At 30.7% G+C, this 57,671-nt stretch carries 45 protein-coding genes, 1 tRNA gene and 2 pseudogenes (1 of these 48 running past the window's edge); 29 read left to right on the top strand and 19 right to left on the bottom strand.

The window, feature by feature from the left end; genetic code table 11:
- Together QZV12_RS06505 and QZV12_RS06500 are read left to right on the top strand one after the other, a co-directional pair.
- Positions 1-3,225: the 3' portion of a DEAD/DEAH box helicase gene (locus QZV12_RS06505; protein WP_295619053.1), read on the top strand. 432 nt of this gene lie to the left of the window's left edge; 3,225 of the gene's 3,657 nt are visible here — the last part of the coding sequence; the start codon falls outside the window, past its left edge; it ends in the stop codon at positions 3,223-3,225.
- A gap of 5 nt (positions 3,226-3,230) precedes the next feature.
- Positions 3,231-4,427, top strand: coding sequence for a DUF4268 domain-containing protein (locus QZV12_RS06500; RefSeq protein WP_295619050.1), 1,197 nt, complete (start codon positions 3,231-3,233; stop codon positions 4,425-4,427).
- A gap of 297 nt (positions 4,428-4,724) precedes the next feature.
- Here QZV12_RS06500 and QZV12_RS06495 read toward each other — a convergent pair whose 3' ends face one another.
- From QZV12_RS06495 to glmU, 5 genes are all read right to left on the bottom strand, one after another.
- On the bottom strand, positions 4,725-5,861 hold the full coding sequence (locus tag QZV12_RS06495) for a tetratricopeptide repeat protein (RefSeq protein WP_295619047.1): 1,137 nt from the start codon (positions 5,859-5,861) through the stop codon (positions 4,725-4,727).
- A gap of 151 nt (positions 5,862-6,012) precedes the next feature.
- Positions 6,013-6,723 carry an anaerobic ribonucleoside-triphosphate reductase activating protein gene (locus QZV12_RS06490; RefSeq protein WP_295619044.1) on the bottom strand — a complete coding sequence of 237 codons (711 nt, stop codon included), beginning with the start codon at positions 6,721-6,723 and terminating at the stop codon, positions 6,013-6,015.
- A 77-nt stretch (positions 6,724-6,800) separates the two neighbouring features.
- On the bottom strand, positions 6,801-7,925 hold the full coding sequence (gene hisC / locus QZV12_RS06485; protein ID WP_295619041.1) for a histidinol-phosphate transaminase: 1,125 nt from the start codon (positions 7,923-7,925) through the stop codon (positions 6,801-6,803).
- Between the two features lie 154 nt (positions 7,926-8,079).
- Complete coding sequence (locus QZV12_RS06480) at positions 8,080-8,556, bottom strand: gamma carbonic anhydrase family protein (protein ID WP_295619038.1); 477 nt, start codon at positions 8,554-8,556, stop codon at positions 8,080-8,082.
- 71 nt (positions 8,557-8,627) lie between these two features.
- Positions 8,628-9,944 carry a bifunctional sugar-1-phosphate nucleotidylyltransferase/acetyltransferase gene (glmU, locus tag QZV12_RS06475; RefSeq protein ID WP_295619034.1) on the bottom strand — a complete coding sequence of 439 codons (1,317 nt, stop codon included), beginning with the start codon at positions 9,942-9,944 and terminating at the stop codon, positions 8,628-8,630.
- A 430-nt stretch (positions 9,945-10,374) separates the two neighbouring features.
- On the opposite strand from glmU, the gene QZV12_RS06470 reads away from it, so the two are divergent.
- The 3 genes from QZV12_RS06470 to QZV12_RS06460 all read left to right on the top strand — a co-directional run bounded on the left by QZV12_RS06470 (position 10,375) and on the right by QZV12_RS06460 (position 12,187).
- Positions 10,375-11,205, top strand: coding sequence for a hypothetical protein (locus QZV12_RS06470; protein WP_295619031.1), 831 nt, complete (start codon positions 10,375-10,377; stop codon positions 11,203-11,205).
- Between the two features lie 21 nt (positions 11,206-11,226).
- The gene (locus tag QZV12_RS06465; protein ID WP_295619028.1) at positions 11,227-11,712 is read left to right on the top strand and encodes a hypothetical protein; all 486 of its coding nucleotides are present in this window, start codon (positions 11,227-11,229) and stop codon (positions 11,710-11,712) included.
- A 313-nt stretch (positions 11,713-12,025) separates the two neighbouring features.
- On the top strand, positions 12,026-12,187 hold the full coding sequence (locus tag QZV12_RS06460; protein ID WP_295619025.1) for a rubredoxin: 162 nt from the start codon (positions 12,026-12,028) through the stop codon (positions 12,185-12,187).
- A 264-nt stretch (positions 12,188-12,451) separates the two neighbouring features.
- On the opposite strand, the gene glmM is transcribed toward QZV12_RS06460, so the two are convergent.
- From glmM to QZV12_RS06440, 4 genes are all read right to left on the bottom strand, one after another.
- Positions 12,452-13,798: a phosphoglucosamine mutase gene (gene glmM / locus QZV12_RS06455; RefSeq protein ID WP_295619023.1), complete on the bottom strand. Its 1,347-nt coding sequence runs from the start codon at positions 13,796-13,798 to the stop codon at positions 12,452-12,454.
- Positions 13,799-13,855: 57 nt separating this feature from the next.
- Positions 13,856-15,094 (bottom strand): 2,3-bisphosphoglycerate-independent phosphoglycerate mutase, encoded by a 1,239-nt coding sequence (locus tag QZV12_RS06450; RefSeq protein ID WP_295619020.1) that lies wholly within the window; start codon positions 15,092-15,094, stop codon positions 13,856-13,858.
- Positions 15,095-15,654: 560 nt separating this feature from the next.
- Entirely contained in the window at positions 15,655-16,353 is a 699-nt protein-coding gene (locus tag QZV12_RS06445; protein ID WP_295619017.1) for a TIGR00297 family protein, read from the bottom strand.
- Between the two features lie 439 nt (positions 16,354-16,792).
- Positions 16,793-17,368 carry a 30S ribosomal protein S3ae gene (locus tag QZV12_RS06440; protein ID WP_295619014.1) on the bottom strand — a complete coding sequence of 192 codons (576 nt, stop codon included), beginning with the start codon at positions 17,366-17,368 and terminating at the stop codon, positions 16,793-16,795.
- An 847-nt stretch (positions 17,369-18,215) separates the two neighbouring features.
- Between QZV12_RS06440 and QZV12_RS06435 the strand changes: the two genes are divergently transcribed.
- From QZV12_RS06435 to QZV12_RS06425, 3 genes are all read left to right on the top strand, one after another.
- Complete coding sequence (locus tag QZV12_RS06435; RefSeq protein WP_295619011.1) at positions 18,216-19,016, top strand: class II glutamine amidotransferase; 801 nt, start codon at positions 18,216-18,218, stop codon at positions 19,014-19,016.
- A gap of 186 nt (positions 19,017-19,202) precedes the next feature.
- A complete protein-coding gene (locus QZV12_RS06430; protein ID WP_295619008.1) occupies positions 19,203-20,603 on the top strand; it encodes a hypothetical protein in 1,401 nt (466 codons plus the stop codon).
- A 21-nt stretch (positions 20,604-20,624) separates the two neighbouring features.
- Positions 20,625-22,067, top strand: a complete 1,443-nt coding sequence (locus QZV12_RS06425; protein WP_295619005.1) for a glutamate--cysteine ligase — start codon at positions 20,625-20,627, stop codon at positions 22,065-22,067.
- 262 nt (positions 22,068-22,329) lie between these two features.
- Here QZV12_RS06425 and QZV12_RS06420 read toward each other — a convergent pair whose 3' ends face one another.
- From QZV12_RS06420 to QZV12_RS06400, 5 genes and pseudogenes are all read right to left on the bottom strand, one after another.
- Positions 22,330-22,911: a flavin reductase family protein gene (locus QZV12_RS06420; protein WP_295619002.1), complete on the bottom strand. Its 582-nt coding sequence runs from the start codon at positions 22,909-22,911 to the stop codon at positions 22,330-22,332.
- A 20-nt stretch (positions 22,912-22,931) separates the two neighbouring features.
- Positions 22,932-23,270 (bottom strand): NifB/NifX family molybdenum-iron cluster-binding protein, encoded by a 339-nt coding sequence (locus tag QZV12_RS06415; protein WP_295618999.1) that lies wholly within the window; start codon positions 23,268-23,270, stop codon positions 22,932-22,934.
- A 187-nt stretch (positions 23,271-23,457) separates the two neighbouring features.
- A complete protein-coding gene (locus QZV12_RS06410) occupies positions 23,458-23,691 on the bottom strand; it encodes a TrkA C-terminal domain-containing protein (RefSeq protein WP_295618996.1) in 234 nt (77 codons plus the stop codon).
- 22 nt (positions 23,692-23,713) lie between these two features.
- Positions 23,714-24,781, bottom strand: a pseudogene (locus QZV12_RS06405) (ClC family H(+)/Cl(-) exchange transporter).
- A gap of 426 nt (positions 24,782-25,207) precedes the next feature.
- Complete coding sequence (locus tag QZV12_RS06400; RefSeq protein WP_295618993.1) at positions 25,208-26,515, bottom strand: prephenate dehydrogenase; 1,308 nt, start codon at positions 26,513-26,515, stop codon at positions 25,208-25,210.
- A 361-nt stretch (positions 26,516-26,876) separates the two neighbouring features.
- Between QZV12_RS06400 and QZV12_RS06395 the strand changes: the two genes are divergently transcribed.
- The 3 genes from QZV12_RS06395 to QZV12_RS06385 all read left to right on the top strand — a co-directional run bounded on the left by QZV12_RS06395 (position 26,877) and on the right by QZV12_RS06385 (position 30,050).
- Entirely contained in the window at positions 26,877-27,938 is a 1,062-nt protein-coding gene (locus tag QZV12_RS06395; RefSeq protein WP_295618990.1) for an mRNA surveillance protein pelota, read from the top strand.
- A gap of 507 nt (positions 27,939-28,445) precedes the next feature.
- Positions 28,446-29,402: a cell wall biosynthesis protein gene (locus tag QZV12_RS06390; protein ID WP_295618987.1), complete on the top strand. Its 957-nt coding sequence runs from the start codon at positions 28,446-28,448 to the stop codon at positions 29,400-29,402.
- A gap of 159 nt (positions 29,403-29,561) precedes the next feature.
- On the top strand, positions 29,562-30,050 hold the full coding sequence (locus QZV12_RS06385; protein ID WP_295618984.1) for a nitroreductase family protein: 489 nt from the start codon (positions 29,562-29,564) through the stop codon (positions 30,048-30,050).
- 253 nt (positions 30,051-30,303) lie between these two features.
- Here QZV12_RS06385 and QZV12_RS06380 read toward each other — a convergent pair whose 3' ends face one another.
- The 3 genes from QZV12_RS06380 to QZV12_RS06370 all read right to left on the bottom strand — a co-directional run bounded on the left by QZV12_RS06380 (position 30,304) and on the right by QZV12_RS06370 (position 35,416).
- A complete protein-coding gene (locus QZV12_RS06380; RefSeq protein ID WP_295618981.1) occupies positions 30,304-31,671 on the bottom strand; it encodes an NAD(P)/FAD-dependent oxidoreductase in 1,368 nt (455 codons plus the stop codon).
- A gap of 374 nt (positions 31,672-32,045) precedes the next feature.
- Positions 32,046-34,652 carry a C1 family peptidase gene (locus QZV12_RS06375; protein WP_295618978.1) on the bottom strand — a complete coding sequence of 869 codons (2,607 nt, stop codon included), beginning with the start codon at positions 34,650-34,652 and terminating at the stop codon, positions 32,046-32,048.
- Positions 34,653-34,675: 23 nt separating this feature from the next.
- Entirely contained in the window at positions 34,676-35,416 is a 741-nt protein-coding gene (locus tag QZV12_RS06370) for a hypothetical protein (protein ID WP_295618975.1), read from the bottom strand.
- A gap of 458 nt (positions 35,417-35,874) precedes the next feature.
- Here QZV12_RS06370 and QZV12_RS06365 point away from each other — a divergent pair, with 458 nt between their 5' ends.
- From QZV12_RS06365 to QZV12_RS06340, 7 genes are all read left to right on the top strand, one after another.
- Positions 35,875-36,144, top strand: coding sequence for a HypC/HybG/HupF family hydrogenase formation chaperone (locus tag QZV12_RS06365; protein ID WP_295618972.1), 270 nt, complete (start codon positions 35,875-35,877; stop codon positions 36,142-36,144).
- Positions 36,145-36,342: 198 nt separating this feature from the next.
- Entirely contained in the window at positions 36,343-36,837 is a 495-nt protein-coding gene (locus QZV12_RS06360) for a TIGR00295 family protein (protein WP_295618969.1), read from the top strand.
- 280 nt (positions 36,838-37,117) lie between these two features.
- On the top strand, positions 37,118-38,029 hold the full coding sequence (locus tag QZV12_RS06355) for a DUF5591 domain-containing protein (protein WP_295618966.1): 912 nt from the start codon (positions 37,118-37,120) through the stop codon (positions 38,027-38,029).
- Positions 38,030-38,097: 68 nt separating this feature from the next.
- The gene (locus tag QZV12_RS06350; RefSeq protein WP_295618963.1) at positions 38,098-41,382 is read left to right on the top strand and encodes an AMP-binding protein; all 3,285 of its coding nucleotides are present in this window, start codon (positions 38,098-38,100) and stop codon (positions 41,380-41,382) included.
- Positions 41,366-43,966 (top strand): AMP-binding protein, encoded by a 2,601-nt coding sequence (locus QZV12_RS06345; RefSeq protein ID WP_366925544.1) that lies wholly within the window; start codon positions 41,366-41,368, stop codon positions 43,964-43,966. Before QZV12_RS06350 ends, QZV12_RS06345 begins: the two co-directional genes overlap by 17 nt.
- A 12-nt stretch (positions 43,967-43,978) precedes the next feature.
- Positions 43,979-44,752 (top strand): hypothetical protein, encoded by a 774-nt coding sequence (locus tag QZV12_RS13670; protein ID WP_366925543.1) that lies wholly within the window; start codon positions 43,979-43,981, stop codon positions 44,750-44,752.
- Positions 44,753-44,793: 41 nt separating this feature from the next.
- Positions 44,794-46,011: a condensation domain-containing protein gene (locus QZV12_RS06340; protein WP_295618960.1), complete on the top strand. Its 1,218-nt coding sequence runs from the start codon at positions 44,794-44,796 to the stop codon at positions 46,009-46,011.
- A 201-nt stretch (positions 46,012-46,212) separates the two neighbouring features.
- On the opposite strand, the gene QZV12_RS06335 is transcribed toward QZV12_RS06340, so the two are convergent.
- Complete coding sequence (locus QZV12_RS06335) at positions 46,213-47,700, bottom strand: MFS transporter (RefSeq protein ID WP_295618957.1); 1,488 nt, start codon at positions 47,698-47,700, stop codon at positions 46,213-46,215.
- 242 nt (positions 47,701-47,942) lie between these two features.
- Here QZV12_RS06335 and QZV12_RS06330 point away from each other — a divergent pair, with 242 nt between their 5' ends.
- From QZV12_RS06330 to QZV12_RS06315, 4 genes are all read left to right on the top strand, one after another.
- Complete coding sequence (locus QZV12_RS06330; RefSeq protein ID WP_295618954.1) at positions 47,943-48,233, top strand: iron-sulfur cluster assembly protein; 291 nt, start codon at positions 47,943-47,945, stop codon at positions 48,231-48,233.
- A gap of 122 nt (positions 48,234-48,355) precedes the next feature.
- Positions 48,356-48,430 (top strand) — tRNA-Ile (locus QZV12_RS06325).
- Between the two features lie 322 nt (positions 48,431-48,752).
- The gene (locus QZV12_RS06320; protein WP_295618951.1) at positions 48,753-49,256 is read left to right on the top strand and encodes an amino acid-binding protein; all 504 of its coding nucleotides are present in this window, start codon (positions 48,753-48,755) and stop codon (positions 49,254-49,256) included.
- A 397-nt stretch (positions 49,257-49,653) separates the two neighbouring features.
- The gene (locus QZV12_RS06315; RefSeq protein ID WP_295618948.1) at positions 49,654-50,769 is read left to right on the top strand and encodes a hypothetical protein; all 1,116 of its coding nucleotides are present in this window, start codon (positions 49,654-49,656) and stop codon (positions 50,767-50,769) included.
- Positions 50,770-51,098: 329 nt separating this feature from the next.
- On the opposite strand, the gene QZV12_RS06310 is transcribed toward QZV12_RS06315, so the two are convergent.
- Complete coding sequence (locus tag QZV12_RS06310; RefSeq protein ID WP_295618945.1) at positions 51,099-52,001, bottom strand: coenzyme F420-0:L-glutamate ligase; 903 nt, start codon at positions 51,999-52,001, stop codon at positions 51,099-51,101.
- Between the two features lie 248 nt (positions 52,002-52,249).
- Between QZV12_RS06310 and QZV12_RS06305 the strand changes: the two genes are divergently transcribed.
- From QZV12_RS06305 to rplJ, 7 genes and pseudogenes are all read left to right on the top strand, one after another.
- Complete coding sequence (locus QZV12_RS06305) at positions 52,250-52,819, top strand: pyruvate kinase alpha/beta domain-containing protein (RefSeq protein ID WP_295618942.1); 570 nt, start codon at positions 52,250-52,252, stop codon at positions 52,817-52,819.
- A 486-nt stretch (positions 52,820-53,305) separates the two neighbouring features.
- Positions 53,306-54,484, top strand: coding sequence for a cell division protein FtsZ (gene ftsZ, locus QZV12_RS06300; RefSeq protein ID WP_295618939.1), 1,179 nt, complete (start codon positions 53,306-53,308; stop codon positions 54,482-54,484).
- Between the two features lie 418 nt (positions 54,485-54,902).
- On the top strand, positions 54,903-55,082 hold the full coding sequence (locus tag QZV12_RS06295) for a protein translocase SEC61 complex subunit gamma (protein ID WP_295618936.1): 180 nt from the start codon (positions 54,903-54,905) through the stop codon (positions 55,080-55,082).
- A 445-nt stretch (positions 55,083-55,527) separates the two neighbouring features.
- Positions 55,528-55,982, top strand: a pseudogene (locus tag QZV12_RS06290) (transcription elongation factor Spt5).
- Positions 55,982-56,464, top strand: a complete 483-nt coding sequence (locus QZV12_RS06285; protein WP_295618933.1) for a 50S ribosomal protein L11 — start codon at positions 55,982-55,984, stop codon at positions 56,462-56,464. Before QZV12_RS06290 ends, QZV12_RS06285 begins: the two are co-directional and overlap by 1 nt.
- Positions 56,465-56,851: 387 nt before the next feature.
- Complete coding sequence (locus QZV12_RS06280; RefSeq protein ID WP_295618929.1) at positions 56,852-57,487, top strand: 50S ribosomal protein L1; 636 nt, start codon at positions 56,852-56,854, stop codon at positions 57,485-57,487.
- Position 57,488: 1 nt separating this feature from the next.
- On the top strand, positions 57,489-57,671 hold a 183-nt coding region (rplJ, locus tag QZV12_RS06275; RefSeq protein ID WP_295618926.1), incomplete at its 3' end, for a 50S ribosomal protein L10.

Genomic DNA, 57,671 nt, shown 5'->3' with positions numbered 1-57,671 from the left:
AATTCTCAAGGGACCATGAATGAAAGGGCTTTAATTTATGCCATATTAAAAAGAGTTCCTAGGTTAAGATCCTATGCTGAACAATTGGACCAAATATTTCGTTTTGCCACTGCTTCTTGGCCTGATGCTAGGGATTCCTTTGAAAATCAATTTTTGGAAGTTAATGCAAAATCTAAGGGCAAATATGAAAAGTATATGGTTAAGGAAATTTCCGATTATTTAAAGAATAACTCTCCTAAACAGGAAAAAATATTGCTAAATCCACATTTCAGCAATGAAAATCTTTTAAAAGACTTAATTAAGCTTTGTAAAAGAATTAAGAGATATGGTTTTGATAAATCTGAAGCAAAACCATTTATTGTGGAATTGAGATTAATCTTTTCAGATATTTCCTTGAATAAATTAGAGCCAGATATAATAATTATGGATGAGTTTCAAAGGTTCAGATACTTATTAAACAGTGATAAAGAGTCTGAAATGGGCAAATTAACTGCTAAATTCTTCAATTCAGATGATGTAAGGATTCTTATGTTATCCGCTACTCCATATAAGATGTATTCCACCCTTGATGAAATTGATGAAGAGCAAATTGATGCTCACTTCTCAGAATTTTTTGAAGTGATGAATTTCTTGAATGTCTGTCCAAATGAAAAAATTAAGTTTAAAGAGGTTTGGAATGATTATTCAATCAAATTAAAGGAATTTGCTAATGATAAGGATTCTTTCATAGTTGCAAAGGCTAAAGCAGAAAATTCCATGTATAAAAATATTTGCAGAACTGAAAGAATTACAGAAAATCAGTTATCTGATATTATTGATAATGATGATGTTAAAAAGCCATTATCTGTTCTTAAGGAGGATATTCTTTCATTCATAGAGGCTCAAAAGCTATTGGATGATTTGGAGTTGGGAATTAATGTGCCTATTGATTATGTAAAATCAAGTCCTTATTTAATGTCATTCATGAAGAATTATAAATTAAAAAGGCGAATTGAGTCCTATTTTAAAAGAAATCCTCAAGAAATTTACAAAATGAATAAAGATACATTTTGGTTAAATGAAAAGGATATTGCTAATTATAATGCAATTTCTTATAATAATGCTCGCTTAATTGATTTGATGGGTCATGTTTTAAAGGATAATGCAGAAAAATTACTGTGGATTCCTCCATCAAAACCTTATTATCCATTAGAAGGTGCATTTAAGGACACAGATAATTTTTCAAAGACCTTGATTTTCTCCTCTTGGGAAATGGTTCCTAGAATGATTTCAAGTTTGGTTTCTTATGAAGTGGAGAGAAAAACAATAGGAAAATTAAATAGGGATATAAATTATTTTGCTCAAAGAAGATATCCTTCACCTAGATTAAATTTTGATTTAAGGGAAGGAAAACCTGCTCAAATGGCTTTGCTTACCTTAATTTATCCTTCAAAATTTTTAATTGATGCTTATAATCCTATTGATTGCTTAAACAGGAAATTGTCACTGGAGGATATTGAACAAGAAATTAAAGAGAAAATACGAAAAGAGCTAGATAATATTCCATATGACGAATCTTTGCCTGAAGACCCTTCATGGTATTATTTGTCTCCGTTATTGTTGGATAATTCATATTTAGAGGGTTCTGATTCTCATAATTTTGTTGATATGTGGTTTAAGGATGTTAATGAATTATTTAGGGAAGACAAGCAAAAAGGTTTCTTAAAGCATTTAGATAGGCTGGAAGAAAAATTCAACAGTTTTTATAATGGTGAATCACTTTTAGGCAAAAGACCTAAAGATTTAGTTGATGTTTTGTGTGATATGTCAATTGCATCTCCAGCTATCTGTATTTACCGATCATATAATCGAGAATTGGCTAATAGGAAATTAACTCTTGAGGATCTAATTGAAAAAGGGTTAATTGGACATATTGTTGCAGGAAAAGCAAGTTCAGTTGATGACTTTTTAGACGTCAAGTCAATAAATAAAATTGTCAAGAGAACTAAAGTGTCTAAATATGATTTGATTTCTAGTGGTTTTATTGATAGGGATTTAGCTCATAATGCTTTGCCATTTGAATCTTTATTTGAAATAGAATCTATTGACCAATATGTTAAGTACACTACACAGGTTGCAAGAAGGTTTTTAAATCTAATGAATAGTCCAGAATCAATTTCCGTGATTGATTTAATCTTCAAATCAGATTTGGATGATGCTTACTGGCGTAATGTCTTAAAGTATTCTAAGCAAGGTAATTTGCAAGCTGTTTTTGATGAATATGTTCATTTATTGTCTAATGGTTTAGATGTAAGTAATGAAAATAGGATTGAAATCATCAATGCCAAATTATTGTCTTCAATGGATTTAAGAATTGCTTCTTATGATATTGACACATTCAATAGTTTTAATTCAAGGATGTCTGGAAAGAGCAAAGATGTGAATTATTTAAGGACTCATTTTGCAGTTGCTTTTACTAAAGGAAGAACTGATGACAGTGATACCAATAGGAAAAAATCAGTTAGGGGTGCATTTAATGCACCATTTAGGCCTTTTGTTTTAGCTTCAACTTCAATAGGTCAGGAAGGTCTTGATTTCCACAATTACTGCAGAAGGATAGTTCATTGGAATTTGCCTTCAAATCCAATTGATTTAGAGCAAAGAGAAGGTAGGATCAATAGGTTTGAATGTTTGGCCATTCGTCAAAATCTTGCTAAAAGATATGGTGAGATGAAATTCAATACAAATAACATTTGGTTAGAGTTATTCCATAAGGCAAGTGAAATCGAAAAGGTTGATGATTGTTCAGACTTAATTCCATATTGGGGTTTAAAGGACTCTGATGACATGATTAAAATAGAAAGGATAGTTCCTATGTATCCATTCAGCAGAGATGAAATCAGGTATGATAGATTAATTAAGTTTTTATCTTTGTATCGTTTGACTTTAGGTCAAGCAAGGCAAGAGGAGCTTATAGAATCTATTTTTAATTCCACTTTGGAAAATGAGGATTTGATGAAGAATATCAATGATTTATTTATTAATTTAAGTCCTTACTATAAGGAAGATGTTGAAGATTTTGAAATAGATTGTGAGGAAATAGAAGAAATTGAAAATTCATCAGATAATGAAGATTTTGACAAATCAGATGAAGAGAAGGATAATATTTTTGATAAGTTTTTGGATGTTGATGTTTCTGAAGATGAGCTAAATGCGAATGAGGTAATGTTATTGATGAAGTCTTAGAAGTTTTGGAAAATGATAATTATGAAAATAATTCACAAGAAGATTTAAGGGTTGATGAAGAGATGGATATTAAATTAAAATATTGTTTTAATTGTGGTGCTGAATTAGTTATTAAAGGTTCTAAGTTTTGTTATAATTGTGGACAGGATTTAAGGCTTGAGAATTTGGATTTGGAAGATGAAAATTCCCTACTTAATTCTACTTTGTCTTCTGATTCAGGAGAAGACCCAGTTTTAAAAGGTTTAAATGAAAAGTTTATTTTTCCAATAAGGTCTGAAATATGGGACGGTAATATTTGGGACAATAAAGAAGCAGAAAGAATTACTGCAAATGTAAATGATATTTGTGATGTTCAGGATTACTGGCAAAATGTAGGAAGTAAGATTATTGAAAATAATCTATTTGATGGACATTTTATTAAGTTTAATAATCATATTTTTTGGATGCCTATTGATGATATACCATTAAATTTAGCACGTATAGAAATGATGATTTTTGCTGGCTATATTAAAGTGAAACTTTTTATTGCTTGGAATGGCGATTTATATAAGTTCTTAGAAAATAAATTAGATCACATTGAAAAAGAATTGGGCTTTAAAGTAAAAGGAGAAAATCTTTCTAACCCTTATCAGATTGTTATTTATAATTTAACCGATATTAATAATAAGGATTTATGGGAAGATGCTATGCATTGGCATATTTCTGTTGCAAAGAGGTTTTATGATGTATTCTCTTCTTTAATAAAAGATTTCTGTTTAAAGAATCCTAAAGTTATGGATTCTGAAAATCTTCGTGCACAATATTGGAAAGAATTAGATTATCGTTTAGATAAATCAAATCTTTTCCCAATGGATGTTCATCATCCTTGGTCTCATTATCCATTTGTTTTGAATAATTATGCATGGGATGAAGTACGTTTTATTTTAAATGCCTATCATAATAAACATCAGATTAAAATAACTCTTGCATTAAATAAGAGCATATACAATTTCTTTATTTCCCAAAAAAGAGAAATTGAAGAAGAATTTGGTTGCAGTTTAAATTGGAAGGAAGGTAAATGGTTTTCAGATATTTTCATTACTCATAGAAATAATGTAAAAAATAAGGAGGAATGGGAAGATGCATTTACTTGGCATAGTAATAATGTGGAAAAATTTAAAAAAGTTTTCATTCCAAGAATTAATGAATTTTATAATAGATAACTAAATTGTTTATCTATTATTTTTCTATTTTTCATAACAAATTTTCCTTTCATTATTTTAATTTTAGCTATTATTAAATCATAGTTATATATAGTAAACCTATTTTTAATTAATCTTATTTTCAATTAAATTAATTCAAATTCATTTTTTATTTATTATCAATTCCATAATCTACATAAACCAATTAATTATTATAAAAGTAGTAAAAAATAGCAAGATATAGATTAAAATTATAAAAATTCATATTCTCTAAAAGTAAAAAATAGCAAAAATTTGAGATAAAAATTTAAAAAGAGACTACATATTTTCCAAGCATTCCATTTTTAGAACTCTTGCATCATCATTTGATGGATCAAGGGCAAGCACTTTGGTGAATAGTATTTCAGCTTCATCAAATTTATCAATCTCCATCAATACAACACCTTTGTTAAGTAGGAATGAAGTGTTTCTTGGTTCAAGTTCTATTGCCTTATCATAACAGTCAATTGCCTCTTCGAACCTACCAAGGTCCAATAATGCGTTTCCTTTTCTGTTTTGTGCAGTTGCATCTATTTCAGAATCTTCAAGACATAATTCCAAAGCTTTATCATATGATTCCAATGCCTCTTCAGGTCTTTCCATATCTGTCAATACATTTCCACGTGCATTCCAAACTTCAGGGTTTGAGTCATCTATTGTGATTAGCTTGTCATAAACTTCCAAAGCCTTATCGAATTCTGCTAAAATCTCTAAAATGAATCCTCTCCAGTAAAGAACCACTGGGTTGTCAGGGTTTGCCTCCAATGCCCCATCACTTGCTATCAATGCTTCCTCTATATTTCCAGAGTTAAGCATAGCTATTGCCTTATTGTTCCAAATGTATTCATTGTCCCCTTCGATTTCCAAAGCCTTGTTATAACATTCAATTGACTCATCGAAACGGTCGAGTCTGCTTAAGTTGTCTCCTTTTTTGTTTAAAAGATAAACATCATTAGGGTCTATTTTCAATGCAGCATTATAGCATAATACTGATTTGTCATACTTTCCTGTATCAAACAAGATGTCTGCCCTTTGGGTAATCATCTCCTTTTGATCTATCTTTTCCCCTTTCCATTTATTGATGTCTAATTTTTCAAAATAGATTACTTGGAACAAGTCATCATTGGAGATCTTATTGGGATACATCTTTTTGAATTCCCTAACCATCTCCTTTGCATCTTCGTATCCTTCTTCCTGAGCTAATTTGTCATTGTTTTTTATTTCCTTAAAAGGAAGTGTCTTGACATCAATGACTTTAGCTTCAAAAATCTTCTTTTTTTCTTTGGAAGCTAAATTCCAATAGCAATGAAGTCTGTCTCCAACTTTTAAAGGTGTTTTCCATAGCTTCCTTATAGTCATTGCTTTTTTATTTGTGATTATATTTATGTTCTGACTTCCAAAGGACATGATTGGCATTTTATCACCTTTTTTGGAGACTTATTAAAAAAATAGTCTTTAAATAAATAATTAAGTATCCTTAATTATATTATTATCTTTATAGAAAAATTAATAAACTTATCTATTTATTTTTCTAGCTTATCCATTTCTTAAGTTTTCAATATGAATTTTAGATGCTTCTTTGACCAAATTCTGCAGTTTTTACATTTATGTCTTGGTCTGGATGTGTTTTTTTGATTCTTTTTGCAATATCTTCCATGTCGTGAGGATTTGGCTCTTCAGCTTCTGCTAAGGATTCATCCAATACGCATCTGTTTCTAAATTGCTGTATAGTGTATAGGTCACAATCCACCTCATCAACGATTGTAAACAAATCCTCTTCGCTAAGCAATTTTGGACAATATGTGGTTCTGCATTCTAAGGTAATATTATCATATTCATTTACGATTTCCATAGATTCCCTTACCTTCTCTCCAATATCTGCATTGATAACATCAGTATACTTATCAAAAGGAGCCTTGACATCCATAGCTACATAGTCAACCAATCCTAAATCCAAAACTTCCCTTAATCTGTTAGGGTAAACTCCACTTGTATCCAATTTGGTTTTAAGTCCTATTTCCCTAACGTATTTGAAGATTTCAATAACATCCTCATATTGCACTAAAGGTTCTCCTCCTGAAACCACAACTGCATCCATAAATAGTGCAGAATCATCAATCTTCTCTTTAATCTCTTCCAAGCTGATTTCAGTTCCTTCTTCCAATATTTCACTATTGCTACAATAAGGACATCTAAGAGGGCATTTTGCTAAAAATATTACAAATGACATATTTTTAGGGTATTCAATTGATGATGTTACTGTTACACTATATTCCATTTTTTCAATCCTCAAAAAATTCAATATTTAATTATTCATTTAAGTTTTCCTTCATCATTTCTAAGAATTTCTTATCCTTATTCATTTAAGATTTCTCTCATAACATCAAGGAATTTTTTATCTTCTTCCAATGTGCAAATGCTTATTCTAAAATAATATTCATCTAATCCTTTAAATGATGTGCAGTCTCTTACAATCATTCCTCTTTTCATGAATTCTTTTGTAATCTCTGCTGCTGTAAATCCTGTATTGTGGATGTCGATTAGCATAAAATTGGAATATGATTTATAGACCTTAACAGATTTCATTTTAGATATTTCATCATATAGGAAATCTCTGCTTTCAATTCCATCCCTGATTGATTTTTCAATATATTCTGTGTCTTTTATTGTTGTAAGTGCAGCTACATAGGAAAGTTTTGTAAGGGAGAAAACAGGCTTGATTCTGTGCATGTATTCAATGATTTCCTTACTTGAAATACCATATCCAATTCTCATTCCTGCAAGTCCCATTACTTTAGACATTGTTCTGATGATGAAAATATTGTCATATTCATCTAAAAGGTTTACATTGGTGGTTTCAGAGTACTCAAAGTATGCTTCATCTATTACAACTAATGCATCACATGCTCCTCCTTTGGACTTGTTTGTCTTATCTAAAATTGCTCTTAATTGATCTTGACTAATTAATGCTCCAGTTGGGTTGTTTGGAGTGCATAAGAATAGCATTTTTGTTTTTTCATTGATTGCATTAAGCACAGAGTCTAAATCCAAAGTATTTGTTTCTAAATTCCATTTTGCATAGTTTGGAATTGCTCCATATGGTTTGAATAAGAATTCATAATACATATAAGAAGGTAAAGGGACTATAAATTCGTCGCCAGGTTTGATAAATGTTTTTGCTAATGTGTCTATAATTTCGTCTGCTCCATCTCCTCCAACAACAATTTGCTCTGGCTTTACATTAGAGTATCTTGCAAACTCCTTTTTAAGCTCTTCCAAATCGGATTCAGGATATCTGTTTATATTTGCAAGTTCTTTCTCAATCGCTTCCTTTACTTTTGGAGATGGTCCCCATGGATTTTCATTAGACCCTAATTTGATGATATCTTCTTTCTTTACTCCAAACTCTTGTGCAATTTCCTCTTTGGATCTTCCAGGAACATAAGGGTCTAATTCCTCTACTGCTTTACGTGCTTTCATTATTTTACCTTCTTTAGTCTAATTATTGATAATTTTATAAAATGTAATTTTTTAATAATGTAAAAAATTTAAAAAAAAGAGAAATTAAGAAAATTTATAATGATTTATAAATTTTTCTTATAATGTTTTTGTTTTTGGGATTTATTGAAATGGCTTAGTCCTCATATTCATTTGCAAGCTCAACATAATGCTTTGCATTCCAAAGAATATGGTCCCTTTGCTCTTGTGTAGTTTCCTTAACAAGCTTTCCAGGAACTCCTAATATTAGGCTATTTTCTGGAAATTCCTTATTTTCGCTTACTACTGCTCCAGCACCTACTATTGAATTCTTTCCAATTTTAGCGCCATTCAATACAGTAGCGTTCATTCCTATAAGAACGTTGTCTCCTATTTCACATCCATGAACTACTGCACCATGTCCAACAGATACATAATCTCCAATCTTAAGGGTCAAGTTTGCTGAAGTGTGCAATACACAGTTGTCTTGGACATTTGAGTTTTTTCCAATTCTTATAGGTCCTACATCTCCTCGAATAACCGCACCATGCCAAATGGAACAGTTTCCACCAATTTCAACATCGCCAAGTACTTGTGCGCCAGGGAATATTTTTACGGGTTCATTGAGTTTCATAATATACTCCTCTTTTAGTTTTTTTTTTTTAATTAATTTATAAATTAATTAATGTGATTTTTGTATTTAATTTATTCTTGCTTTTCCTCTGCTTCTTCAAGAGAGATTTGTCCAGTTTCCTTCTTGTTTTGGAAAATGTGCTCTTGCTTTACCAAAACTCTCATGTCAGATTCCAAGTCTTCATATAATAGAACGCCAGAACCAATTGTAGCTCTTACTCCTATTTTAACTCCTGGGCTTAAGCTTGAGTTAATTCCAGTTTTTACAGAGTCTCCTACAATTGCACCTAATTTACGTCTTCCAGTATCTGTTTTCTTATTCTTAATGGTTGTTTTCACAGTCTTATTGTCAAAACGTAAGTTAGCAATATTTGTTCCAGCTGCAATATTACAGTTAGAACCTAAGACAGAGTCACCAACATAACTTAAATGGCTTACATTGGTGTTTTCCATAATTATTGAGTTTTTGATTTCTACAGCATTGCCAATGTGGACATTGTCTCCAAAGTAGGAATTTCCTCTAATATAGGAGTTAGGTCCAATATCACAGTTTTTACCAATGTATACAGGTCCTTTAATGTATACTCCAGAACGGATAAGGCTGCCTTCATCTAAGAATACTTCACCATGAAGTGTAGCTCCTTCTTCAACAGTTCCCTTGATTTCTCCTTTAATGTGATTAAGCAATTCTTCATTGGTTTCAATCAATTCCCATGGTTTTCCAATATCTTTCCATTCTTTAGTGGTTTTATGTCCTTTAACTATTTTTCCATCAGCTATTTGTAAGGTTAATGAATCGGTAATCTCATATTCTCCTCTTGGGGAAAGTTCTGTCTTCTCAATCTTATCAAAAATGTCCTTATTGAAAATGTAAATTCCAGTATTGATTAAATTGCTTGGAGCTTCTTCCCTTTTAGGTTTTTCTACAATCTTTATGACATTTTCTCCATCTAATTCAACTACGCCAAATGCACTTGGATCATCTACTTCTGTCAATACCATTAATGTGTCTGGCTTTGACTCTTCATAATCTCCAATGATTTCTCTAAGTATTTCAACATCAAGGATAATGTCTCCATTAAGGCTGATTAAGCTGTCTTCAATGAAGTCTTTTCCATAGCCAATAGCATCTGCAGTTCCTTTTAAAGTGCTTTGGGTTGCATAAGAGATGTTAACTCCAAATTCATGACCATCCTTAAAGTAATTTCTGACTATTTCCTCTTTATATCCTACTATAAGAAGAATGTCTGTAACACCACAATCACGTAGTGCCTCTATATTATATTGAACAATAGGTTTTCCAGCAACAGGCAACATTGTTTTAGGTTTTGTGAGAGTCAATGGTCTCATTCTTGTTCCTTCACCTGCACTTAAGATTATAGCTTTCACCAAATTCCTCCTAATCGATTATTTTATTTATCATTCCCTTTAAAATATTTTCGCATTTTTTTGATTAAAATTATCTTATCTTTTGATGTCATTTTAATCAAATATTAGATACCTTATTATTTATATTACTTCTTATTATATTATAATACTTATTGTTTTTTTAGTTGAATGTTTGATTTTATATAATGCCTAATTGCTGTTTATTTTTTTCATTTAATCATAAAAGTTTTTCTTTTAAAAGAAGAATATTAGTTTTTTTAGTTAATGCACTTTTAATTGTTGTTTATATTGGATTTATATGCAAGTATTCACTTGCATGCAAAAAATAATTTATATGTTGTCTTATAGAAATTAAATTATAATTAAAAAAATTGTGGTAATTATTATGAAAAAATCTTTTTTAAAATTTGCTTGCATATTTATTATTGCCATGTTTTGTTTAACACCTTTAGGTGCTATTGACTTAAATCATGGTGGCAATACTAAATATGTCAATCAAGAAAATGAAACAAATAGTTTAGTGGATGATTCAAACTTCACTGGCATTGACATTAATCCTGCTGAAGATTTGGATAATGATGGTGGCAGTGACAATAAGACAAAGGTTGTAAATGGTTCAGACATTAATCCTGTAAATTGTAGTGATGTCCACAGTTCTCAAGTTAATCTATCAAAAGCTTTTCCCGATTTAAGGGCACGTATAGCGGATATTGACTATGGCGAAGTGCCTGTTGTGGAAGTTTGGGCGGATGAGGGGCTTTTGGCTTTAATTAGAATGGAATGTCCTGATTTCATAGGCCCTTATGGGGTTGGTATTGAGAATGGTTATATGAAATATCAATTTCATGAGTATGATTTGAAGCCTGGAACTTATGAGGTCAAGATTTACACCATTGGCACTTCAAAATTTGATCCACAGGAAATCACTACAACATTCACTGTAAGAAAGCTTAGGCCTAATTTTAACATTAAATATATTGATAATATCACTTATGGAAAAGATGTTGTTATTAATGTTAATGCAGATAAAAGATTCAATGGCACAGCTAATATTAAGTTGAACAATTCAAAAACCGTTCCAATTAAATTTGTTGATGGATTTGGTAGTGTAAAGATTGCTAATTTGGCTCAGGGGCAATACGATGCTGTTGTTGATTATGATGGAGATGATATTTTTGCTCCAGCAAGGTATATATCAAACTTTACAGTATTTGGAAATGCCGATCCTGAATTAAGTGTATCTGTTGCTGATATTCAATAGGGTGAACATCCTATAGTCAAGGTGCATTCAAACAAGCACTCTAATGGAACTGTTAAGATTAAAACCAACCATTCTTCCGAATACTTTTTTGTAAAACTGAGAAATGGAAACCTTGATTTTGAAATACCTGAAGATTTTGCATTAGGTAATTATACTGTTTGTGTCAGTTATTGTGGAGATGGCATATTCGAACCATCTGAAGTTGAAACAGGTTTTGCTGTAGAAAAGGCAGACCCTAAGATAAGCATCCATGTTGCGGATTGTAAAAAATCTGATTCTGAAGTCCATGTTGTAATTGATGCAGATAAAGGATTCAGTGGAAATGTAACTGTAGGATTGGACCAGTATGTTTGGGCTAAGGAAATAGAAGTTGTAAATGGTCATGGAGAATCTGATTATCCTAATTGGTTTGATCTTGGAAATCACACTGCTAGGGCAAAAACTTCTGGAAATGAATTTTTCAATGCAGACAATTGTTCTTCAAGTTATAATATTATTGAGGGATAATCTAAATGTAAATTTTTGAATGAAATTTATTTTTCATTCTTTCTCTTTTTTTTAAATTCTTTTAGTATTGAATATATTTTTTTCAATGTCTTTTTCTTTAAACTCTTTTAGTATTAAGTATATTTTTTTTCAATGTCTTTTTCTTTAAACTTTTTTTAATGTCTTCATTTTATCTATGGAATTAAGTGCAATTATTGTTCGTGCAATGTAGAATCATATAAATTAAAAAAGTTTTTTATATTAGTTAATACATATTAGAATTATAGTTAATTAACTAATATTTGATTAATTAAATTATTTAAAAGGTGATTATATGGTAAAATATGTTTGTATGCACTGTGAATACACATGGGACTCTGAAACCGGAGATGAAACTTACAAAGTACCTGCAGGACCTATTGAAGACTTCCCAGATGACTGGGTATGCCCTAAATGTGCAGCAGGTATTGAAGGAATTATTACAGAAGATGAATAAGTTTTCTATTAATTCTTTTATTTTTTAATTTTTTTATTTTTATATATTTTCTTATTTTTCTATTTTTAGCTATTTTTAGCTGTTTTTAACTATTTTTAAAAGGTTTATTTTGTTTTATGCCTATTTTAATCATTATTTAAATGTTTTTTTTTGAAGTTTTTAAAATAAGTTAAAAAAATGGAAAAAAATTAGAATAATAAAATTAGTTTGAAAAATTAGATTTTTTAAAATTTGATTTAAATAAAAAAAGAAAGCAAGAGAATATTAAATATTCTCTTTAATGATTTTAGTACATGTGTCTTTGATGTATTCGGCTTTTTCTTCGGTTTTAGCTTCTAAAGTTATTCTTACATAGTCTTCAGTTCCAGAAGGTCTTACTAAAACCCAGCTTCCATCATTGAAGCTTAATCTGATTCCATCAATAGTGTTAATGTCTTTGATGTCATCGAAAGCATCATTTAAAAGGGATTCCATATTTTCCATAACAGCTATTTTTGCCTCTTTTGAACAGATGACCTTTTCTCTCATGTGAGGGTATTGATGGAATTTTTCAAGAAGTTCAGAGAGTTTTCCTTCTTTGGATACGATTTCTGCCATTCTAAGTCCTGATAATATTCCATCTGGACACATGCAGAAGTCTGGATGCAACCAAGTTCCTGAAGGTTCTCCTCCAAAGCTTGCATTTTCTTCAATCATAACTTCCGCTACATTGACGTCTCCTACTTTGCTTCTAAGGACCTTTCCTCCAACTTCTTCCATTGCCTCATCCATACATAATCCTGCATCCACTGTGGTTACAACAGTTCCGCCGAATTTCTTTGAAACAAGAGCTAGAAGCTTATCAAATTCAGACACTCTTCCTTTTTCATCAACAGTAATCATTCTGTCTGCATCACCATCGTGAGCAATTCCAAGGTCTGAACCTGTTGCTACAACTGTTGCCATAAGGCTTGAAAGGTTTGCTATATTTGGTTCAGGGTTTCTTCCTGGGAAGAATCCGTCAACTTGTGAGTTTAATGTAATGACTTCACATCCTGCCTTTCTGAATAATATTGGGGAAAGTTCAGATCCTGCACCGCATGCACAGTCTATAACCACTTTAAGTCCTGGCTTAATGTCTACAATATCAAGCAAGTCCTTGATGTATTGCTTTTTGATTTCATCGTTATGGCTGATTATGCCTATCTTATCCCATTCCACAAAGCCAAAGTCTTCAGTATAATAGATTTCTTCAATTTTTGCTTCCTGTTCTGGTGTGTAAGCCATTCCGTTTTTATTCCAAAGCTTGATTCCATTGTATTGTGAAGGGTTGTGAGATGCAGTAAGCATTATTCCTGCATCAGCATCAAGCTTTAATGTTGCATAACCTACAAGAGGTGTTGGAACCATACCTATTTTAATTACATCCACTCCATGTTCAATAAGTCCTGCTGAAATGGCTTGCTCCAACATTCTGTTTGTAGTTCTTGTATCATAACCGATAACTACTTTACCGGTATTCTTTAAGTATTTAGCTAATGATTTACCTATTTTCAATGCCAATTCGGAGTTAACTTCTGAACCGATCACACCTCTTATTCCAGAAGTTCCGAATAATTTTTTGTTTACCATATTTTCGCTCCTATGAATAATAAAAAGTAATATAAAAATTAATTCTATTCTCTTTTTTTAAGCTCCAAACTTATGTGCATATCCCATTAAATCAGTAAGTATGTTCATTACATCAGCACCTCTGATTCTGCACATGCCACCTTTCATCACTGCATACTCGTTATACTCTTTTACATCATCCACTCTTACTTCAGGACCATTTATCAAGATAGGAACTAGGTCTCCTGAATGGTTTTTAACAGAAATAGGAGTTGAATGATCTGCAGTTAAGAAGATATAGACATCTTCCAATTTAAGGAGTTCGCTCATTACAACTTTATCTACCTTTTCAATGAATTCCAATTTTTCTTGAGCATTTCCATCGTGGCCTGCTTCATCTGCGCCGTCAATATTGATTAGGAAGAAGTCATGTTCACTATTGTTCACTTGGTCTAAAATAGTGTCTCTAATGTTTTCGAGATTTGTGTCGGTTCCTCCAGTTACCCCTTCCATTTCTATGATGTCCATTCCTGCAAAACGGCCTATTCCTACAATAAGTCCAGTTTCTGCAATGCAAGCGGAGTTTACTTCATATTTGTCATTGATAAGTTCTACTTCAGGGACTTCACCTGCACCCCGTGGAATGATTATATTTGCAGGTGCTTCACCTTCTTCTATTCTTTTAAGGTTTATTGGATGGTCTTTTGTCATTTCATAAGATTTAGCCACTAACTTGTTTAGAATGTCTGCAGTTTTTTCTGCTTCTGGACTTCCGTCAAGTCCTTTAACAACTTTAGGCTTGTTTCCTTCTACTTTAGGATCTGCATCACTTACTTTGCCAGACAAGCCTTCTCCTCTAAGGACTAAAACTGCTCTGTGTCCAGTTGATTCCTTAAAGATGATTTGAATGTCTTCATATCCTTCAATTTTCATAGTATTTAATGTAGCTATGATGTCTTTGGTTCCTTCTCTGATTCTTCCAGCACGTCTGTCTGTAATGATACCATTTTCATCTGATGTTGAAAAATTGCATCTGAATGCTATATCTCCAGGAATAACATCTACACCAACACCTACTGCTTCAAATGGGCCTCTTCCAGTGTATACTTCGTAAGGATTGTAACCTAAAATGGATAAGTGTGCAGTATCACTTCCTGGAATTATTCCAGGTGCAATTGAGTCCATTAATCCAGTGATTCCTCTTTCAGCCATCTTATCCATATTTGGAGTTTTAGCTGCTTGAAGTGTAGTTTGATTGTTGAGTTCTTTTAAGGGACGTCCAGCCATCCCATCCATAACAAGTATCATTCCTTTCATATTTTCACCATCTCAATAAGAAATATAATAGAATTATTAAGTTTTATACCTTTTTTTATAAATCTTTTTTAATATTGCATTTTAAAAAAATAATTTTAAAAAATTTATGCTTTGCCTTATTTTTAAAACATTTTTTATAATCAGTATAAAATATTACTATTAATAAAATATATGAATTTATATGTTTATAAAACTTGTTTTTATTTATTTGATATTTTATTAAATAAATTTTAAAAATAGGTTTTTTAGGATGATTTGTAAATTAGTTAAGGAGAATTAAAAAAAGACTTTAATATTTTAAAAAAATTGAAAAAATTCAGTTTTATTTTAGAAAAAAATAAAATTTAATTTATTTTTATAAAATGGGGAATAAGAAATAAAATTTTAAAAATAATTTTAAAAAAGAAGGTCGAATTTTAAATAATAAAAAATTTTTTTAAATTTAAAGAAATAGTTTTTAAAAATAGAATTTTAAAAATAAACAAAAATAATTCTTTTCAAATTTGAAAAAGTAGTTTTTAAAAATAAATTATAAAAAAATAAAAAATAAATTGGTTTTTTTACATTACAGAAACAATACCTATAATTGCTCCACAAATGGTAGCAAGCAAGTTTACATGTTCATTGTTAATGTAATTTCTTCTTTCAAGGACTGCTCCAAGTATGCTGTCAATAAAACAGCCTAAAGTTCCAGAAATTACTGAAATCTTAATTGAAACTAAAGGATCTGGTATTATTCCCAATAGAAATGCAGCAAATCCAATTATTCCTGTACCGGTAATTGCTGCGGCAGTTCCTAATACTGATATTGCCCCATCAGTTCCTGCTGGAACTTTTCTAAAGGTGGTTATTAAACGTGGCTCTTGAAGAACCCCTATTTCACTAGCTAATGTATCTGCTGTTGCAGTAGCTACTGCACCAATGAATCCTCCAGCAAAAGGAAGATAATAACCTCCGAATGCTGCCATTAAAAAGGCAACCAAACCATTTGAGATTACGTTTTTTGCAGTTCTGGTTTTTTCATATTGCCCTATCTCTTTTTTATATGGCTTTGAAAACCGTGTAGCAAATATGCTTAATATAAAGAACAGAACAATTAAAATAAACCAACTTACACCTGCTGAGAATATGATTGTTATTCCCATAAAAATCATTATTAAGGAACCTAACATGTCTAAGCTTTTTCTTTTATAGCTTATGGCTCCTAAAATAAAGAGGAGTAATACATATCCCCAATTTACCATTATAGTATTTTGCATATAATCACTTCAATTAAGAAATTAATTATTTTTAATTAATTTAAATCCAATACTTATTTATGTTTAAATTCTAATTTTTATTAATATATACTCTTATTTATATTTAAGTGTTTTAACTTATTTAAATACTTTTCTTAATTGTTTTAGTTAAGGATTCCTAAAAAACTATTAAAAATGGTATTTTGGCTAAAATTTATTATAATTTGATTAAATTTTTTAAGAAAGGGTGTTTAGTGCAAAATTGGCTAAAATTTATTATAATTTGATTAAATTTTTTAAGAAAGAGTGTTTAGTGCAAAATTAGTTAAAATGTGACATTTTAAGATAATGTTAGATTTTTAAAAGAAGTTTCATTGAGTTAAGACGAGTTAAAAATAGTTTAAAAAAAGCATAAATGATTAAAAAAAGTTAAAAAAAAGAAAAAGATAAAATATTAGATTTATTTGTCTAATACTTTACTTTTGATGACTCTTTTAAGAGGATAGATTTTTTTAGCTTTGTGGTAAATTTCAGAAGCTAATCTACCGTTTACAGAGTTTTCTACAAGTTCATCAAAGGTTTTTTCTGCAGCTACGTTGGTAACTAATTCCTTAATGGTTTCTCTCATGAATTTTTGTTGGGAAGATTTTGCTCTTCTTGTGGTAACAGCTAATACATGGAGTTTTAATTTACGATCATCTTGGGTAGTTACAATAACAGGAGCGTCGATTCTACTGGTTCCTCTTCTGATCATGCTTCTTACATAATCGGTAGTGGTTTTGTGTCCAGTGAATTTGGTGTTTGCAATATCTCCAGCAACATTGTCTACTTCAAATTGTAATTTGATGTATTGTTTAGAGAAGTCACCGGTTAATTCTCTCATGGTTACTTCTACGGTTCTTCCGTATACAAGTTCTGGGTCTCTTGCAGGGGTGGTACCTATTTCTTTGTCACCGAATGCTACAGGGGTTTTAATAGTATACCAAGATTTTTCTTTCCAAGTGTCACGTACTCTACGTCTTTGTTTCTTTGCCATTATATCATTTCTCCGTTGTTTTTGACGTAATTATTTTTTAGAATAATTAATTTTTTTGTTATTAATAAAACATAGCCAAGGCTAAACTATAATTATTTTTAAAATAGGATAGGGATTTGACTATGATATAAGTTTTAGTTTAATCCAATGCATTAAGTCTGAAGAAATAATCAGAAATAATCATTAGATAGAATAAAAATATAATATTAAATTCACAGGTTTAATGGGCTAATGTCACTTAAGATATCTGAAGTGGCCTTATATTAAAAATAGATACAAAAATAGTTATAAATTTAAATTAAAATAATATCATAAAAGTTTTAAATAAGTTTAAAACCCGCCCATAAAGGTTATTGTTAGTTATGATTTTTATAGTATATAAATATTTTTAATATTCAGGTTTTATTTTTATAATTTTTTATAATTTTCATATAATTTTTTAATCTGGACTTCCATTTTTTGGATATGATTAAAAAATTTCAAATATTTTATGATATATTTATTATATGGTTTTAATAAAATATACTTTTATTATATTTATTGTTTTAAATATGTTTTAATTTTCATATTTTAATTTTTATATCTTATGTCTCATGCTTATTGTTTTTGGTTGGCTGCTAAAACATTTGATATTCTTGTTTTATTGCTTTGCTACTAAAGCATTTAACCTTATTTCATTGCTTGACTATTAAAGCATTTAACTTTATTGTTTTTGCTTGGTTTAAAGCATTTCATATCTAATTGTTTAATCGGTTGACTACTAAAACATTTAAATAATATAAAAAATATAACAATTGTTATAACATTATTTTGTGATGTTGTTTAAAAAATAAGAGGAGGTAAAAAAATGTGTGAGATCTTTGGATTTAGTTCATCAAAGGAAGAAGAGCTTAATGATTATTTGAGAGAATTTTATAGTCATTGTGAAGAGCATCCTCATGGTTGGGGATTAGCTATTTTGGATTCAGATAAATTCAGCCTATATAAAGAGCCTGTTAAAGCTCGCAACAGCATAATGTTGGGAAATATTTTATTAAATCCAATTGTTTCTAAAAGTGCTTTAGCACACATTCGATTAGGCACTATTGGTGAGAGAGATTTCTATAATTGCCATCCTTTTGTTAAAAAAGATAATTCCGGCAGGAGATGGACTCTTATCCATAATGGGACTATTTTTGACTGCCCTGATTTATGTAAATATAGCACTATAGAAGAAGGGGAAACCGATTCTGAAAGGATTCTGCTAGCTATTGTTGATCATATAAATAATTTTGAATCTTTTAAGGGAGAGCCTTTAAGTTTAAAAGAGAGGTTCGACATAATTTCTGACTTAATAAGTTTTATGGCCTATACCAATAAATTGAATCTAATTGTCTATGATGGGGAACAGATGTATGTTCACACAAATTATAGAAATTCATTATATAAATTGAAAACTGAAAGCGGTGTTTTCATTTCCACTCAACCTTTAGATTCTAATGATTGGGAGGAATTGCCTTTAAATACTGTTATCTCATTCTTGAATGGTGAGATATTATTTGAAGCAAAGCTTCATTCCTGTGAATATATCGAAACTGAAGAGCAACTTAGGTTTATTGAGAATTTTGCCAATTCTTTAAAAGTTGATGATGAAAAATATGTATGGTAATTGTCATTTGCTTATTGGTGGGTTTTGATATGTTGATGAAAAATATGTATGGTAATTGTCATATTGCTTATTGAAGGCTTTTGATATCTTTGTTGAATGTTCTGTTATGTTTATGATCTTTTGGAAGTTTATGGGGAATATTATTCTTTTTAAGGAAAATTTGAAAAATATGGGGGTTGCATTAAAATGGTAAATGATGCAATTACAGATGAAATGATAAGAGAGAAAATTTGTCAAATGTTTTTGGAATCTACTAAAAAATCCAAAAAGGAGTATATTGGGATAGAAATTGTGATTCCGATAATCAATCTTAATAAGGAAGCAGTGGATTTTGATATAGTTCATCGTGTAACTGAATCATTTAAAAATCAATTCAATTCATTTGAAGTTGAAGGCATTGACTATGATGGAAATATTTATGCCTTAAGAAATCGGGAAAACGATGACATTGTATGCTATGACTGTTCATATAACAATATAAAATTTGCAATGGGTAAGGAAGAGGACTTATTCACTATCAATGATAGATTTAAGGAATATTATGCTTTCATTAAAAAAGAGTTTGAAAGCTACAATCACACCTTAAGCGGCATGGGAATAAATCCTTACAGAAAGTACAATAATGAGATTCCAATTCCAAATGAAAGATATTTAATGCTTTATAATCATTTAAAGTCTGCTGAGAATTATTCTGATTCATTGATGTATTTTTATGATTATCCTGGATATGGAATGTTTTCAAGTGCCTCTCAGGTTCAATTGGATGTTCCATATGATGATTTGATTGAAAACATAAATGTGTTCTCTAAATTGGAGCCTATTAAGGCATTGCTCTTTTCCAATTCTGTCCTTTTAGAGGATAATGAAGATTATGTTTGCTTTAGGGATAATCTATGGGAGTATAGTACTCATGGAATCAATCCACATAATATCGGCATGTATGGCATTGAGTTTAGCGATATTCGTGAATTGGTTTCCTATCTTGAATCCTTAAACATCTATTGTGTCATGCGTGATGGGGTTTACATTAATTTCCCTTCAATGCCTTTAAGGGAATATTTCAATAGTGACAGCATTACTGGAGAATACTATTGTAAGGGAAATTATAAAAGCAAAGAATTTAAGCCATCTTTAGATGATATTGAATATTTAAGGGCATTTAAATTTATTAATTTGACTTTTAGAGGAACTATTGAGTATAGAAGTGTCTGCACTCAGCCTATAAAAGACTCTATGTCTGTTGCAGCTTTTCATGTAGGCTTAAAACATAAGACTAAGGAACTGGAAAAGCTATTTTTTTACGCCCCTGTATTTCACGATTGTTATAATAGTACAGAGCTTCGTAAGTTATTTATAAAAACTGAAATACCAAGTTCCATTGATAAGGATCAATTATATGATCTTGCAAGAAATGTATTGGATTTGGCAAAAGAGGGCTTGAAGGAAAGAAATCTTGGTGAGGAAATTTTTTTGGAGCCATTATATAGAAATGTTGATGAAAGAACAAATCCTGGAAAAAGGATGCTGCTTTACTTGGAAGAGGGAAAGAGTTTAGAAAAAATCATTAAATATTATGGTGATTTATAATTATATATATGGGAGGATAAAATGGATAGGATATTCAATTTATCTCAATTGCATAAGCATGCAAGTGCAGAGGATTTAAGAAAGGGATCCTTTGGGATAGAATGGGAAGGATTAAGAGTCCGTGCAAATGGAGAGTTGTTCCTTAGTCCACACCCTGAAATATTTGGTAACAAATTATCAAATCCCTTCATAACAACAGATTTCTCAGAAAGCCAAATAGAGATCATCACTCCAGCATTTGATACAATTGATGAGGCTTTTTCATTCTTTTCATTCATGTCTGATGTAGTAAACAGTTCTTTAGATGATGATGAGTATTTATGGTTCCAATCATTGCCATGCATACTTCCAGATTCAAGCAAAATCCCAATTGCAAAATACAAGGGCAAGGAATTAGCTGAAGAGTCAATGGAATATAGAAAGGGTTTGGCTAAAAAATATGGCCTTAGAAAGCAAATGATTTCTGGAATTCATTTCAATTTTTCATTTAAGGATGAACTGATAGAAAAGCTCTATGATAATTTGGACTTTAGTGAAATAGAGGGTTATGAAAATTCAAGTATTTCATATAAGGAATTTAAGTACATGCTTTATTTAAAGATATCAAGGAATTACATTCGTTATGTTTGGCTTATAATCTACCTTACAGGCTGTTCTGTTGCAGCTCACAATACATTCACTCCAGAATGTACCGATTTGATGGAACATAGTGATGATTATGGGGGAGTCTATAGTGAAAGAGGTCCTTCATTCAGAAATGCTTCATGCGGCTATAAAAATTTAGAGCATTTATATCCTAATTATCATTCAGTAGATGCTTTTGCAAGAGATGTTCAGTCCTTCATTGATGAAGGTAAGCTTTCACAGGCTAAGGAATTGTACACTCAAATCAGATTGAAACCTAAAGACCCAAGTGATGTGCTTTTGTCCTTAAGGAATGATGGAATTCAATATATAGAAATAAGGACTTTGGACATTAATCCATTTTATAAGTGCGGTTTAATTAAGAAGGATATGGAGTTTCTTCACTTATTCCTCATCTATTCATTGATTGCTGATGAGTCTGATTATGAAAATTGGCAAGAGGAAGCCATTTACAATGAAGAAATGGTGGATGAATCAGCTTATGATTATAATATGAAATTGCTTAAAGATGGTGAGGAAATCAGTTTGGAAGAATGGGGATTAAAGATTCTTGATGAAATCGATGAAATGTGCAGAACCTTAAACATTGGTAGCCAATCATTGGTAGATTCAATGAGGCAAAGAGTTGTGGATCCATCTTTGACTTATGGAAAAGGGCTTGTTAAGCTAGTTAAAGAAAAAGGATATATAAATAGCCAATTAAAGTTGTCTCAGATTAATAAATTAACAAGCAAGTATCTTTTAGAGCACAGAGACTTATTGAATCATGAAAAATATAAAGAATATGTTCCTATTGCTCTTCAAGGGGCTAAAAAGTAATCTTTAATTTTTTATTATTCTTTTTTAATTAGCTATTTTGCTAATATTTTATTTTTTATTTTTTTCTTTTAGAAATAGTTATTTTGAAGTTATTTTTTTATTTATTCTTTTTTAATTAGTTATCTTGCTAATATTTTATTTTTTATTTTTTTCTTTTAGAAATAGTTATTTTGAAGTTATTTTTTTATTTATTCTTTTTTAATTAGCTATTTTGCTAATATTTTCTTTTTTTTTATTCTTTTTAAAAATAGTTATATGGGAATTATTTTCTGAACTTAACTCCCACATTAAATGCATCAGCTATTTTATCTCCCACTTGGTAGTAGTCATATAGGACATCATCATAAACTATTGGATTAAGCAATTTTAAATCAACTTTTCCTTTTTCCCCTATAACCTCTTCATCTGCTTGAATGTTTACAATTTCTCCAGTTATTTGGGTATGGCTACCTACTTCAACAATATTCATGACTTTGCATTCTATGCTGACTTTCATTTCATTTATGATTGGTGCATTGACTTTTTTTGCTTTAGTTGTAGTGAAACCTACCTTTTCAATCTTATCTACATCATATCCTGATGCCATTCCAATGTAATCGGTTTCTGCAACTTGATCTATTGTTGGAAATCCTAAAGCAAACTCCTTTCTTTCCAATATGCTTTTAAGTGTCTTTCGCTTAGCAGTTGAATTGATTGCAATCATTACTGCAGGAGGCTTATGGCTACACATTGTTGCAAATGCAAGGGTGCATGAATCTGCCTTTCCATCTTTATCATATGCAGATGCAATAACTGCTGGAGCAGGATACATCATTCCTCTTGGTTTCAAATCAATTTTTGACATTTTATCTGAACTCTATTTGTTTAAATTTTAATGTTTTTCATAAAATTTACATGGTCTATGTATTTTCTTAAAACCTCTTCAACAGTTCCTTCATCCTTAACAAGTTTTAAGCCTGCATCTTCTGAGTAGATTGCAGCTTTAGGGCCAAATTGCTCGCAGATGCATACTTCACAAGCTTCAATGGCTTTAATAATTTTAGGATTTTGGTGTTTCATGTCTACTTCGATTTCAACATTTCTTTGGTCTATAAACTTAAATTCATCCTTCTCTTCATTATATTCATAAACATATAATGATCTTGCTTTTCCAAAGTGCAAATCTACATTTTCTCCATTTGATGAAGCTACAGCGATTCTCATTTTCTAATCTCCTTTTCTTATTTTCAATTATTTTATTAAAGAGTCTGTTTTTCCTTTATTTCTGATTATTGTAATTAAAGATTCTATTTTCATTTATTTTCATTGCAATTATTGTAAATTGGTGAGTCTATTTTTCTTTATTTTCATTGCAATTATTGTAAATTGGTGAGTCTATTTTTCTTTATTTTCATTTCCAATTATTGTAAATTAAAGATTCAATTTTCTGATTATCTTCAGAATATGTATTTTGATTCATTATAATGAATAATTCATCAGCATACTTCAATTCCAATTCCTCATCTGGGATTAATGTGTTTCCGCTTCTGACAACTGATACAACCATAGCAGACTTAGGAATCGGAAGTTCCCAGATTTTAGTTCCTATCAATGCACAGTCCATTGGCACAACATACTCTTCCAAAATGCTTTTTGTCTTATCGAAATCAATTCCTTTGTTTTTTTTTCAATAATCTCATAAGCAAGGTTTCATAAATCGGATCGTTTCCAAGGATTGTTGGAATGATGTATGCAAGTATGGTTACAACAATCATTGCTACAAGTGAGTTTGTAACTCCAGTCATTTCAGCAATCAGCACAACTGCAGTTATTGGAGTTCTCACTGAACTTGCAAACATAGCCGCCATTGAAATCATAATGAACTTATATGCAATCATTGGATTCAAGCCAAAGATTGGAATAACAATTGCACTGAATATTGCACCGATATATGCTCCAATAACAAGAACTGGATAGAATATTCCTCCAGGAGCATTGGAACTGAAACAGAAGATTAAAAGCAGGTATTTTCCAATTAAAAGAACAATCAAAACGGATAATGGAGGCAAGGTGAACTCTATTAAATGCATCATGGAGTATCCTCCTCCAAGGACATTAGGTAAGAAAAGACCTACTAATCCGGTTATGAGAAATACGATGACAAATTTGATTTCCAATGGCAAGAAACTTAACTTATCCCACATTTCAGAGGCTTTAATCATTCCTACATTATAAATGTAGCCTAATATTCATATAATGATTCCTAAAATAATCAATAGGTAAAAATAGTTTAATGGAAGGTTCAATGATGTAAATGGGAATATTGGGATTTGCCCAAAGAATGCTTTTGACACTAAATCTGCTACAACTGCTGAAAACAATCCTACAATGACGATTGACCTGTCAAATCCTTTGTTGATTTCCTCTAAGGTAAATATGAATCCTGCAAGAGGTGCGCTGAAGGTTGCTGCAAGTCCCGCTCCACTTCCACAAACCAATAAACGCTTTTCATCGGTTTTGCTGTTTGGCAAGTATTTTGAAACACCTTTTGCAGCCATTGCTCCCAATTGTACAGAAGGTCCTTCCCTTCCTAATGAAAGCCCTCCAAGTGCTGTAAGGGTTCCTCCAATAAACTTGGCTACCAATGTTTTCCACCAGCAAACATCAAAGTATCCTTTCACTTCACCCATCACTATAGGAATTCCACTTCCTGAACTGTCAGGGTCCCATTTCATTAAAAGAGCTGTTATAAATCCCATAACTGCAAGTATGGCAAACCATGCAAGAGTCAGCATCAAGTCTCCCTGTATGTGTTTTAAATAATCAAAAAAAAAAAAAAAAACAAAAAAAAAAAAAAACAGCATCAAGTCTCCCTGTATGTGTTTTAAGGTGGAAAATAGGATGTTTTCAGAGTTGTCCAGTCCAAATCTGTATAATGATACAACTAATCCTGAGAATAATCCTATTAAAATAGCTTCTATAATTAGTTTGATGTAATATTTAGAGTCATCTACATTCAATCCTAATGTTTGCTTAATCATTTTCATAGTTTTCCTCAAAATTTGTTGTTAGATTTTTTTAAATGGATTATTTTTATAATCTTTTTAAGCTATTGAATTAAGGATTATTCGTTGATTCAACTAAATCTATTGGGATAATGCTTATCTGCTTATTCCACCAAATCCTTCCAATGTTTCAATACATTCCTCAATTGATTCTTCACTTAATGAGATTATCTTAAATGTGTAGCTGATTTGATTTTCTTTTATAGGGCTTCCATCATAAATGTCAATTATTATCACATCAATTATGTCTTCAAATTTTTTCAAAGTGTCCTTTATGACATGTGGATCTGAATTCTTGCTGAAAACAGCACTGATGTCTCGTGTATGTATCTTTTCATTATTGAGTTTCCATTGGTAAAGCTCTTCATCATCCAGCTTTTCCACATTGGATATCTTAAGCTTTTTGACTTTGCCGTTTTCATCTTCCAAATAAAGGAAATCCAAATATATTTCCTTAATTATTCCTACATGAATTGTGTCTGAATAAATATGCTTTAGCCCAACTTCTGATCCAATGGATTGTAGGAGCAAATTATACTCATGGGTAAGTGCTGAAATTGCCTTGTCACTTCTACCGAGAGCAGCTTGGATATCTCCCATATGCTTGGTTGCCCTAAGTGCAATTTCAACAAACTTCTCTTCCTCATTATTATTCAATACCTCTTTCAATTCAGACATTGAATCGAAAAGGGCCTGTCTGATTTTATTTCCCTTCTTGTTTTCATGTTGAATGGAATATGTTAAATAAGGATTTTGGGATACGATCCTAGCTATTGTATCTATCATTAGGTTATAGATTGGACTTTCATAGTTTTCAGTATCCTTAATGTCCACTTTAAGCCTTTCAATTGCAGAAGCTGTGGAAATATATGAAAAGTGAGTTAAAACCTGTACAATACCCATCATGTCATCGTGATGTCCTGCAGTTGTTTCTACTATTCTCATTCCCTTATCTTCAAGGAACTTGTAAACCTTAGGGTACCATTTTCCTTTTTCAATTGGTGTAAGGACGATTATTTGCCCTTTCAAATCGGTAGTCCTTGGACCGAAGACTGGGTGAGTTGGGATGAATTCTACCCCCTCCTTCAAGCATTCCTGCATCTTTTTGCTTGGCCCTTCCTTTACGGAAGTCACATCAATCATCAATGATCCTTCCTTCATGAATGGAGCTAATTCCTCTATAACACCTTCAGTGCTTGAAATAGGAACAGAAATAATTACGATATCGTTGTTTTGGACTATTTTCTTGTTGTCGCTGGAATATTTTATTCCAAGGTCTTTGCTTACTTGCTTTCCTACTATGTCATCTCTTCCAGTTACTGTTACATCATATTCAAAGTCTTTCAAATACCATGCTATGGTTCTTCCTAAACCTCGTGTTCCACCAATAATTCCGATTTTCATGTTTTTACCTATGGTTTTGATTAATTAAATTTGTAATATTGATTGTTCATTTGTTGATAATATTTATTCAATGCTAATTATTCATTTAATCAATTTTTTTTTTAAATAATTGATTTGTTATTAAATATTTTTTTTAATCAATTTTTTTTTTTAAATAATTGATTGGTTATAAAATATTTTTTTAATTAATTTTTTTAGCAGCGAATTAATTGAAAATTGCTTAATTTTATATATTATCGATAATCATATTTTATATTGTTTTATAGTAATATATGAAATTAATACTTTATATTTTTAATATATTTATATTTTTGCTTAGTTAATTTTAGAAAGTTTATTTGCATATTTTAGAGGCTTAATCATGAAGATAACTTATCAAGATAAAAAGAAAGGAATCATTGAACTTCTTCCAGAAACATTGGATGACTTATGGCATTTGTCCCATATAATCGCTGAAGGTGATACTGTCTATTCCAAAACAACAAGGAGGATTCAGGATACAACTGGAGATAAGTTAAGAAGTGATAGGGGAGTGAAAAGGACAGTCACCTTAGGGGTTTCTGTAGAGGATGTTAGCTTTCACATCTTTACAGGAAAGCTTAGGGTAATAGGTTCAATCATTAAGGGACCTGAAGATTTGATTCCTCTTGGCTCTCACCATACCATTGAGGCTAAGCTGAACACTCCAATCAAAATCTATAAGGAGCATTGGTCTGGATATGCTCTAAAAAGAATCAATCAGGCAATTGATGCATCTAAAAAGTTATCTGCAATCATTGTTGTATTGGAAGATGATGTTGCAGACTTTGGATTGATGAGGCAATTTGGAATTGAATATTATGGTCCTGTAATGGGAAATGTTTCCGGAAAAAGAATCATTGATAAAAACAGGGCTAAAAACATTGAGAAATTCTATCAAAAGATTGTTGATTACATTCTTAAGTTTGATAATATTCAAACAATAGTTTTAGCAGGTCCTGGCTTTTATAAGAATGATTTCTTCAAGTATTTGGAATCCAAGCATAGTAATTTGGCTAAAAAGTCCATTTTGGAATCAACTGGATCTGGCGGACGTGTAGGAATCAATGAAGTTCTCAAAAAAGGAACTGTTGAAAAGTTAGCTACTGAAAATAGGGTTGCATTTGAAATCGCAGCTGTAAATGAAATACTTCAGGAAATTGCAAAAGCCTCAAATTTGGTTGTTTATGGTAAAGACCAAGTTAAGGAAGCAATTAATTTGGGAGCTATTGACAAGTTGCTTGTTTTGGATAAGCTGATAAGAAGTGAAGACTTGGAGGAATCTATGGACATGGTTGAAAACATGTCTGGTGAAGTTTTAGTGATAAGCAGTGAACATGAAGGGGGAAAGCAGCTTGAAGGATTAGGTGGTTTAGCTGCCACTTTAAGATATGCCATTTCCTAATTCTAAATGTTCATATCTTGTTTTTTCACTATTTTTTGCCTTATTATTTATTTTTATCATTTTTTTAATGAAATTTGAATTTATTTTATTTTTTATCAGATTTTTTTTAATATTTTTCTTAAAAAGGGAATTTTTTTATTTTTTATCAGATTTTTTTTAATATTTTTCTTAAAAAGGGAATTTGTTTTTGTTTTATTTTTTATCAGATTTTTTTTAATATTTTTCTTAAAAATTAAATTGGATTTTAGTTTATTTTTCACCCATTTTTTTCAATATTTTCTTAAAATGAAAATGCATAATTAATTTTTTTATCCTATTTTCTTAATGTTTTTTAAATAAAAATTATATATTAAAAATTATAAAAATAAACTATACTATATTTATTAGCAAAATCATTCATAAATCTTTTAAAATAAAGAGATTTATTTCTTGTTTTACTAAGATTTTAAAAAATATTATTTATTGATGATTTAATAGAATTTTAAAAAAAATAAAGGATTTTAAAACATGTTTTTAGAATTATTCATTGTATTTATATGTTCATTAGTCGGAACTGGAGCATTAAATATAATATTCCGTTTCTTAGGCAAGCGTGGATATATGGGTAATTTATACGAACCTGTTCGTGGAGGAACTCCTCGTGCAATAGGTATCATCCCATTTATCATAATCAGCTTGTTCTTGCCTGCAGGATATAACAATCTTGTTTTAGTGATGGGATTATGTGCTCTAATTGATGATGTGATTGGCAGAAAAAGAATAGCTAATTTACCTATTGAAATAGGCCAGCTTGCCAGAGGAATAGGTATGCTATGTGTTATAGGATTAGGTTATCCTCTTATGGGCCTTTCTTCTATCTTAGTTGCATTGATGATTCAACCAATGAATATTGCAGATATGCAGCCAGGATCTGCAGTAAGCGTAGTCTTTATTATGAGCTTATTCACAATCCTCGCTACTGTAATTATAGGTGTTGCTCCTATCACACAGATTCCTGCATATTATGTTCCATTGCTTACTTTCGTAACCTGTTTAGGTTATGCTCCTTTAGACTATTCTGGAAAGATTATGTTGGGAGAAGTAGGTAACCATACTTTTGCTTTAGCATTAGGAATTGGATATTATATCCTTGGAGGATTTTTAGGAACTTTAATATTATTCATTGTAACTACTGCATTAATTGCATACATAAGAAGAAAGAACTTATCTAGATTCCTCATTAATAAATTGCACATAAATAATCCGACATTCGGTGATTTGTTTATGGATGTTTTAACTGGCGGAGGATTAGGTGACTTATTTAGAAAAATCATTCTCGGCCAGCGCCAACAAATTGTTACAGACAATTTATTAATTGCACTTGGATTTAGAAGACTATTATATAATCCATATTCTCCTAATCTTGAAAGAGTAGTTGAAAAGGATGTTAGAACAAAGCCTGCAGATTTAAGAAGGTTAAATTAATTAAATGATTATTTAAATGCAGATTTAATGTTTACTTAAATTAATGCAGTACAATTGCATTTTTGAAGGTAATTTATCCCTTCTTTTAATGCAGTTTTGACTAGAATTTAATATTTTAATATTATTACAGATCATTTAAAATTTAATTATGGTGATTTTATGGTTGATGTTTTTGATGTTATTAAGAATCGTAGAAGCGTAAGAGTTTATAAAGATGAACAAATCGAAGATGAAAAGATTGAAAAGATATTGGAAGCAGCTGTTATGGCTCCTACCGCAAGAGGAGAAGCTCCTTGGCATTTCACAGTAGTTCAAAACAAAGAGACCCTTGCAGAAATCAATGACTCTGTACTCAATATTTTATCAAATTCCGGAGATGAGTTCCTTGAAGCAATCGCTGAATCTGGAGTAAATGTAATGCACAATGCTCCAACAGTTGTATTTGTTTCTGCAAAATCCGATGCAACAAACATGCAAGCAGACTGTTCTGCAGCTATTGAAAATATGCTTCTTGCAGCAGAAGGATTAGATATAGGGTTCTGCTGGTTAAGTCTTATAGCTATTTACTTCAGTGTTGAAGAAAACTTGAAAAAGCTTCACATACCTGAAGGACACACTCCATTATATGGTGTTGCTTTAGGAAAATAAGCTTGAACCAAATGAACCAAACCCACGTAGTGAAGTTTTTGCTAATTGGTTAAAATAGACAATCTTTTTAAAAAAAGTTTGATTAATTTTTTCTATTTTTTTTTAAAAAAAGAGTTTTGGATAAAATAATGAATATTTTATCCTTTTTAATATTTTTAACTATTTTTGTTTTTTCGATTACTTTTCTAAATTTCTTATTTTATTATTTTCTTATTTTAGTTTTTTAGATATTGCTTATTGTTCTATTTTTTTATCATCCCATAATCTTTAGGATTTTATAGTAAGCATCTGTAGATGGATGAACTTCCAAGAAGTCATCAAATGCTTCCTTATCTATGCCTAAATTCATTAGGAATGCAAGATAAGCAGTATCATCAATTGAAGATGGGGATATTTGGCTTGCCCTTACTATTTCGTCTGTTTCAGAATTCAATGAGATTTTAGTAAGTCCAGTTTCTCCCTTCATTATTCTCCAGAATGCATGAGGTCCTCCAAGACCTGGAATAATTATGTCTTCAAGATCTGCATCTGTCTCTTGCTTTTGAGTGAAACTTACATCCAAATCCAATGTCAATGATTGTGGAACTATATTATCCTCAAACTTATTCAAGTATCCTGCCATATTTCTTGCAGCAGATATTCCCTCTTTTCTTGCATAAGGAGTTAAGGTTATTCCTCCAGTAACATCTCCTGCAGAGTATATGTGTGGGTTAGAGGTTTGGAAAAACTCATTTACCTTAATGGAACCATCTTCATTAAGCTCTACAATATCTGCCACTATTTCTGAGTTTGGAACTCTTCCAGTAGCTATTAATGTTTTTCCTTCAAACTCTCCCTTGTCTGTAATGATTGAGTTTTCAGTTATTTCAAATACATTTGTATTTTCACATATCTCAACTTCATTAATAAGCTTTTTAACAACATAGCTTTTTATTTCAGGCTCTAATTCTTTGAGGATTTCTGATCTTGCAATGATTCTCACTTCACTTCCAAAGCTTGAGAAAATGTTAGACAATTCAGTAGCTATTATTCCTCCACCAACTATGTTTAATTTAGATGGAATTTCCTCTAAGTTAAGTACATCGCTGCTTGTTAAAGCATAATTTGCTCCATCGATATTTGGAATAAATGGCCTTGCACCTGTAGCTATCAATAAATTTTCAGCTTCATATATATTTACTTCTTTATTTTTAAGATTTTCCTTTTGAAGTGGGTTGTCATTGTCCAGTTTAACTGTAACGATAATTTTTCCTTCATCATTTATTTCCACACTTGCCTCACCATAGATAACATTATTGTTTACGCTTTCGTTTTCTTCCTGGTTTAGCTTACGGAGAAACAATCGTGTCTTTTTAATGTTGTCACATGCAGTTTTATAATCAAAGTTAATGTTTCCATCAATGAATCCAATTTCGCTGAATCTTTTAAATGTTCTTATAAAACGGCTAATGTCAGTTAATGCACAGACAACCATACATCCTTCATTAAGGCAAGTTCCTGCAATGTATTTCTTTTCAATAAGTAATGTTTCCTCACCTAATTTTCCTAATTCAAATGAGCCTAACCTTCCTGCAGGGCCTGCACCAATAACTATGTTTTTTATTTTTTTTATTTCTTCCATTTTATCCCTATTTAAGTTTTTTTAATTAGTTTTTAGTTTGTTTATTTTATTATAAAATTTTTATTAATTTTTAATTCGCTTTTAAATTTGTAGAAATGAGTCAAAAAAGAGTTTATAATTTAAAATTAGTTTATTTTATTAAAATTAGATTTTATTATTTTTATTTTGTTTATTTTATTAAAATTAGTGTGTTTTATTTAAATTTAGTTTATTTTTTTATAACATTTTTATTAATTTTTAATTTAAAATTAGTTATTATTTTAGTGTTTTAACATGTGTTTTTATTAAAAAATAGTAAAATATTGTTTAAAAGAATTATTTTCTTCATTTAATCATGAGATCATAATTGCTTTTAAACTTTTTTTTTTTTTATTTTATTCGACAGGTTGCATTGTAAAAATGGAAGCTGTCCTATCCACTGTAACATTATATAATTTCTTAACTTTATTGAGGTTGAGTGTTCCTGTAGATTCAAGGCTTAGGGTATAATTTCCATCAGGAATATCATTTAATGTACATATTTTTGAATCTGCCCTAGTAAAACCTACAAATCTGCCTTTTTCTCCTATTCTAATCAAGTATGATTCTCTAACATCACTTGTTACATTGAATTTAAGCTCTCCTTCACTATTTTCTTTACAAATGTCAATTGTCACTGTTGGAGTGATTTTTGATATGGTAAAGTTATGGGATGCGCTGCTGTTTGCATTCATGTCATCTCCACCAGTATAGATTGTGATTGTATAATCACCTGCATCTAAAGTAGGGAGAGTGATGCTATTGTTTGTTCCATTTGATATGTAGGTTTCATTCATTACCTTTCTCAATCCATCATATGCAACTCTATAAGTGAATATATTATTGCTTATGTTTGAAGTATTGAAATTGACAGTTAGATTGTTTCCATAGATTATTGGACTAATGTCTTCAATTTCAATCAGAGATGGAATTTTATTCACTGTGAAATTAGCACAATAGGAAACTGATTTATTGGATTCAGTACCTATGAAATTGATGGTAATTTCATAATTTCCAATTTCCAAATCAGGTAATATGATTTCATTTCCATTGATGTCTTCCATTGATGAGATTATTTCTCCATCTTTTTTAAGGAGGTAATTTATAGCAGTGCGATTTTCAGTGTCGAAAGTAACGTTGACGGGACTTCCGTAAATTACATTATCAAGTGGATATATAACATCTTCAGAAGCCTTATTTATAGTGTAGACTTTTATTATTGCAACACAAGGAGTTTTTTGATCATTTAAGCCAGTCCATTTCTTGCTTGAAGATAAATAAACATAAGATGCTCCTTTACCACAAGTTAAACTATTTAAATCTTTATTTACGCATGGCATTATCTTTTTATTCACTTCTATGGCAACTGAAAAATTCTGTCCTTTCTTTACACGAATTTGCTTATCCAAATTAATTGTAAAGTAACCTACGTCTTCAGTCCATCCAGATTGCTTGTGCTGTAATTTATCCCCTACATATACAGAAACTGTCCAATTAGTGTTTCCATAGAAAAATGTTGAAACTGCACCGATGTCCTCGTCGTTAATGCTTGTGTAAACATTTTTATATGCTACATAAGAATCTGGGCATATTTCATCCCTATAGAGTCCATAGTCATATTGGTAAATTCTATCAAATTTCATTGTATTATTAAAAACCACATATATTAAATCTTCATATGCAAAGGACTTATCATAGTAGGAAATATAGATATAACCGTCTTTGCCGGAATTTTTGCCCCAGCTATTTTTCGCTATCCAAGCTCCGTTTTCTGGGCAGTTATTTCCAAACTTTTTCTTGTCATAATTGTCATCCCATCCTACGATGGCTACAGCATGATTGGTGGTGGTTTCCTTATATGAATAATAATTGTATCCATTATGGTAGTCTGCATTCATGCTGGCTCTAATTGCCCCATAGTCCATGATAGCTTGTTTAATATGAGAGTTATCCAAAGGGAAGTCTCTATCTCTGCTAAGGTTTACAATATTGGAAACAAGGAGAACGTTTTCTAGCAATGGTGAAAATCCAAAGGTCTTTAAAGGTTCTGTGGCTTCCAAAACAGGTCCAAGTGCATTAATGAAGTATGGGAATGATGTCCATTTGCTTCCTCCCTCATTTGGATCTCTATCCCATCCATAGGAAGAGTACTCAGCTATCATGTTTTTCAAATGGTTTTCAGAAAGGTCAAGTTCTTTTCCTGTTGCTTTTTTCACCGCAGATTCAACCACTGCAATCGCAGCGAAGTCCCAACAAAGACCGGTGTGTCCTTGGGATTTTACACTTGTAACCCATCCATGGTCTGCCAGGTTAAAGGATGAAGGCATTTTTTCTAAATCATGGGAAATCTTTGATACAATCATTGTGTAATTGCCTAAATCAATAAATGGATTAATGTATTTGGTTTCAATGGTGGTTTTTCCAGTAGCGTTTTCGAATAGTGGCTCATGCAAGTTGAGGGCAGTAGAAATTGAGTGAATTGAGTCTCCACCATAATTTGCAAAGTTTTCTTCAAATAAAGCTCCGTCTATAGAGGATGTTCCATTTATAATGTACACAGCTCCTCTATCATAATATGCACTGTTATTCGCATAATTTCCTTTATAGATGCTTAAATTTCCCCATTTTTTGTAGATTCCTCCACCAAAAGCAAATGCTTGGTTATCATGAAAGATATCATTGTCTAAGGCCAAATTTCCATTTAATGAAAAGATAGCTCCTCCAAATTGTGATGTGCAGTTGCTGAAAACACATTGTTCAAATATGCCTTCCCCATTCCAAGTGTATATTGCACCTCCACCAAGTGAAGCAGCATTGTTTATGAATTTGCAGTCTATAAAAAGACAAGACTTATTGTCTGCAATGCTGACTGCTCCACCATAGCGGCCACGGTTATTTTTGAATGTGCAGTTTGTGATAGTGGAATTGCTATTGGTAATTAGGGCTCCTCCAAAATCATTCACACAATTTCTAAAGATTAGGTTATTTAAATTAACGTTTTTTGAATATTGAAAATCTTTTTAGCATCATATCCCTCGAAAATCACTTCTCCATATTCTCCCCATCTTCCAATGCTCACTTCCTTCTCAATAGTTAAGTCGCTATCGCTATTATCGCCGTATACTCCAGGTTTTAGGAGGATGGTGGTATGAGGGGATGCTGCTTTAAGTGCAGATTTCAAATTACGAAAAGTTGTGGTTCTTACAAAATCTTCAAACCATGATATATCTGGGTCTACATACAATACCTTTGGATCATCTCCCATGATAGGTAGGGATGGCAATGGTACATTAATTATAGGATTTGTGCTGATTCGTGCTTCTACATTGCTTTCCAGGTTTTCTCCATAAATTTCATCTTTTAATTTGGATAGGTTTGAATTAGGTGCTGATATATCTTCATCACTTTTTGAGATTCCCATAAGAATGTTTTGATCAGCTGTTTTAGTTTCTATATGATTATTTTCAGTTTCTTCAATAGTTTTATGTTCTTGATTATTTCCTGTTTGTTCAAGAGTTCCTGGTTCTTGATTATTTCCTGCTTGTTCAAGAGTTCCAGGATCTTGATTAATTCTTGTTTGTTCAATATTTTCAGTTTCAATATGCATAATGCTTTTATCATTTGCAGTGGCATTATCAATATCATCGCTTGCGCTAGCGATTGTTATGCTGCTTGCAAGAATGAACATTATTAGCAATATTGAAGTTATCTTTAGTTCTTGCCTCATTTTCATACCTTTTAAATCGTGTTCAGAAAAAATAGTTTTTTTAGTTTGTTTGTTAAAAATTTTATTACATTATATATCTTATAATGGCTCTATTTAAAGATTCTCGCATGTAAGTGCCTACTTGCATGGCAAAATTGTTAAATAATCATCAAAACTCGTTTTTTTTTTTAAAAAATAAGTTATATTTTCTTTCAAACAATGTTTAAAGGTGAAATCATTGATTTAAGTTTTAGTTTTTTCCAACTTTTATCTTAGATTTTGCCATGTTTAAGTTGATGTAAATTTGTTTCATAAAATAAAAATATTTATATAATCTAAAAACAATAATAACAATATTAATGAAAAGCGATTTTATTAAACAAATTTTAAAATTTGCTTAAAGAAAATGAAGTGATTTTGGATTAAAATAAATATTTTAAATTAATTTAATTCATTTAAAAAAATAAGGAGAGTTGTTTATGTGTATTGCTGCACCAGCTAAAATTGTAGAAATTGACACTGAATCTAACATTTGTGCTGCAGACTTTGGAGGAGTAAGACAAAACGCAAAATTAGATCTTCTTCCAGATGTACAAATTGGCGATTACGTTTTGATTCATGCAGGATATGCTATTGAAAAATTATCAGAACAAGCTGCAAAAGAATCTTTAGAGTCCTGGGATGAATTAATGGAAATGTTAGAAGAGGAAGATAGAGAACGTGAAAAGATGATGAAAGAAGGATTATAATTCTTCCATTTCATTTTTTTAATTTTTTTCTATTTTTTAATTTTTTTATTTGTTTAATTTTTTTAATATTTGGCTATTTTCAAATAGCTATTTTTAAAATTTCAGTTATTTTTATATATTAAACTATTTTTAACTATTTTTATATTTAATTTGCAAAATATTAATGCTGTTGATCAATTATTCTTAAATTGTGATTATATGGATGAAGAAATTGAATTGTTGAAGGAAATGAATTGTCCTGAATGGGTGATTGAGCATTCTAAAGGAGTTTCAAGAAAAGCATGTGAAATAGCCTCTAATTTTGAGGATGTTGATATGGAGCTTGTTAGAGTGGGGGGACTTTTGCATGATATTGGCAGAAGCCAAACCAATTCCATTGAACATGCAGTGATTGGCGCTCAAATTCTTAGGGAGAGACGATACTCTGAAGAAATATGCAATATTGTTGAAAGGCATATTGGAACAGGTCTTAGTGAAGATGATGCAAAGGATTTGGGATTGCCTGTAAAAAGCTATATTCCTCAAACATTGGAAGAAAAAATAGTTTCTCATGCAGATAATCTATTTAATGGTGCCGATGAGGTTGATGTTGAGTTCACCATAAACAAGTGGAAAAGGAAATTAGGTGAAAATCATCCTTCCATTGAAAGAATCAAGGAAATACATGAAGAGCTTGTTTTAAGATTTGAATAAGTTTGATGATACCTGATTTTAAACATTAATTTAAACACTAAAATTATATAATAATAAACTTTAATATTATTAAATAAGAGTTAAATTTAAATTATTTAACAATAATCATTAACATTAATGAGAATTAAATTTAATAAATTAAAATATTCATTTAAGAATTGTTAATAAGAATAACTTTTAACTTATTTAACAATAATCATTAATTTGATGAGGAATTAAATTTAAATTATTAATAATTAAATTATAATTTTATTTTTACACAATTTATACGAGGCAAAGAATGAAAGTTATTTGTTCAAGTGATGAGTCTTTATATAGGCCTGAAGTTGTCAGATGGAGGGAAAGGATGTCTATGATGTCACCTTTAGGTGATGTTGTTGTTGCCCTTCCATGCAGTATGAAAAAGCCATACTCTAATTCCCAATCACATCAGAAGTTTAGAAGAGCTACTAAAGGTTATCAGGAAGTTATTGTAACTTCTCCATTTGGAATTTGTCCAAGGGAAATGGAAAATACATTTCCAATTCAATCCTACGATGTAGCGGTTTCCGGTGATTGGAATGATGATGAAATAAGATTGGCTGGAGAGCTTTTAAGAGATTATGTTGGAGACAAGCCTGTTATTGCCAATGTTGATGGAGGCTATGAAGAGGTTTGTCGGGAGTATTTGGATAATTGCACTTATGTCTGTGTTGGCGGTAGGCCTACTTCACCTGATTCTATATATAAGTTAAGAGAAGAGCTTAAGAAATACCCAAAAACCAAGCATAGGGATAGGGTTTTGAATGAGCTTAGATCAATTGCAAAATATCAATTTGGCCAAGAGGCTGAAGCTATAATCACTGATGATGTTGTTGATAAAGGAAGATATCACAGAACCCTTTATTCAAATGGCAAAACTATAGCTCTGCTTAATAGGGATGTAGGATTATACACACTTAACCTTAAAGGAGGCAGAAGGCTTGCTGAATTAGGCATTCATGTGGTTGAAATTGATTTTGACTTAAAGACAAATTCCTTGTTTGCTCCAGGTATCGTAAATGCAGATTCAAGCATTCTTCCTAAGGATGAAGTTGTTGTTGTAAGGAATGATGAAGTTGTAGCAGTTGGAAAGGCTGTTTTAACCGGTAAGGAAATGGTTGAATCTAGAAATGGAATTGGAGTAAAAATACGTCATAGAATAAAAAATTAGTTTTAATTTAAGTCATTTTTTCTTAAAACTAATTTTTTCTCAAAACTATTTTTAATTTATGTGATTTTATGCAGCCTACATTGCTCATGTCAAATAAAAATGAGGATGAGATTCTTAAAGTGGAATATGAGGATATTTCCATCGTCAAATCAAAAATTGATGATTTGGCATTAAAATATGATTCAAATCCAAATTTGCTATTTTTAGCCGCTGCATGCATCACATTAACAAAATACACCAATAGCACAAAAATTTTTATTAAGGTAAAATCTAAGATTGATGAAGATTCAAGAGAGTTTCCTTTAAGATTTAATGATGAAGATAGAAAAAGAACTGTCTATGATTATATTGCCAATCTTATGGATCTTTATTCCAATTCAGAACATGCTTATGAACAATTAAATCAATTTGATGAAAATTCTTATTTTTCCTATGTTTTCAACGATTTAGAGGAGGATGCTGAAAATTCCTTAATTGTTGAGGAATCCTCTAATTTATATCTGCTGAAATTTAGGTTTGATGCTAACAAATACACTTTTTCATATATTCATTCATTTTTAAGAAGCATTAAATGGGTATTGGACCAATTTAGCATTGCCGATACTTCAAGTGTTGGTTTTGGTGATGGTGTTGCTGATGATTCAAAGCTTAGAATTGAAGATATTGCACTTAGGGATGAAGTGCCCCCATTGAAGTATGAACTTAAAAGAAACCCTTTAGTAAATGTTCTATTGGAAGATCAAGCCAATAAAACCCCTGGAAAGATTGCCTTAAGGACTTGCGGTGAAGAGTATACATTTAAGCAAGTCAATGATGAGGCAAACAGAATAGCCAACGCTTTAATAAAAAGGGGAATTCAAAAGGGAAGCACAATATCCTTTATGCTTGCCCGGAATAAGACTCTAATAACTACTTTTTTAGGAATCATCAAGGCAGGATGTGTAGCCATTCCATTGGATATGAATTATCCTATCGAAAGAATAAATTACATAAGAAATGATTCCAATTCAAGGTACATCATCACAAATGAATCCATTGATGTTGCAATCAATCCTCAAGACCTAATCAATGAAGGGGATCCAACTTGTCCTGATGTTGAGCTGAAGGTGGATGATCCTATTTTTATCCTTTACACTTCAGGTTCAACTGGAAATCCGAAAGGTGTTATTTCAACTCATTGCGGAATATCCAATTTGACTTCCGTACATATTAAGAATAGGTTTAAAAGCCTATTGTCCATCTCTTCAATTGCCTTTGACATTTCTGAAGAGGACATTTTAGTGGCATTGACTAATGATAAGGAACTGATATTTGCAAGTGATGATGAAATTAAAGACATTGTCTTATTGTCTGATTTGATTGAAAGGACCAAACCGGAATTTGTGAATTTAACTCCTTCAAGGGTGCTCTCTTATCTCCAGGTTCCTGAGTTTAGAAAGGCAATAAAGCAATTTAAGGGAATGGGCTGTGGAGGAGAGCAATTTACAAAGAACGTTTATGAATCAATTAAGGAATATGCTGATATTGACATTTATAATGGTTACGGTCCTTTGGAAACCAGCTTAACCTCAAATTCTAAAAAAATTGAAAATCCTGACTTCATAACAAATGGAAAGCCTATTCACAATTATGTCACAGATGTTAGGGATATTGATGGAAAATTATTGCCTTATGGCGTAATTGGTGAGCTGTATATTGGAGGAATAGGTGTCAGCAAGGGCTATTTGAATTTAGAGGAGAAAACCAAAGAAGCCTTTATTTCTCTAAATGGTTTGCCTTATTACAAGTCTGGAGATTATGCAATTCAGCTTCCTTCAGATGAAATAATAATTAAGGGAAGGGTTGACAATCAAATTAAGTTAAGAGGTCAAAGGGTGGATCCTGAAGACATTGAACAGGTGATTGTCAAATATCCTGAAATTCAGAATGCCATTGTCCTGCTTCACGAAATAAGCAATGAAAAGCACTTATGTGCCTATTTCACCTCTGAAACAAAGATTGACATTTCAGATTTAAAGGATTATTTAGAGAAATTCCTATCACAATACATGATTCCAACCTTTTTCATCCAATTGGATAAGTTTCCTGAAACTCCTAGTGGAAAAATTGACCGAAAGAGTTTTCCCAAACCGGAATTAAGCACAGAAAATGCAAAGCCAACCAATGATATTGAAAGAAGGGTTTATGATTTCTGTAAAAATATATTAGGTCATGATAATTTTGGAGTCACCGATAATTTATTCAAGCTAGGATTTACATCCCTTAGATTGATGGAGTTGAATTCAGAGATTTATCATGAATTTGGAATACATTTGAAGCATGTGGATTTAATGAACAATCCGACAATAAGAAATCTGTCAAAATTGATTGATGGAAAGACATTCACTGAAGAGATAGAAAAGGCTAAGTCAAGAATTTCCAATGAATATCCAATGTCCTCTCAACAAAAGAGATTGTATGTCCTTTACCGTAAAAATCCAAGTTTGACTAACTATAATTTGCCAAAAGTCCGTAAACTTGAAAATTCCATTGATATTGCCAAATTAGAGGATAGCGTAAACAAGGTCATTGGATCTGAAGAGATATTAAGAACTTCCCTTCATATGGAAAATGGTCATTTCATACAACGGGTCCATGAAAAACGGCCTATTGCTGTAGACTTCATTAAAGTTGAAGAGGATGAGGATATTGGTGAAGTGTTTTTGGAAAATATTCAACCATTCAAATTAGAGACAGATCTATTGCTTAGAATAAAAGTCATTGAATTTAATGGTGACAATTACATTTTCAGAGACATGTACCACGCAATCGGAGATCAGATAAGTCTGGATTTATTGTATGGCAAGATTAAGGATGCTTATTACGATAAGCCATTAGAGGGCAATGATGTTCAATATAAGGATTATTCTCTTTGGGTGCTTAAACAGCAGGCTTTAGAAGAGGATTATTGGAAAAACAAGGAAATTTCAGATTATGGGACTATATTGGCAACTGATTTTAAGAGGTCTCTAAACCAAACTTTCAATGGAAATAGGATTAGCTATGAATTTGATAAGAAAATTATCGAAAAGCTTGCAAGAGAAAATAACACTACCATTTACCAATTATTGCTTTCACAATTTATTGTTTTGCTTCATAAGTACACTGATGAATCCGTTATACAGATAGGGACTGTAACAAGCGGAAGAACACATCCAAGTTTGGAAAAAGCTATGGGAATGTTTGTAAATACATTGCCTTTTATACAATCAATATCCGGCAAAGACACTGTAAGAGAGACCTTAATCAAAAATGGAGAGGAATTGGCTAAGCTATTTGCCAATCAAAATTTTTCAATTGAGCAAAATAATTGAAACTCATAGGATAACTACAAATGATTCCTATAATCCATTATTCAGCATTGCATTTATACAAAATACTGCTGCTGATTTTGACAATGATTTAGAGTGGAATGAATCAAAATTTGATTTGACTTGCACATTAAAGAACAGTCCCTCTCAGTTGACAGTTGAATTTGATTATAATAATGACTTATATTCCTTTGGAAAAATCAACAGATTATTGAATCATTATGTCCGTTTAATTGATGCTATTGGAGAAAATATGGATAAGCGAATATCTGATATAAGCATCCTATCCCCATCTGAAAAGGAAATGATATTGGAGAATTCTGGCGTTAAAAGGGATTTTGAAACTGATTCGATTCTATCTTCACTTAGAAAACAGATAATGGAAAATCCTTATCAGATTATCCTATCTGATAATGAATCTTCCTTAAGCTATGAAGATTTTAATTTAAAAACCAATAGTTTAGCGAATTATTTAAAGGATAATTTTAATCTTAATGAACAAGATGCTGTTGTATTGGTGGCTAACCGCAGTATTGAATCTGTTTTGGCCTTTTACAGCATTTTAAAATTAAATGCAGTTTATGTTCCACTAAATCCAACAGCTCCTAAAAAAAGGATAATGCACATTATTGATGATGTTGATGCTAAAGCGGTGCTGACAAATATTGATTTGGATTTAGAGAATGTTGTTGTTGATTTAGGCCAAAAATCATTATATGAATATGATTTTGATTTTGATTATGATGGCTTGGACTTGTCTTGTCAAGGGAAATTGTCCATTCTTCATACCTCTGGAACTACAGGCATTCCAAAAGGAGTGCAAATCTCTCATGAAAATATTGAAAGCTTCTTAATCAGTGCTCAAAAGGAATTTTATGATAAGGATATGAATGTTTTTTACCATACAACAAACATTGGATTTGACACACATCTCTTTGAAATCATATTTTCTCTATTGAATGGAATCCAACTTCATATAATCGATGAAAATTATGACTTTACACAAATTCCTAAGGATATCCTTAATCAAAAGTCAATCATCAATACTGTCCCATTTAAGCTGAAAATGTTTTTCACACTTCCAAATTTTGAAAATATTATGGGGAATCTAGGGCAATTGATACTTGCAGGTGAAGCTTTAAGTGAAAGTTTAGTTGCTGAAATCCGTAAAGACTATAATCCAGTTATATTTAATGCTTATGGACCTTGTGAAGCAACTATTTTTGCAAGCATAAAAAAAGTCATTTCAGATAAGGTCACTATAGGAAAAGCTAACATCAACACTCAGATTTATATTTTAAATGATGAAAAGCAGTTGTGTCCTATAGGCATCCCTGGAGAATTATGCATTGGTGGAAAGCAACTGTCTGAAGGATATATAAATCAGGATGATGAAACAGATAAGCATTTCATTTCCAATCCATTTGATGAAGGCAGATTGTATTGCACTGGTGATTTGGCATATCTTGATGAGAACTATGAAATAAACTTCATTGGAAGAAAGGATTCGCAAATTAAAATTAATGGTCAAAGAATTGAAATTGATGAGATCAATAGGCAAATTGAGAAAAATGAGGATATAATTCAAGCAGTCACCGTTGCAAATTCCAGCAAAACCCAATTGCATTCCTATATTGTCAGTGATAGGAAAATTGATACGGAAAAACTGTTAAATGATTTAACTGCTGTTCTCCTTCCATTTATGCTTCCCTCTTCAATAATGCAGATAGAATCCATACCAATAAATAAGAATGGAAAAATTGATACTAAGAATTTGCCTCGTCCTAAATCAAGCAAATGCAAATATCTCTCACCTACTAACGATATTGAAAAGGTGATTGTTGAAATTTGGGAAAATGTTTTAGACATGGATCGAGTAGGAATAAATGACAACTTTTATCGTTTAGGTGGAGATTCCATTAAAGCCATTCGTATCGTTTCCCTACTTCAAAATCAGAATATTTCATGCAATCCAAGAGACATTTTGAATTATAAAACTCCTTATTTAATTGCTCAAAATATTAAGGATAAGACTGAATATTCTAATTATTCAAATCTTAAAGGTGAAGAAGAAAAGTCTAGCTATTCAAATCTTAAAGGTGAAGAAGAGAAGTCTAATTATTCAAATCTTAAAGATAAATCTAATGATTATAATAGTAGTTTTGACTTGCTTCCTATTCAAAGTTACTTCTTTGACCAAATCAATAGAAATGACTACACACAGGAGTTTATTTTAGAATCTACAATTGATTTGGATATTGATCTCCTGCAAGCTGCTTTAGATGAATTGACAAACCTCCATGAAATGCTAAGGGCAAAATTCACTCTTGAAAATGGAAAGCATATGCAGAAAATAATGCCCTCTAATATGCAAATTTGCCAAATCAATGAATTTGAAATAGCTGATGATTTTGATGGCAATATTGGAAAAATCATTAGAAAATCTAAAGATTCACTTGATGTTTTCAATAAGCTTATTTATGTTAGCCTTCTTAGATATGACAACAAATCCTATCTTATTTTCGTTATCCATCACTTGATTGTTGATGGGGTAAGCTGGAGCATAATATTGGATGATTTGACCTAAATCTACAATCATTTGGAAAATAGCAGATTAAAGCTTAATAGGCCCTATTCATTTGAATCATGGATTGAAGATGTTAAGGAATTAGCCAATAATATTTCTGAAGATGAAAAGGAGCATTGGATGGAAGTCAATGATCTGTTGGATGATTCTCAAATTAAGGGAACTGCAAAGAGATTCGATTTCAAAGTTGGCCTAGATTATGATGTTGACAATTTATTAATGTTGTCTGAAGAGGAATACTGGGCTTTGGCTATTGCAAGAGCATATAAAAAGACATATGCCAAGGACATTATATTAAATTACGAATCCTTTGGCCGTGATGAAAGTATTGCAGAACTTTACAGAACCGTGGGGTGGTTTACTAGCCAATATCCTATTCCAATTGATATTGATATCAATTATGATGACATTTCCATTGTAAATGACGTTTATAAACTCAAAACTGCATTTAAAGACATAAATAATTTAGGTTTGAATTATGCTTCATTGATTTATACTTCTGAGGAATTTGAGTATAAGCACTGTCCTGTAACTTTCAATTTCTTAAGTACGGAATTTAAATATGAAAATAATTTATTTAAATCTATTAATCATAATTTGTCTCAAGAAGGTGGGACTAATTCTGATTTGTCCCAAAAAGATGAAAATAATTCTGTTTTATCTCAAGAAGGGGGATCTGATATTAAAATTAATCAGGATAATACTTATGGTGTTGATTTCAATATTAATCGTTTAGATAATTTTTATTCCATTAGTGGAAATTATCCTGAAAACACATATATATAGATAATGGCTTTACAGAATTTATTGAAAACATTAAATCTGAATTGGAATTCATTGGAAACCATGCTTTTAAAGAGAATCATATTATTTGTGCATTATCAGAACCTCAATTGGAAATTTACTTCAATGAAAAGGATAAGGATATGGGCAATGCATATTCTACTTTAGAACTCTATGAATGTCCTTTAGATAAATCAATTGATGAAATAAAAGATGCAATTCATTCATTGATTGATAGACACCCTATCTTAAAGGGACGCATTGTTGAAAATGAAAATATGCCTCTTTTAATTTGTGACAGCTATCCATTAATTGAGATTTGCAATACTGATGATTATTCTAGTCTTATGAAGCCTTTTGATTTGGAAAAGTACTTGGTTCGCTTCTTTATAATTGACAATGAGTATTCCAAATCAATAGCCTACGATATTCATCATATCATTAATGATGCTACAGGATATGGCATAATTGAAAATGATTTGAACGCTGCTTTTGAAGGAGAATTAGATGATGATGTGGATTTAGGTTTTGTTTATGCAAGTTTTGATTCTTTTGACTCCAAATTTGATCCAAGCTATGAGTCTGCACATGAATTTTTCAAAGAAGTATTGGCTGATATTGATGAAGTCGGTTCATTGGAAAAGGATTCGAATGCTTCTCGAGGAATCGTTTCATATCCAATTCGAGGAGTCAAAAGCAGTATAGAGGAATTTGCTCAAGACAATAACCATACGGTAGGAACTTTATTAAATGCAGCATTTGCATATGCTTACTCTCGCTTTATTAATAGCGATAAAGTTTGCTATAATTTTGTAGAGCATGGACGTCATGAAAGCAATCTTCAGGATTCTTTAGGGATGTTTGCTCGGACAACTCCAATTTTAGTGGATTGCAAAAAGGATTATGTAAAGGATTATTTGGATTATTTTTCTGATTTGGCATTAAATTCCATGTTTTACAATATTTATCCATTCAGATTGCTTGAAAAAGAATTTAATTTAAACAATGAGGTATTGTTTGAGTATAACCTTGACTTTAACGATGTATCTGATATTGGTGATGATATGATTGTAAAAGAAAGCTTTAAGGATTCCTTTTCAGACTTTTTCTGTGTAATCAATGATTTGGATGATGGATATGTTATTCATGTAAATCATTCGGATATGTTTTCAAGGGAGACTGCAATTCATTTTGTTGAAGCATATGGTCAAATATTGGTTCAAATAATTAATATGGAAAAATTAGATGATATTTGCTTTTAATGGTGATGGGCTCGTTTAATATGGAAAAATTAGATGATATTTGTTTTTATTGGTGATGGGCTTATTTAATATGGAAAAATTAGATGATATTTGTTTTTATTGGTGATGGGCTTATTTAATAAGGAAAAAATGAAAGAATAATTGTTTATTCTCCATGATTAACTCTTTTTTCTAAATAATGAAAAGTGGAAGAATAATTGTTTATTCTCCATGATGAACTCTTTTTTCTAATGATTTTCGTTTATAAACTAGTATAAGTCCACAAACTAATGCTGGAAATACGAATATCAGGAAAAAGTTGCTTAATCCATTAATTGGCATATGTCCTATATAGTTTACTGTACTTTCTGGTCCTGGGAAAATCTTGATGACCATTCCCGCAATGTATTTTGCAATCGCATTTGTTGATTGGAAAATTCCGAAAAACAGTGCAAAGTACTGGGCTGGAGCCAATTCTGCAACCATGGCGTAACCTGTTACTGATAAGAATAGTTCAGAAATCGCTAAAATTATTTCAAAGATTATTATCCAAATGATATTGACCTTATCAGTTGCTCCAATATCAATTTGATAACTCACATTAGCCATTACAACAAAACAAATGGATAATAATATCATTCCTATTCCAATTCTAGCTACAATTCCCAAATCCCAATTCTTTTCAGCAACCTTTTGATTGAATTTTGAATATAATGGAGTCAATATTATGATAAAAAAGGGGTTAAAGATGCTGAAAAGCTGTACAGGCAATACTAAAAATCCATAATCCCTTAAAACATAGTTTTCTTCAAATAGGATCATGGATGCGCTGGATTGATTGTATCCTATCTTATAGACTATGATGAAAAATATTATCAGGAAGAATAATGTGAGTCTGTCCTTATCCTTTTTTGATAATGATGCGAGGAAATTTGACAGCACTGTTCTTAAATGTAGAATTGCATATACTAATCCTTTAATTTCTGAAAAGAGTTTTTTCCAAATCCCACTTTCGCCCTTAGTTTCCATTGTGTCTATTATTTCATGTAGGTGTTCCCCTTTATAATTTACCAAAAACACATGTCTGGCATATAGGAATATGATTAATGCAATTGCTTCGAAAATTGCAAATATTAAAAATGACCATTTGAATAAAAGGTAATTTGTATCTCCTACAATGAAAGTCATTATTAAAATTCCGATGATGACTCCAAAGTTTAAGAGTGAGTAGTAAATAGCATATGAATCTATTCCTGCTTCTTTTGTGTTTTTGCTGATTAAACTGATTATATTTGAAAAGGTGTTGTTTGCAAAACTTGTTCCCATAGCTAAGAAAGCCAATCCTATGATGAATAAGGTGTTTTGCAGATTAAATGTAATTGTTGTCAGCTGAACACTGCTTGGAGCATATAGTGAAGCGGATATGAATAGGATTATCTGACTTATTATCATTGAAATGAATCCTATTAAAAGTGATGTGGTTCTGCTTAAATAACGGTCTGAAATCAATCCTACAATAATAGGCAAGGTGTAGGCGAATAGATAGTATTGTGAATACATGCTGGAAGATAATGGAATTGAAAAGTGAAGCACATGTATTAGAAACAGTGTAAAAATTGATGAAATTCCATATTCGGTTAATGAGGTAGTCATTGCCAGTGAAGAGACAAAATAGGTACCTCTTTTAGTTTCGTTTGCATCATTATTCATATTCTATAATTTGAAAATGTTATTATATATAAGTTATCAATTTTTTTTTAATAGTTTTCTTGCGTTTTTAACTTATTATTTCAATTTAATATTTAAATTTATTATTTTATTACAATTGATATGTATAAATATAATTAAAACAATAGTTATATTATTAACTTTTTGTTAAGATAAGAATTTAATTAATTTTATTCTTACGATAATGATAAAAATTTAATATAAAAAACATACGAGGAGATAACATGTCTGAAGAATTAGCATTCGCTGTTAAAGATGCAGTTTCTGTAGTAAACGACCCTCACATGGGTGTAAGTATTGTAGAAATGGGTATTGTACAATCTATTGCAATTGATGGATCAACTGCTGAATTAGTAATTAAACCTACTAACCCTGGTTGTATGAGTGTTACCCGTATTGCTGCTCAAGCAAAAGCTGAAGCTTTAAAAGTTGAAGGAATAGACAAAGTCAAACTCATTATCGAAGGTCACGTAATGGCTGATGCTCTTAATGAGATGCTTAACAAAGATAATTAAGTTTTTTAAACTTAATTTCTTATTCTTTTAACTACTTTCGTTTTTTAATTTTTCATGCTATTAAGCAAAAGATTTATATATTAGTTAGCATATAATTTATAATAGTTGTATTTTATTCTCATAGGCTAGTGGCACAGCCTGGTCAGCGCGCACGGCTGATAACCGTGAGGTCCTGGGTTCGAATCCCAGCTAGCCTACTTTTACTAATTTTATATTTTTTTTACATATTTTACATTTTATAGACAATTTTATTGTTTTTTATTGGATTTTTTATTTTTTATGGATTGTCTATCGTTTTTTTAAGGGGTTTTTATTTTTTATGGATTGTCTATCGTTTTTTTATTAGGTGTTTTATTTTTTTTATAACTTTTTTAGCTTTTTTTATCATTTTTTAATACTGATTTTTTAATGTTTAAAAGTTATAATGTACATTTTTATGTATTATTATACATTTATATACTTAAAAGTACAATATATTATTAGAAATACAAAATATATTAGGAGCTATATGGTGATAGTATGTGGGAAAGTTTAAATTCAAAGTTCAGTAAATATCCTGCAAGAATGAGTGTTGCTCAAAAGATGTTTGAATTAGGATTGAGTGTTGGAGAAGATGGGAAAATCTATTGTGGGAATCTAAAAATTAGCGATTCAGCTTTGGCAGCAGCTACCAATGTTGATCGTAGGGTAATCAAATCCACTGTAGATGTTATTGTTGCTGATGAGGAGCTGTATGAAATATTTTCAAACATCATTCCTGCTGGAACATTGATAAAGAATATTGCAAAACACTTGAACTTAGGTGTAATTGAAATAGAAGGCGGTGAAAATAGCGATGGTGTTTTGGCTAAGGTCGCTTGGATAATGAGCAAGCATAATCTAAGCATTCGTCAGGCATATGCTGGTGACATTCGTTTAGGTGGCAATCCTGTTTTAACAATCATTACAGAAGATCCAATTCCTGGTGAACTTTTAAACGAATTCATTAAGGTGGAAGGAGTTTTAAAGGTTTCTATTTTATGAATTATTTTGTTTTCAATAAATCCTTTAATCAGTTTTTTTAAGGTTTTATAAATTTTTCATATATTTTTCATATTTTTCCATATACATATTATATATTTATTAAAAATTATTTAAGTATTTTATTTAATCTTCTTTATCTTATTAAAAGTTTTTTTTTTAATCAAGTCTATTTTTTGGTTTTGATTAAAAATTTTTTAATTTTTTAAAATTATTTTATGAAAACATTAAATTTATAATATAGTGTGTATATAAATATAGATATAATGTAATTTATTAAATCATAACTCAATATGTAATTTATGAAATTTATCAATTTTTCATTGATTGCCTATTAAATTAAAATTATAATTTTAGATTTTTTATTTTAAATTCAAGATTCTATAAGGAAGAACCTATTATGTTAAGAGATCCAATTATTCAAAATTTATTTCCGGAAATATTTGATTTCGATGAAGCTGTAGAAGTTATCGGATGTCTTAAAGATTGGCCTAAGACCAGATTATGTGATGATAAAGCTATTGCTAGAAAAACTAAAATAGATGTTAAAACAGTTAACGATATTCTTAAATTGCTCGAAACCAATAACTTTGTTTATAATGTTAAAGTTAATGAGGGCTGCGTTAAATTAATGAAACACTTCAGATCTGGAAAGCTTTCCCATGAAGAAATGGCTAAAAAACTCAAATTAGACATAAAACTTGTAGACCAATTCATTGAAGAAAACGAATCTCTTTTGCTTGAAACCAAGAAAACCTACTCTCAAAAAACCCTCAAAACATTAAATGATAATTTCACTGCTTTAATTAAAGGAGATAAAAAAGAGAAAGAGGCTAAGGAAAAAGAAGAACAAGCAACAGAAGAGAATGCTGAAGAGAATGCTGAAACTGGTATTGAAAAAGTTTCTGATGAAATCTCTGAAGACGATAAGAAAACTATTAATGAAGATAAGGAAGAAGATGCAGTCATTGAAGAACCTGTAGAAGAAGAAGCTGCTAAAAAATCCAAACCTAAAGCTAAAAAGGATAAGAAACAAAAAAGAGCAGTATATCATAAATTCTGGTATCTCACCTTTGATGAAATCATCAGTTCTCTTAAGGAAGGATGCAGCACTGATGAAGGAATCTCTGAAAGACTCACATGTAAGTTGAATATTGTAAGAAAAATCCTCTATAAATTATATGACATGCGTTTAGCAAGTTATAAAAGGGATAAGGATAAGGAAACTCAATGGTACACTTATGATTGGACTTTCAATGAGGATGAATACAGAAAATTAGAATTCAATTTGGCAAGTTCTGAACTTAAAAGATTAAATGAAGAGCTTGATTATGAAGTAAACAACATGTTCTTTGTTTGTCCATTTGGTCATTACCGTCTCGACTTTGAGGACGCTTCAACTGTTGAATTCCTCTGTCCAGAATGTGATGTCGATTTAGAATTTGATGACAATCAAGAAAAAATCGATAGAATCAGAGAAGAAATTAGAGCTGTAGATGAAGTAATCTCTAGCTAATTTCTTATTTTTCTTTTTTTAATTTTTATTTCTTTTTCTTAAATCTATATTGCTTTTTTTAAATTATTTTATTATTTATATTTATTATTTAATTCTTTAATTTTGAATTATTTTAATTATTTTAATTATTTTAATCATTTTCATTATTTAACTATTGGATATTGCTATTTTAGTTGTTTTAACTATTTTATTCAAGATTTATTTTTATATTGATTTTTTAATATAAGTTAAATTAGAATTATAAAAATAATAAAAAAGATTTTATTTTTTGATTAAAATTATTTTAAAAGAAATAAAAAAGTATTTATTTTTATAAAAAAAGTTAATAATTATTCCATTTTCCTAATTAAAACTGCAGGGGTATGAATAATAGAATCTAATGATTCTACAGTCACTCCATCAGTATCAGAACCTAAAACTTCTTTTACACTGTAAATTGTTTCCATTGCAGGGGATAATGATTTTTGATAGTCTTCAGCTACATTAGCTATTTCAATTGCCTCATCAACAGCTATTTCTCTTGAACATCCAAGAGGTGTGGATCCTAAATTCTCAGACAGTTGGCCTAATGTATATCCAAAAACGCCCATATCTGCTTCAATACCGGGAATTGCTATTGGAAGTCCTGTAAAATACTTGTCTCCTCTTCTATAAGTTGCATCGGTATCAATGATTAATGTGGTAATTGTGTTGTTGGTTTTGCTTTTTATGTCTGCACTGATTTCCTTAGCTACCTTTTCAGGGTCTTCTGGAAGGAGTGAAACACAGGTTCCCGGTGCATTGCTTAAATCGATTCCTGCTTCTGAGGCAGGTTTTAATGCATGTTTCCAACCATATAAATCTAAAACAAGTTCTTTATGTCTTTTAGACTCTTCTGGAAGTTTCCTTAAATTTTTTATGGTTCTTTTCTTTATTCCAAGAAGAGGTCCAAGAACATATCCCCAGAGGTATTTGCTCCAATAGGTAGCTAAAAATGTAGCCTTGAATGATGGGGTATAATCCGCTTCATCAACTAATCTTCCTTGAGAAACAGAAATTGGAGTTTCTGCAATAACCAAATAATCTCCATCTTCCTCTAATTTGGATATGTCTTCAATCATGAAATCTATGCTTTCATTTGGCTTGATATAATGTGTTTCAATAGGGATAACCTGATATCCTCTTATTTCAACATATTTGTATTTTTGGCCTTCCTCAGTTTGGGATTCTTTATAAGTTGGATTAGTTGTCATGGTATCATTTCATTCAAATAAAAATTTAAAAGTTAATTTAAGATTAATTAAAAAGTTAATTCATTTAATAGTATAATTTTATATTAGTAAATATATAATTATTATTGTTTATTTATTTTATTCAATTTGATTATTCAATTTGAGTATCAAGTTATTAATTGAATATGATTTTTTAAAAATCTATTGATTGATTTTAAGAATTTTAATAAATATTTATTAATTTCAAAAAGTTTGTGGGAGATTTAATTATGGAAAAGACAATTACTTATTTCGAAGAACCAGGTATTGAAAATACTGATGCTCTTATTGGGCTTGTAAAGGACAGATTAGAAGGTTCAGACATCAAATATGTAGCTATTGCATCTTCAACTGGTGAAAGTGCTTTAAAATTGAATGAAGCATTAAAAGGTATGGATGTAACTATTGTAAACTGTTCTCACCATGTAGGTTTCAAAGAACCAAACAAGGCACAAATTGATGATGAAACAAGAGCAAAGCTTGAAGCTGAAGGAATTGTTACCTTTGTAGGATCACATGCTTTAAGTGGCGTTGGAAAAAGCATTTCCAAAAAGTTCGGAGGAGCAACTCCTGTAGAAATCATTGCTGCAACCTACAGAACAATCTGTCAAGGTTTTAAGGTATGTGCTGAAATTTCCATCATGCTTGCAGATGCAGGTTTGATTCCAGTAGGTGAAGAGATAATTGCTATTGGTGGTACTGGCCATGGAGTAGACACTGCTGTTGTAATGACTGCCGCTAATATGACTAATGTATTTGACATGAAATTCCATGAAGTCATAGCTATGCCAAGACCTTGATTATTTAGTTTTTTAAATACTATTTTCAAAATACTATTTTTAAAATCCTATTTTTAAAAAACTATTTTTAAAAAACTATTTTTAAAATAGTTTATTTTTTTATTTTTTTATTTTTTTATTTTTTTGCTTATTTTATAATTTTTCAAATTTTTTTAATTTTCAAGGATAATAGTTATATACTTTGAAGTGTAAAATAAAAGTACAAATTTAAATAGTTTATAATACATATTATTTTTTTCATGATATTTTTTAAAATTAGAAAAAACTCTAATAATCTTTTATTTTTTAAGACAATTTAATAAAATTTCATGGCATGTTTTATTTATATAAAACAATTTTTATGTTTTTAATATTTTTATTTTAAATTTTTCAATCAATTTTAAAAATGACTTTAAACATTTAAATATTACTTTAAACATAATTAATAAATAATTTATACTTATTAGAAATAATTTTTAAAATAATCAATAATTGTGGGGTTTACTCGTGAAGTTTATAGATGATGCAATTAAAGGATCAGAAGAAACCATTGAAAAATCTGTTCCTAAAAAGTCAAATGATGCTTTAGATGAAGAATTATTAAAAATCATTGAAGGAAGCCGTGCTAACATTATTGTAGTTGGTACTGGTGGTGCAGGAAACAATACAATTTCAAGATTAACTGAAATTGGTATTGAAGGTGCAAGAACTATTACTGTAAATACTGATGCTCAAGATTTATTCTATAGTACTGCTGATAAAAAATTGCTTTTAGGTAGACAAACTTGCGGTGGTCTCGGTGCTGGTGGAGAACCTACCGTAGGTGAAGAATCTGCTGAAGAAAGTGAAGAGGACATTAGAGAAGAATTAGAAGGCGCTGACATGGTATTTGTTACCTGCGGTCTTGGTGGTGGAACTGGTACCGGTTCTGCTCCTGTCATTGCAAAAGTAGCTAAAAAAGCAGGTGCTTTAACTGTTGCTGTAGCAACCATGCCATTCTCTGCTGAAGGTGTAAAAAGAAGAGAAAATGCAGAAATTGGTTTAGCAAAACTTCAAGAAAATGCAGATACTGTAATTGTTATTCCTAATGATAAATTATTAGAAGTAGCTCCAAACCTTCCTTTAAACAAAGCATTTATGGCTTCCGATGAAATCTTAGGAAGAGCTGTTAAAGGAATCACTGAACTCATTACCAAACCTGGACTCATTAGTTTAGACTTTGCTGATATCAGTTCCATTATGAAAGGTTCCGGTATGGCAATGATTGGTATGGGTGAATCTGAATCTGGTGACAGAGCTATTGAATCTGTACATGAAGCATTAAGCAGCCCATTATTAGACATTGACATTTCCAATGCTAAAGGTGCTTTAATTAACATTTCAGGTAGTTCTGACTTAACCTTGAATGAAGCTGAAAAGATTGTACAAATTGTTGGTGACAGATTAGATCCAGAAGCAAACATCATTTGGGGAGCTCAAATTGATGAAGAATTGCATAACATGATTAGAACAACCATTGTTGTTTCTGGTGTTAAATCTCAATATACCATTGAACCTGAAAGCGAAGACTTCGAAGATATCGACTTCGGTGAAGAGGAAGATGATGAATTTGGAGGAACTGTATTAGGTGAATCTAAAGACGCTCCTTCAGATCCTTTAGATGAATTCTTAGATGGTATATTCTAAGCCTAAGATTTGTCAAAGCTTTCAACTCAAACTTTGGATTCAAGTTTTGGAGCCAAGCTTTTTGAGTCTGCGGCTCAAAAACCTTGACCAAAATCTTTTTTTGGGTTAGGTAAGTTGACTTTTAAATTTCTTTAGGTTTTTCTTAAAGATTTTTTCTTTTTTTAATTTTATTTTATAATATTATTAAAAATGCTATTTTTTAGATTTTTCATGAAATTTTTGATATTTTTATGCAAAACTTTATTAATGTAGTCAAATATAACATATACTATTATTATAAATTAAGATTAAAAAATAGTCTTATTGTACAAATAAATTTTATAAAGTGAGATGTGTTTAAATTTATTTAAATCTGTTTAAAATTATTAAAATTTATTTAATTTATTATTAACTTAACTTTTATATATGTAGGGATTTTATGGATTTTAAAGAAACTACTAATGATTTTATAAAACAAAGTAAAAGAGTTTTAAAAGTAGCTAAGAAACCAGATCGTGAAGAATATTTGGATTTTTCCAAGGTAACTGCAATAGGTATTGCAATCATTGGATTAATCGGTTTCATTATTTTCATAATAGCTTACTTAATAGGTTTATAACCTATTTGCTATTATTTTTTTAAAAAATATTCTTATTTTTTATTTAGCTATTTTTAGTATTTTTAATGATGTTTCATCATTGATTTTTTTTCACTCTTTTTTCGTGATGAAAAGTCCTAAAATTTGAAACATTTATATACTTGTAATTACATACATATTTTTATTATATGAATCTAATTTTATTTATTTTACTTTAACATTCATATTTTCTTAAATTTAAATTGTGGATTTTAGTCTATAAATTATTTAATTTTGTTATTTTTTTCAAAATTTAAATAATCTCTGCTGTTTTGTAATTTTACAAAAGTTAGATTAGAATTGAAAGGAAATGCTTCTATATGGATATTTAAATTAAGGGAAATAATAAAATTTTACTTTATATAACTATTAATTTAATCTATAAATTTATTATTAAATTACAAATATTAATTATAGGTGAATTTAAATGGAAGATGCTAAAAATTCCATATTTGCTCTTAAAACATCAGCAGGTCAAGAACGAAATGTTGCAAGACTTTTAGCGATGAAAGCGGACAAACCTGGAGTAGATATTAAGTCAATTGTTGTGCCGGAATCATTAAAAGGTTATATTATAGTCGAATCTGCAACTAACCTTGATATGAAGAACCCTGATATGAAAGTTCGTCATTTAAGAGGTATAGTAGGTGCAAACAAAGATGGAACTATAGACGCAAGCAGTCAAATAACCTTGGAAGAAGTAAAGAAATTCTTAAAACCACAACCAATCATTTCCTCTATACAAAAAGGAAGTATTGTTGAAATTGTTTCTGGTCCTTTCAAAGGGGAAAAATCTAAAGTTGTCCGTTTAGATGAATCTCGTGAAGAACTGTTACTGTTAAAGCTGATCAAATTAGAATTATTAAAAAGGAGGCTGACTAATGGCTAAAGATACAGTTGAAGTTCTTCTCGAAGGTGGAACAGCTACACCTGGTCCACCATTAGGCCCTGCAATCGGACCTTTCGGTGTTAATATGATGCAGGTAGTTGATGAGATCAATAAAAAAAGTGCTGATTTCGCAGGTATGAAAGTCCCTGTTATTATCACTATCGACAGTGATACTAAAGAATTTGAAATCGAAATTGGTACCCCTCCAACAACTGCACTTATTATGGATGAACTCGGCATTGAAAAAGGTGCTCATGAACCTGGTGCTGAAGTTGCAGCAGACGTGTCTGTAGAACAAGCATTTAAAGTTGCAAGAATGAAATTCGATTCATTACTCGCAAACGACTACAAAGCTGCTACCAAAGAAGTAATGGGTACTTGTGTAAGTATGGGAATTACCGTTGACGGTAAAGACCCAAGAGATGCTCAAAAAGCAGTTGATGCTGGAGAGTATGACGATATCTTAGTAGAATAGATATATTGCTACTAGATTGCTTACAAAATGCTAAAATTTAATTAAAATTATTTATGCTGATATATTATTTATTTAAGTGATTAATTTGCATGATTGAATTATTTTAATTATTTAATAGATTATTTATATGATTTTTATAACTTCTTAATCTATCTTCTTAATTATTAATTTAATGTCAACAGCTAATTATGATAAATAGATAATATTTATTCACTTAAATGTAAATGATATTATGAGTCTATTGTCTTACTTGTTCTAGGACAGTATGCTTGTAATTGATATATTGATAGGAATCTAAAGATTTTATAAATGCTTTTTAAAGATTTTATTTAATTTGAAGATTTCTCGTAAAAAAATGTCTATGAACAAAGTTCATGGAGGATTTATATGACAGAGATTATTGAAGCGGTGAAGGAGGCAAAAGAACAAGCTAAGCCGAGAAACTTCACTCAATCCATTGATGTAATCATAAACATCAAGGATTTAGATGTCAGAAAACCAGAAAACAGATTTAGTGAAGAAGTAGCTCTTCCTAATGGTCGTGGAAAACCGATCAAAGTCGGCGTAATCGCTGATGGGGAATTAGCTCTCGGAGCTAAAAATGCTGGTGTCGATGTCGTGATTTCCAAAGAAGATTTACAAGAATTTGGTAAAGACAGAAAAGCTGCTAAAAAAGTAGTAAACTCTGTTGATTCATTTATCGCACAAGCTGATATGATGCCACTTGTAGGTAGATTCTTAGGTCCTATACTTGGGCCTCGTAACAAAATGCCTAAACCTGTGCCAGCTAGTGCTAGAATCGAACCATTACTCGAAAGAGTACAAGCTACCATTAAAGTAGGTGTAAAACAACAACCTTCTATCCAAATCTTAGTTGGAACTCAAGACATGGAAGACGAGAAGTTAGCTGAAAACATTGAAGCTGTTCTTGCAGTCTTAGACCGCAATTTAGAAAAAGGAAGAAACCAAATCAAATCCATGTATATTAAAGCGACTATGGGTTCAGTAGTGAGGGTGATTTAAGATGGCTCACGTTGCTGAATGGAAAAAGGATGAAGTTAATGAACTTAAAGGTTTAATCGGATCTGCAGAAGTTGTAGGTATTGTAAACTTATTAAACATTCCTGCTAGACAATTACAAGAAATGAGAAAAACTCTCGCAGGAAAAGCAACTATCAGATTATCTAAAATTAACCTTATGAAATTA

It is taken from the genome of uncultured Methanobrevibacter sp., from assembly GCF_902769175.1.
Classification (GTDB): Archaea; Methanobacteriota; Methanobacteria; order Methanobacteriales; family Methanobacteriaceae; genus Methanobrevibacter.
This window is presented reverse-complemented; position numbering and strand designations above follow the sequence as displayed.

Excerpts from the sequence above, each read along its gene's own strand:
- QZV12_RS06295 (WP_295618936.1), top strand. The coding sequence starts at position 54,903 with ATGGATTTTAAAGAAACTACTAATGATTTTATAAAACAAAGTAAAAGA.
- QZV12_RS06380 (WP_295618981.1), bottom strand. The coding sequence starts at position 31,671 with ATGGAAGAAATAAAAAAAATAAAAAACATAGTTATTGGTGCAGGCCCT.
- QZV12_RS06430 (WP_295619008.1), top strand. The coding sequence starts at position 19,203 with ATGGTAAATGATGCAATTACAGATGAAATGATAAGAGAGAAAATTTGT.
- QZV12_RS06390 (WP_295618987.1), top strand. The coding sequence starts at position 28,446 with ATGTTTTTAGAATTATTCATTGTATTTATATGTTCATTAGTCGGAACT.
- glmM (WP_295619023.1), bottom strand. The coding sequence starts at position 13,798 with ATGGTAAACAAAAAATTATTCGGAACTTCTGGAATAAGAGGTGTGATC.
- QZV12_RS06435 (WP_295619011.1), top strand. The coding sequence starts at position 18,216 with ATGTGTGAGATCTTTGGATTTAGTTCATCAAAGGAAGAAGAGCTTAAT.
- QZV12_RS06445 (WP_295619017.1), bottom strand. The coding sequence starts at position 16,353 with ATGCAAAATACTATAATGGTAAATTGGGGATATGTATTACTCCTCTTT.
- QZV12_RS06280 (WP_295618929.1), top strand. The coding sequence starts at position 56,852 with ATGACAGAGATTATTGAAGCGGTGAAGGAGGCAAAAGAACAAGCTAAG.
- QZV12_RS06470 (WP_295619031.1), top strand. The coding sequence starts at position 10,375 with ATGTTTTGTTTAACACCTTTAGGTGCTATTGACTTAAATCATGGTGGC.
- QZV12_RS06460 (WP_295619025.1), top strand. The coding sequence starts at position 12,026 with ATGGTAAAATATGTTTGTATGCACTGTGAATACACATGGGACTCTGAA.
- QZV12_RS06400 (WP_295618993.1), bottom strand. The coding sequence starts at position 26,515 with ATGAAAATCGGAATTATTGGTGGAACACGAGGTTTAGGAAGAACCATA.
- QZV12_RS06330 (WP_295618954.1), top strand. The coding sequence starts at position 47,943 with ATGTCTGAAGAATTAGCATTCGCTGTTAAAGATGCAGTTTCTGTAGTA.
- QZV12_RS06420 (WP_295619002.1), bottom strand. The coding sequence starts at position 22,911 with ATGTCAAAAATTGATTTGAAACCAAGAGGAATGATGTATCCTGCTCCA.
- QZV12_RS06285 (WP_295618933.1), top strand. The coding sequence starts at position 55,982 with ATGGCTAAAGATACAGTTGAAGTTCTTCTCGAAGGTGGAACAGCTACA.
- QZV12_RS06395 (WP_295618990.1), top strand. The coding sequence starts at position 26,877 with ATGAAGATAACTTATCAAGATAAAAAGAAAGGAATCATTGAACTTCTT.
- hisC (WP_295619041.1), bottom strand. The coding sequence starts at position 7,925 with ATGAAAGCACGTAAAGCAGTAGAGGAATTAGACCCTTATGTTCCTGGA.
- QZV12_RS06355 (WP_295618966.1), top strand. The coding sequence starts at position 37,118 with ATGAAAGTTATTTGTTCAAGTGATGAGTCTTTATATAGGCCTGAAGTT.
- QZV12_RS06335 (WP_295618957.1), bottom strand. The coding sequence starts at position 47,700 with ATGAATAATGATGCAAACGAAACTAAAAGAGGTACCTATTTTGTCTCT.
- QZV12_RS06305 (WP_295618942.1), top strand. The coding sequence starts at position 52,250 with ATGGAAAAGACAATTACTTATTTCGAAGAACCAGGTATTGAAAATACT.
- QZV12_RS06360 (WP_295618969.1), top strand. The coding sequence starts at position 36,343 with ATGGATGAAGAAATTGAATTGTTGAAGGAAATGAATTGTCCTGAATGG.
- QZV12_RS06320 (WP_295618951.1), top strand. The coding sequence starts at position 48,753 with ATGTGGGAAAGTTTAAATTCAAAGTTCAGTAAATATCCTGCAAGAATG.
- QZV12_RS06385 (WP_295618984.1), top strand. The coding sequence starts at position 29,562 with ATGGTTGATGTTTTTGATGTTATTAAGAATCGTAGAAGCGTAAGAGTT.
- QZV12_RS06450 (WP_295619020.1), bottom strand. The coding sequence starts at position 15,094 with ATGAAAGGAATGATACTTGTTATGGATGGGATGGCTGGACGTCCCTTA.
- QZV12_RS06370 (WP_295618975.1), bottom strand. The coding sequence starts at position 35,416 with ATGAGGCAAGAACTAAAGATAACTTCAATATTGCTAATAATGTTCATT.
- QZV12_RS06495 (WP_295619047.1), bottom strand. The coding sequence starts at position 5,861 with ATGCCAATCATGTCCTTTGGAAGTCAGAACATAAATATAATCACAAAT.
- QZV12_RS06315 (WP_295618948.1), top strand. The coding sequence starts at position 49,654 with ATGTTAAGAGATCCAATTATTCAAAATTTATTTCCGGAAATATTTGAT.
- QZV12_RS06480 (WP_295619038.1), bottom strand. The coding sequence starts at position 8,556 with ATGAAACTCAATGAACCCGTAAAAATATTCCCTGGCGCACAAGTACTT.
- QZV12_RS06440 (WP_295619014.1), bottom strand. The coding sequence starts at position 17,368 with ATGGCAAAGAAACAAAGACGTAGAGTACGTGACACTTGGAAAGAAAAA.
- QZV12_RS06415 (WP_295618999.1), bottom strand. The coding sequence starts at position 23,270 with ATGAGAATCGCTGTAGCTTCATCAAATGGAGAAAATGTAGATTTGCAC.
- QZV12_RS06350 (WP_295618963.1), top strand. The coding sequence starts at position 38,098 with ATGCAGCCTACATTGCTCATGTCAAATAAAAATGAGGATGAGATTCTT.
- QZV12_RS06310 (WP_295618945.1), bottom strand. The coding sequence starts at position 52,001 with ATGACAACTAATCCAACTTATAAAGAATCCCAAACTGAGGAAGGCCAA.
- QZV12_RS06425 (WP_295619005.1), top strand. The coding sequence starts at position 20,625 with ATGGATAGGATATTCAATTTATCTCAATTGCATAAGCATGCAAGTGCA.
- QZV12_RS06365 (WP_295618972.1), top strand. The coding sequence starts at position 35,875 with ATGTGTATTGCTGCACCAGCTAAAATTGTAGAAATTGACACTGAATCT.
- QZV12_RS06490 (WP_295619044.1), bottom strand. The coding sequence starts at position 6,723 with ATGGAATATAGTGTAACAGTAACATCATCAATTGAATACCCTAAAAAT.